The sequence below is a fragment of the Paenibacillus sp. FSL R10-2796 genome (genome assembly GCF_037965315.1).
GTDB classification, from domain to species: Bacteria; Bacillota; Bacilli; order Paenibacillales; family Paenibacillaceae; genus Paenibacillus_AQ; species Paenibacillus_AQ odorifer.
Genome location: NZ_CP150178.1, coordinates 1,326,442 through 1,384,112, shown reverse-complemented (window position 1 = coordinate 1,384,112; position 57,671 = coordinate 1,326,442). Strand labels below are relative to the sequence as shown.

Below are 57,671 nucleotides of genomic sequence, written 5' to 3'. Positions count from 1 at the left end.
GATCATATTCAGATGCGTTTCTGCTGCATTGGCACGCATTTGAACATCTGCGAATAAAGTGATGCTGCTAGCTTTGTTCATTTCGTTAAACAAATCGATGTAGAGCTGTGGTAGATCCAGTGTGGCGGTGTCCACCTTCGTAGCTGGAATAACGCCTGCTCCAGTTACGGATTGCTCTCCCCATTTGGATACGAAATACTCGACGAATAATTTTGCTTCTTCTTTTACCTCAGAATTCTCAGCAACAAATAATCCTACACCTGGTCCACCTACCCAGCTGTTAATGTCTCCCTTCCCGCCTTCCACTGTCGGGAATTTGAAGAAACCAACACTATTACGGAATTCCAGTGGAATTTCTTCATTCGTTGTGAAGTTTGGCAGATCCCATGATCCCATCATGTACATTGCCGCCTTGCCATTTACGAACTCTGATTTTGCCTCTTCATTTGATAAACCGTTGAATCCCTTAACAAATGCATTGCTGTCTACAAGTGATTGGACCTCTGATGCCGCCTTTACTAATCCTTCATCCATAAATGAGCCTGATCCACTGATCGCACCTGCAAGTGCCTGTTGGCCTGCGATCCGATCAGCCAGATACATATACCAAAGCGATCCTGTCCAGCGATCCTTATTGCCGAGAGCAATCGGTGCAATGCCCCCATCAGATAGTGTTTTTACAACTTGCTTAAACTGATCGTAGGTTTGTGGAACCTCAAGATTATACTTTTCAAAAATAGCTTTATTGTAGTAGATAGGTGCGATGTTAAACTCAAGTGGAAGCGCATACGTTTTATCGTTAATAGCATAAGCCTCTGTAGTTCCTGCGACGAACTTGTCTTTTAATTCACCATTCAACAAGTCATCTACAGGTGCGAACAGATTTCCTTCAACGTAAGGCTGCAAAAAGCCAGCGGCCCAAGTTACCCCAACGTCTGGCAATTCGTTAGAAGCAGATAATACCTTCAACTTATTTTTGTATTGCTCGTTGTCCAGAACCTCTTGCTTGATTACAACATTGGGATGCTCTGTTTGATATTCTTTAATGATTTGATTAACAATTTTATTTTGTCCGGCAGAAACACCTTCTGGCCATAAATGCATGAAGTTAACGGTGACTTTGTCGCTTCCCCCATTTGCACTACCTTTAGATTCACCTGCATTGTTATCTTTTTGACCACAACCAGCTGTGACAAGAACGAGGCACATCGTTAAGAACAATATTGTCCATTTTTTATTGCGCACGCTTACAACCCCTTTTCTATTGTTGTCTAGCGGCCTTGTAACCGCTTAACTAGATTGTAGCTTGGATCCCATGATGTCGTAAGGTCATAAGGATTGGGACTAATACCACTATTATTGGATTCTTTCCTCCGTGGTCATGACGTTCTGCCGGTATTGCCCTGGACTAACATTTTCGAGTGCACGAAATACCTTCACAAAATATTTGGCTGTTTGATAGCCTACTTGTTCCGCGATTTCAGCAATAGACAACCGTGTGCTCACCAGTAGTTCTTTGGCTCGTTGTACTCTCCTTCTCGTTACATATTCACTGTAAGTCAGTCCCGTCTGCTCTTTGAAAAGGACGCTGAAATAGCTGGCATTCATGTGTAATTGATCCGCTATATCACGCATGGATATCGATTCGTGAAGATGTTCGTCTAAGTATTGGAGTGCCTCACGCACTTGAGTGCTATACACTTTCTCCTGCTGTACCGTTTCCATAAGCTTGGGATCGATCAGCTTCTCCATTTGTTCGATTCGATAAATATCATCCTTGCGTTTCAATGCTAATTCCACTGCTCGGACCAGCTTCGTTTTGTCGAGTGGCTTCAGTAAATATTCAACTACACCAAACTGCAAGGCTTTCTGTGCATAGTCAAATTCAGGATGCCCGGAGATCACAATAACCACTGGAGAATGAGGCATTTCGTTCAGCTTTTCAACTAATTCTAGCCCTCCAATCTCAGGCATGCGCACATCGGTAATAAGCAGATTAACTTCGTTATTTTGCAGCCATGCCAGTGCCTCAACACCGCTTGCTGCGGTTTCGATGCGATATTGACCGGATGACCAGGCTTCTAATGTTTTACGAACCCCTTCTCTTGTTCTCGGTTCATCATCTACGATGAGTATAGTTTTCACGTGTTTTTCCCCTCTCCAGGTTCATTCGGTATTTCAAAAGAGATGCTAGTTCCATAACCTTCTTCACTTCGTATTTCAAGCCCGTCCGTATTGTCTACGTAACTGAGTTTCAGTCTCCGCTCTATATTAGCAATACCAATCCCAGTCCCTTTGGAAGACCTCATGCTCCCCTTCTCCATGGTGTGATAGATAGACGATATCTTTGCTGCATCCATCCCTGGACCATCGTCAGTTACCGTAACCAATGTATATCCCGGACGACTTGAAGGTCTGACAATTAGCATGACTGTCCCCGGTCCAACCCTTTGCTCTACGCCATGAAGAATCGCATTTTCGACCAGAGGCTGGATTAACAGCTTCGGTAGCGGGACACTTCGGCAAGCTTCATCTGACTCAATCCGCCAGGATAACCTGTCGAGCATACGCATCTCCATAATCTTCAAATATCTTTCGGCATGGTCGAGCTCATCGCCGATAGTCACCCATTCATCATCATCAGTTCGATTGATGACATAACGAAAAAGCCCCGACATATCAACCACAATTTGAGCTAATTCCTCCTCACCTTTTTCATCGAGGGCCCAGTAGAATGCTTCTAATGTGTTAAATAGAAAGTGCGGATTGATTTGAGCCTGAAGTGCCTTTAATTCTGTGCGACTCTGGACGATCTCCTTCTGATAGACGACTTCAATTAGTTCATTCAGAGAGTGAACCATCTGGTTGTAAGTATTATTGAGCTCATTGATCTCCATAGTGGTAGAAGTGACTGAAATCGGTTTCAAGGTTCCAAATCGTGAACCGCGCATCACTTTTATCAAATTCAGTATGGGCCGTGTAATCATCGTGGATAAAATAAAAGTAAAGATGAGAAACAATAAACTGCCAACAACACCGGATACGATGATCGCTGTACGAAGGACAGATATCCCCTCTGTCGTATAGTCAACTGGAGTAAGGATTACTAGCCTCCAACCTGTTGCCTTGGACTGCTTCTGAATTACAATGTAGTCTTCTCCGCCAACCTCAACCTTTTCTCCTCCATGATCCAGTATCTTATTTGCATTGACATTTACGGAAAAATCGGAAGAAATTTGCCGTCCCGCTTCATCAAATAATCTCATTAATTCACGCGTTTCCGCCTGTGAGCTGTCCACCTCATCCGTAAGCTGGAAGTAACTTTTCTCAATTTGAACCATAATATAGCCAGCTTTCGTGAATGAATGATCAATCAGCCTAATATTACGAATCGCAATGACGATATCCGAATTCCGCGGGTCAAGTCCAAACCATACGAGACGTCCTTTGCCCTCGTCCACCCGGCTGATCCATTCTTCGGATACTCGATTGTTCAGGCTGGCGTCATCAACCGAAAGTAATTTCTGATAATCACCTGCATACAGCTCAATGGAACGAATCCCTGTCGCATACGCCTCATATTTACGTACTTCCTGCTGGATGGTTTGACGTTCGGCGAAGCTGATCGGCTTTCCTTCAGCCTCTTGAGCGAGCAATCGCTGAATGGAGGCGTTGGTTGCCACTTGCGCCGTCAACGTATTAATCTGCCGGATCAGTACATCCAATTTGCCCGTTGCCTGAACTGCAGTCTGTTCAATGTGCTTCTCCGCACTATTGCGTAATAGAACCGAAACTTGCCCGTACATAAAAAAACCAACCGTGGCTAGTACGATCACCATGACAAACATAAAACCCAGGAAAATTTGATTACGCAATGTGTTTAACTGTCCAAACCTCGTCAATCTTTACACTCCCTTCCGCCTGATAAACTTGATTCCTCATCAAAAAAGATGACCCTTAAATCTTCAGGAATCATCTGCAGCTCTAGTTATTTGTTAATTCAGCCTTTGGATTATATGATATCAGTGATTAGTTTCTGAGCCCATATCCATATCGCGTTTTAATTTATCCAAATCAACCAAAAAAAACAATATAGAATATATACTCGTGCCTACCAGAGTTGCACAAAAAAAAACCGTACCTCCGCTGACCCGGGTATACCGGAATAGCAGTGTACGGCTTGTATTTTTAAATGTGGAGGTTCTAATTAAAACTACGGTTGGACACCCAAGAACCCTGCAATTTACGCAGCATAATAATTTGTCCAGTATGGTAAGAATCGTGTAGGATAAGGCTCATTACTTCTTCCCCTGGCGCATGACCCGAACCGCCCCAATCATACGCGCCTTCTTCCAACGCTTCAATGATTTCTCTAAGAGCAGCATGCACGTCCTTCAGGTCTGCAACGGCTTTCGCCCATGCTTCTTCTCCTTCAGCTGTTACAGTAAAGGTATCATCGTTGCTTTCAGCATCGGGTTGTTTGGGCAACCCCTTTAGCTTTCGCAGCAAACGCACCTTATAATAAGTTAGATGGTTAACCGTTTCCCAGATAGAATTGGCCGCCCCACCCTCTGGCTTCCAGAGAGCCTGTTTGCTATCCACACCTTCCAGCGCATCGCTAAGCGGCGGAGCCCAATCCTCGATATCCATGCAATAATCCCAATTTTGGAGCAAGACCTCACTGATTTTATTTTGCATGTTCAACCTCCTAAAAATTTGTGTAAGCATAAACTTCATGGTGTAGCTTCAAAAAGAACTACTTCAAAGCGAACTAATATGTAACTACTTAAACCATAATATAGTGGTTACAAAAGAAATGTAGCATATTTCCAGATTGTATTCAAGTAACTAGCTAAACTTATTTTTAACTGTTACAATGATTTGTAATGAGCGTTGAATCGGAAAGGATGAACAGACCGTGTTGTGGGAGGATTTCATTAACAGCTACTGGCGGGATTGGCGAACAGGAGATAAGAATAAAGATCGGGACAGGCTCGATGAAGAAGAATGGGTTTTTAAATGGCTGAAGGAGTATTCTCTTTTAGAAACACAGATGCCGAACACGATAGAAATGGCGCAGCTTAAAAAGCTTCGCTCACTACTATGGAACTGGGTACAGGCTATTGTGCAAGGAAACACAGTGTATGGAGAAATGCTTGAACAGCTCAATATCTATTTGGACAAGGGTCCTGTTACACGGCGAATTGTATGGAAAAGCGACGAGCAAGCGGAAATAAAGCTTTTGCCACTCCATAGCGGTTGGGAACAGGTGATGGCGGAGATTGCGGCGTCTTTTGCCGAGGCATTGCTTGAAAAAGAACCCACAAGATTCCGCATCTGCGAGAATCCCGATTGCCTCTGGGTCTATTACGATGATACACGCAACCGTTCCAAGCGGTACTGCGATGACAAAGCTTGTGGCAACCTTATGAAGGTGCGGCGCTTCCGAGCGCGGAAGAAGGCTGAGTCTGAGGGGGAATAGGCGGTTGTAGCAACGATACTCCGGTTTGCGGTGGCTTGCTACGGCAGATTATGGGCAAGTGGAAAAAGGCTGGCAGAGCTTAATGAACTCGTAAAATAACTGCATTTCATACACTTATTCCGCATCCAAAGGGGATCATCAGGACTTTAATTGTATTCTGTACACTTAAAAACTAGAAAATGTGCCCATAGAGTAATAAATCACAAAAATAGATGTACGAAATACAGTTATATCCTTTGGCGGGTTATTTGCAGGATTATAGTTGTACAAAATACAGTTAAAGGCTTCTGCACATCGCTCCCCTTGGCTCTTAATCCCCAACAGTCCCAATATCCCTCCACCCGATCATGATCTCTTCAACAATCTCATTCCTAATCTTCACTTCTTTTGTCGCAACAGATTGCCCACCCACTTTGTGGTAGAAATGAATCGCGGGATTTCCTGTTACCACCCAAGTCATGAACGAGCTATAATTTTTCTCCAATAAATTCTGTGCTACGCTTCTTATGAGTTGCCTTCCAAGACCCTTTCCTTGCTGTTCCTTAAGCAAATAGAGTGCATATAGCTCCGCATCATAGAGATCAGAGAGATCTGACCCTCTTCGCGTTCCTCCATTTGCAAAACCAATAATCGTCCCAGCCCCATCTTCGGCCACATACATAACCTCGTCTTTATTGGGGTTTTCAAAATTCCGAATCCAGAGCTTTCTTCTTACTTCCACTGTGATTTTATCGAGAAACTCGTCCGAAATTAGCCCTCTGTACGTGGTTTTCCAACTCGCAGCGTGGACAAAAGCGATCCCGTCTATATCACTAGCTGTTGCTTCTCTAATCTTCAATTTATTTCCCCCTCAGATTTCCGATAAAAGCTTCAGCTAGTCCAAGATTGACAGTACTTGCTTATGAATAGTAACTATTTAAGGATTCTCTAAAGACATTAATGGGCTCTTTATAATCAATAGGTTTATATATAATAGTGTTCAACCACTTATTCCTCTCAAGCAAGCTGCTGAAATCACTTTGAGCTACCGAATTGTATAGTGTTATTTCATTCATTGTTCCAAGTACACTTTTATTATTTGTACGGGATATAGTGATTTCTCCGGCCTCTAGTAAATACTGATTTATGAGCTGCTTCTTAAAACCCTCCTGCAATAAATACTCCTTAAGTTCTATTCTGAACTTTTCAACCAATTTATCAGCTTGACCACTTCTTATTCCATCCAATAATATACATAACCGGCTTGCATCATGTACAAATAAAATATGTTTTTTTCTGAGTTGCATAATATTCACATGCCAACTAAAAAAGGAGGAGATGTCTTCTACTTCTACTGGAGCTACTTTCATATCTTTTAATAATTTCTGAGTATATCTTAGTACTAACATCGCTGACACGCTCCTTTGTCTTCACCCTGCCTATTAGTCTCAATAGTCCTTCTACCTCAATTTACCCTTGCAGTGCCTTTCGCACGCTTAATATATATTTCGCCTGATCAAGTGGGTTCACGCCCCGGCGGGTGCGCTCAGCAGATACGTCTGGTGGACATTCTTCATAGCCGGCAAAAAAAGAAGTAAACGTGCTGCGCCCCTTCGTGTAGGAGCTTAAGCTGACAGGATAATCGAGTGACGTTGCCAGCGGCAGACGTCCTTCGATAATCATCCGTTCGCCTTGCAGCACGGGAGGCTCGAACGTGCCGCGCATCTGCACGAGGTCGTTCATCACCCGGCCGCCATTCTCCTCAGGGACCACGATGCGAACCTGCAGAATCGGCTCCAGAAGCTTAGTGCCTACCCGAGCGAGTCCGTCCATAATTCCCATCGGAGTCGCCACAGCAAAATCCAGCGGATGGGTATGCCATACATGATGCTGTCCCTCGGTCAAGGTCACTTTAAGGTCGGTAACCTCCCAGCCATACAAACCCTGCTGCAAGGCTTCCGGTACACGACGTGCGGTTTCGCTCTGGTATTGCGGCAGCAGATCGGAACTCCGCACTATCGAATCATAGACTAAACCACTGCCCGGAGGTCCAGGCTCAATCTGAAAGCGTAGAATCGCCCAGCACGGTTTCGGCATCGTGTAAGCGATAAAACCTTCCCCTGCACGGGCTGGCGTTTCTTTATAAATGACAGAAGGCTGACCGAAGGTCACCTTCAGCGCATATCGCTCCTCCAGAACACTGTTCAGAATCTCCAGCTGAATCGGTCCCATTACTTTGATATGCAGCTCCCGCTCATCCTGCAGCCACTGTGCATCCAAAAGCGGATCTTCATCCGCCAGCTCCTGCAGCGCCCCGATAACCTTATGGTCATCCATATCTGGCTCCCAGAATACACGCACCGTTAGCAGCGGCACAGCCAGCTTCGCCTCCTCCGGAATGGCCCCCGGATGGCCGAGCACATCTCCGATGCGCACCCCGGAAAGACCATAGATAACAGCAATATCTCCCGCTTCAAGCGCTCCGACATCCTCGGTCCGACCACCTTCGACCTTGCGGATCTGGGTCACTTTTCCCTGAATATCCTGCGTATAATTCAACAGCGTATCGCGGTTACGAATCGTCCCTTCATACAGGCGGACAAACGCCATCCGTCCCATACTTTTATCACGCTGAATATTGTATACGATGCCTGACACCGGACCCTCCACATTCCCACCAGCGCGCGGAAAATACTCAACCATCGCATCCAGCAAGGCAGTAATCCCAAGCCCCTTGGCGGCGACGCCATAAACCATCGGAAAAAAGCGACCTGATGAGGCGGCTGTTTTCATATATTTTTTCCATTCAGCCAAATCAATCGGACTACCAGACATATACTTCTCCAACAGCTCTTCGTCCCGTTCAGCTAAAGCCTCTAATAATTCTGTTCGCTTGTTAGCATCAGCTTCATTCTCCCATAAATCTCTTGCTCCTATGTACTCCTTCTCTTTGCCGATGGGTTGCTGAACTGGAATGATATCACTAGACAAATAATTTCGCGCCTCTGCCAGCACAGCTTCAGGGTCAGCACCTACACGATCCATTTTGTTCACAAAAATAAGTGTGGGGATTCCCAGCTTGCGCAGCGCGTTCCAGATCATCTCGCTTTGGGCCTGCACACCCTCCACGGCTGAAAGAACAAGCACCGCACAATCCATCACCCGCAAAGACCGCTCAACTTCGGACAGAAAATCGACGTGCCCCGGGGTATCGACCAGATTAATCTGCACACCTTTCCAAGCAAAAGAAGCCAATGCCGCCCGTACGGAGATCCCCCGCTGCCGCTCCACATCCATAGAATCCGTCAATGCCGTCCCCGTATCTACGCTGCCAAGCGCTCGAATGCGACCGCTTTCATACAAAATATGCTCCGTTGTTGTTGTCTTCCCGGCGTCCACATGGGCAAATATCCCCACATTAATCCGTTCTGCTCCCTGCTGCTGAATCATCTATAGTTCCCCTATCATGAGCTAGATTTATCTAAATTTATCTGAATTTATATTATTTACATCCTTATGTTCCATAGTAATATATCCATCCACGTTGTTCCACCCTCCAGTTCAAATGGTTAGATTCAGCTATGCCGGGTATGTAATTACTAATATAAGAAATTTAACGCCGAGGAGGAAATTCATCATGACAGATAAACGTTTACAGGATAAAGTTGCAGTGGTTACAGGTGCTGGTTCCGGTATTGGAAAAGCTACAGCGATACGGTTTGCCCAACAGGGAGCTAAGGTATATATGCTTGACCGCACTCCCGAGGATTCCTATGAAACTAAACGTGAGATTGAATCTATTGGCGGTACAGCAACAGTAATTGAATGCGATGTCTCCAATCCAGGTCTGGTCGAAGAAAGTATTCGTAAGGTTGGGGAGGCGGCCCAGAAGATTGATATTATTTTTGCCAATGCTGGCATTAATGGTACATGGTCTCCCATCGAAACACTAGAAATCGAAGATTGGGACCAGACACTGAATACCAACCTACGCAGCACCTTTGCCACAGTAAAATACGCCATCCCCCACATGAAAGAAAATGGCGGCAGCATCATTATCACCAGCTCCATTAACGGCAACCGAGTATTCTCGAACATTGGCGCTTCCGCTTACTCATCTTCCAAGGCAGGACAAGTTGCTTTTATGAAAATGGCTGCACTAGAGCTGGCGCAATACGGCATCCGTGTAAATGCCATCTGTCCTGGATCAATCGATACACAAATTGGAGATAATACGTATAAAAGCGATGATCTTCAAGAAGTGAAGATTCCTGTGGAATTTCCGGAAGGTAATCATCCGCTGGAAAATGCACCAGGTAAGCCTGAGCAGGTTGCCAATCTGGTATTATTTCTCGCATCGGATGAATCTTTTCATGTGACGGGAACTGAAATTTATATAGATGGTGCCGAATCGCTACTGCGTGGATAATATTTTACTTGAACCGTTATAATATTTTAAATTCTATGCAACATTTTGGTCTAATCTACCATCTAAGAGTATGGAGGTGACGCAAATGAAAAAACCATTATTCATAAATAACGCTAAAAAAATGACTATAGCCTGCGGCATTTTGGCAGCGAGTGTGTCTTTTGGGGCATCCGCTTTTGCTTTTTCAGATTTGAAAGGTGATCCTGCGGAAGCAAAAATCAACTCTTTGCATAAAGAGGGGATTATAAACGGAGTAGACAAAGATAAGTTTGCTCCTAAATCTAAAGTAAGCTTTGCGCAAGGGATACAATTCATCGTTGGGGGTCTGAATCTGACTCCGCAACCAGCGGCAGGTAGTAGTTCTTCCAAAGCGAGTGATTATTTTGATAAAGTGAACGACAAGGCCTGGTATGCTTCGGCTTTCCTGACTGCCAAGCAAAATGGCCTTTCACTCGACCGGACAGTGGATCCTAACGGAACCATCACCCGTGCTCAGTTCGCGCACTTATTGACGCAAGCGCTGCAAAGTAAAGGTAACTTCCCTGTTACGCTGATGTATGTAGATATTAAGGATGGCGATAAACTCTCTACTGAGGTTATAAATAGTCTCCAGATTCTGCTGAATACACATATTGCCACACTCGATAAGAACGGTAATTTCCGGCCAAATGATGCTATTACCCGCTCTGAAGCAGCCGCTCTGATCTATGATGCAGCCGCTTTTGCTAAACGTGTAATTGTATCTAATGGCAGTCCCACTACTCCAACCTACGAAACAGAGGTTACGTTGACCAAAGCGGGTGAAGGCGTAAATAAAGCCACCCTTACCGTTAATAATCTACCTAACCCCGGGTATGGGCTGGTGATTGAGCGAATCGAATTTGGTAAAGACAATACAGCTGTGATTTACTTTAACGTGACTGCTCCTGAACCAGGGAAAATGTACGCGCAGGTGATCACAAAAGCATCTGTTGCCACTTATCTGCCAGATGGATACAAAGCTATCGCTCAACCTGTAACTGGCTCCGCCTCTTATTCGTCTAGCGCGGCACAATAATATAAATTGAACTTGAGGGTTTTAGAGTTAAGAGTCAGTCGCAGCTGCGGTGAATATTTGGATTCCAGCTACCGTTTATGACGGCTGAGATACGGAGAAGCTTATGCTTACGAAGATGGCTTTCCCATGGAAATCTTAGCAGCGGTTGCTATCGCTCCTACAGTCCCAAAGTTCCCCTTCGCCTCTCTTCCCTTTCCTCAGGTATCTAAGTTCATTTTTATAAACAAATAAGGGATGCCTCAAAAGCCATCATATGGCTACTGAAGCATCCCTTGTTGTTCCTTCCCCCTTTATCCCAACTCCAAACTCCGAATGATAAGGTAACGGATGCAGCCGCTATCGAACTACATAATTGCTATTGTCTTAAAAAACATCCAATATGGGCCTATTTCTAACGACTAGCTGCACTGGGCCCGAACTGTGCTCCAATCGCAATAAATTTGCAAATAACGTCGCTGGGTTCGCAAGCTAACTCAGGCTCAGAAATGCTGATTACTTAGCAGTGATGAACATCAGACTTCGAGCGATTAGATCATTTTTGTGTGCATAAAGCTACTTGACGGGGATGAACATCAAACTTCGCGAGATTAGATCATATTTGTGTGCATGAAGCTACTTGATGGGGATGAACATCAAACTTCGAGCGATTAGATCATTTTTGTGTGCATGAAGCTACTTGACGGGGATGAACATCAAACTTCCAGGGATTAGATCATTTTTGTGTGCAAGAGGCTACTTGACGGGATGAACATCAAACTTCGAGCGATTAGATCATATTTGCACGGACGTAGCTTCTATCGGACCCAGATGACCTTATTCGCAGAAAAATGCCAATTTCACGATACTATCGGACTCCACCGTCGCTATTGGCACAAAAAGCACCATAGATATGCCTTTTTCTAATGAATAGCTGCACTGGAGTCCGAAACTATGCCCTAATCGCTAAAAACACGCGAATAGCGTCATCTGGGTCCGTTAGGCTCAGCGTATATCAATGGATATGAAAATCCGCTAAAGCAGGTAGCCAAAAACAAAATACAGGTCAGCGATGCTCCAATGTTTGCGGTATGCGAACGTAGCAGATGGGTGTGTAGCAGTTAGGTATGCAGTAACTAGGTGTTCAGTAACTAGGTGTGCAGCAGTTAGGTGTGCAGCAACTAGGTGTGCAGCAGTTAGGTGTGCAACAGATGGATTTGCAGCGGATGGGGTTGCAGTAGCTATCGGACCCAGATGACCTTATTCGCAGTATAATCGCACATTTGGACTACTAAAGGACTCCATCGTCGCTATTGGCACAAAAAGCACCATAAATGTGCCTTTTTGTAATGAATAGCTGCACTGGAGTCCGAAACTGTGCTCCAATCGCTAAAAACACGCGAATAACGTCATCTAGGTCCGTAAGGCTCATCCTGTATCAACGAATATGAAAATCCGCTGAAGCAGGTACCCAAAAACAAAATACAGATCAGCGATGCTCCAATGTTTGCGGTATGCGAACGTAGCAGATGGGTGTGCAACAGTTAGGTGTGTAGCAGTTAGGTATGCAGTAACTAGGTGTTCAGTAACTAGGTGTTCAGTAACTAGGTGTGCATCTGTTAGGTATGCATCAGTTAGGTGTGCAGCACTAGGTGTGCAACAGAAGGATTTGCAGCGGATGGGGTTGCAGTAGCTATCGGACCCAGATGACCTTATTCGCAGTATAATCGCACATTTGGACTACTAAAGGACTCCATCGTCGCTATCGGCACAAAAAGCACCATAAATGTTCCTTTTTGTAATGAATAGCTGCACTGGAGTCCGAACCTGTGCTCTAATCGCTAAAAACACGCGAATAGCGTCATTTGGGTCCGTAAGGATCAGCGTATACCAACGGACGTGAATAATAAGTTGAAGCAGGCAAACAGCGTCCATAATAGCGCCGTCTGAGTCCGTAAGCTAAGGCGTCCATTGATCATGAATAATGCCGACTAATGCATGGTCTTCTCCGATCTTTTCGAAGACTAGGCGCAGGCTGCGCCAATCCATACCCTCGACAGAAGGATCGATACCAGCAATATGATATTCAACGAAATCATATTGCTCCTTAGGATACACTTCGTTTAAGTTATTGATCGTCGTCCCTTGCCCAAGCCCCTTGTTCACAGCAATTTCGGCCTTCTGAATGAAGTCCGCATCATAAACAAACCGCTTGTAGTAATCTGCGAATGTCAGCTCGATTAAATCACCGGAGCCAGCAAATGTTCGCCAGACTCTTTTGGTAGAGTCATTCATTAATCCTTCTACTTCCTCCCGGGTGAATACAAGATCATTTTTTGTATCCACGTATGCATATGGAGAGAAACGTAGCCCTTTATCCCGATGTACCCATGCCGCTAATTGCTTCATATCCTTGTTTTTAATTGACCTTATAACCGTCGTCGCTGCTTCCTCAACTGATGGCGGTAATCCCTCTAGATCCTGCGGCTGCCCCGTACTTGATGTCTCAGTCTCCTGTGGTGATTCCGTAGTAGCCGCTGACTGTGCAGTTGATGTCTGCTCTGGCGTCTGCTTTTCCGTCTGCTCTGGTGCCTGCTCGGGTATCGGCTTTTGCGTCTGCACTGGCGTCTGCTCTTGTGAATGCTCTGGCGTCTGCTTCGGCTCCGTCCCTGCTTCTGGCGTTCCGCTACATGCTGTAAGCCATAACATTGCTGCTATCAGCGCCAGCCCACCGATTTTTTTTGCGAAGTACATAAGATCCCTCCTTAGCTTCGATCCTTCACTCTTTAGACTGATTTGAACAAATGAAGGTTGCAAGCTTATACTAAAACTATCAATCATACAACTCTTATGAGAGGGCGGGGTTATCATTCATTTAACAGAAAAACTTAAAAGCCTTCCCCTAACTCCCGGTGTTTATCTCATGAAGGATAATCTCGGTCATATTATATATGTTGGCAAGGCAAAACAGTTAAAACGGAGAGTCCAATCTTATTTTCAAAACTCAAAATCTCATTCCCCAAAGGTTAAGCAGCTTGTAAGAAATATTAAAGATCTGGAAATCATCCTTACGGATACAGAATTCGAAGCCTTTATGCTGGAATGCAAATTAATTAAAGAGATCAAACCCATGTACAATAAAAAAATGAAAAATCCGCAGGCTTATACCTATATCGTAATAGGAGCGGATGAAAAAATACGTTCGTTAGAGATTACCTATGATCCTGCGGTCAAAGAAGGCACTCAGGTTTTGGGTCCCTATACAAGCAGAAGCACGGTTGAACGGGCAGTACAAGGCATTAAAGAAAGCTCAAAAATCCTTTGCAGCAACCCTAGCTTTAAAAATTCCCTATGCCTAAACCATTCGCTTGGCCTATGCATTGGGATGTGTGCAGGCGGAGATGCCGCTGTTCAATATAATAAAATTATTGATCGGGTCATTGGCTTACTAAACGGCTCAGATTCCAGCATCCTCGAGGAAATGGAGCAACGGATGGCAGTGGCCGCGGAGCACTATGACTTCGAAACCGCCGCCAAATACAGGGATTATATTGGAGCTGTTAGCTTCCTGATTCACAAAGAAAAGGTCATCGAATTCGCTCAAGAGAATCAGAGTATTGCTGTTCTTGAGGCCATGAATGAACAGACGCTTAAACTCATTCTGCTCAAGGGCAACCGTATCCTGTCCCATACCAAGCTACAATATGATCAACCGGATATCACCCACCTGCAAGCGGCAATAAAGTCAGCGATTATGACCACTTTTCACAGTGAACCCAATCAGACCCCGGCAGCGATCGGCCGCCATGAAATTGACGAAGCACAAATAATATACAGCTATTTAAAAAGCAGCTCCTGCAGCTATATCATCATTCAAGAGGATTGGCTTGCAGCTGAGCAACGTTCCAATATGGAGGCTTCGGTAAATGAGCTGTTGCAGATTTTTTTAAATGCGCTTCCCTCTCATTCCTATAATTAAAAGGTACGGGTTGTAACTGCGGTAAATGTTTGGACTTCCGGCTGATTATAGTAAACGGCGGCCTGCCTTTGCAGGCTGCATTTTTCGGTTTTGCTTCTTCAACAATCTTTTATAGCGTTTCTGAGTGTAAAGCACCTCACCCGCCTCCATTACCGTTTCCTTCGCCTCATTAACAACCAGCTTAGTTTCCTCCACACATTCCTTCATACGATTGATCTCCGATTTGAATCCCTCAGACCTGTCCTTCGCCTGCTCCAACGTGATCTGAATGTTTCCCTTCATCTCATCTATAGGTTCTTTCAACCCCTCTACTGATTGCTTAACTCCGTCAAGGGATTGCTTCAGGCCATTCACACTATTTTTTAATTCTTTCAATGGATTTCCCACATCTATCTCCTCCTAATAATAAGCCATTAGTTCAACTGTTACTCTAAACTTACCCAAAGAGTGCACGTCCTTCACTTCTATAATGACAAAAAGGGTTCCAGCTGAAAATAATCAACAAGAAGCCAGTCCCCAATAATGGAGACTGGCTTCTTGTTGTCGTTCTTTGAGGATCACTGCGATCTGTCTACTTTACGCTTCCCGCCTCAACACGCGGCGGACGCATCGTCAAGCTGACCCGGCCCTTCTTCAGGTCAACCCCCATCACCCAGACGGTAACATTGTCTCCTACGGAGACAACGTCCATCGGGTGCTTCACAAAGCTGCCGCTGAGCTGGGAAATATGCACCAGCCCATCGTTTTTGATGCCGATATCGACGAATGCGCCGAAATCGATAACGTTGCGGACGGTTCCCTGCATTTCCATGCCAGGAACCAGGTCCTCGATCTTCAGCACATCGGTGCGGAAGATCGGCAACGGCAGCTCCTCGCGCGGATCGCGGCCCGGACGCTGCAAGCTCTCCAGGATGTCGCGCAGCGTAGGCACGCCGACATCCAGCTTCACAGCCAGCTCCTCGGCATTTTGCACCTCAAGCTGTGAGGCCACTTCTTTGCTGCCAAGCTTATTCACATCGAGGCTTAGCTCACGGAACAAACGATCCACCACCGGATAGGACTCGGGGTGAATAGGCGTGCGGTCCAAGGTGTTGTCTCCACCCGGAATCCGGAGAAAGCCGATACATTGCTCATAGGACTTGGCACCTAGACGAGGTACCTTTTGCAGCTGCTTCCGAGTCGTGAACTTGCCGTTCTCTTCCCGGAATTTAACGATATTCTTAGCAATTGTTCCATTAACCCCTGCTACATAAGAGAGCAAGGCAGGAGATGCCGTGTTCACATCCACGCCAACATGGTTTACCGCTGATTCCACGACGGCTTTAAGACTCTCCTCCAGATGCTTTTGGGAGACGTCATGCTGGTACTGTCCCACACCAATAGCTTTCGGATCGATTTTCACCAGCTCCGCCAGCGGGTCTTGCACACGACGGGCGATAGAAGCCGCGCTGCGCTCCGCTACATCCAGATCCGGGAATTCCTCCTGCGCCAGCTTGGAAGCCGAATAGACACTCGCTCCCGCTTCATTAACGATCAGGTACGCCAGCTCTGGATTGCCAATCTCGGCAATCACTTCTGCTGTAAACTGCTCCGTTTCACGCGAGCCTGTACCATTGCCGATTACGATGAGCTGAATGCCGTACTTAGCAATCAACTCTTTGAACTTAGCAGCAGCTTCGAGCTTCTTGTTGTTCGGCGGCGTCGGATAGGTCACAGCTACCTCTAGCAGCTTACCTGTATCGTCTACAACAGCCAGCTTACAGCCAGTACGGTATGCAGGGTCAACACCCAGCACACAACGTCCCTTTACTGGCGGTTGCAGCAGCAGGCTACGTAGATTGCCAGAGAAGATCGAAATCGCCTGGTTCTCCCCACGTTCGGTCATCTCTCCACGAACTTCACGCTCTACAGAAGGAGCAATCAAACGTTTGTAGGCATCCTCAGTCACTGCTTCCAGCAGTTCCTTCACCGGGGATGGCCCTTTAATGATCTTCCGTGCGATATAGGCATGAATTTTATCAGTGACGACCTCAATGCCTACCTTTAATATATTTTCACGCTCACCACGGTTAATTGCTAGGATGCGGTGAGGTGGCATTTTGTGTACAGGTTCACGGTAACTATAGTAATTTTCGTATACAGATTCTTGTTCTGCATCCTTTGCTTCAGACACAAGAATACCTTGACTTGCTGTATACTGGCGAACCCAAGAGCGGATCGCAGGATCATCTGCTATGTTCTCGGCAATGATATCCAGTGCGCCTTGCAGCGCTTGGTCTGCGCTCTCTACTCCCTTTTCCACATCAATATATTTCGATGCTTCAGTCTGTGGATCCCCTTGTCTTTGCTGCTCCAAGATCCAGTTAGCAAGCGGCTCAAGTCCTTTTTCCTTCGCAACACTAGCCCGCGTCTTACGCTTTTGCTTGAAGGGACGATACAAGTCCTCTACTTCCTGAAGCTTGACCGCATTGATAATTTGCTCATGAAGCTCTTTGGTCAGCTTGCCCTGCTCTTCAATATTGCGTATAACGTCTTTTTTACGTTCGCCTAGATTGCGAAGATAACCCAGCCGTTCTTCAATATCACGAAGCGCATTTTCGTCCAGCTCACCCGTCATTTCCTTCCGATATCTGGCGATGAACGGAATGGTATTTCCCTCATCCAGCAGTCCTACCGTAGTGCGTACCTGTTTCAGACTAATGTTCAATTCCTTGGCAATCGCTACGGTTATCAATTCCTGCTCCCGCTGTGCGTTTGCCTCATCCGTAATGACTTCCGTATTGCTGTTATCTACCGCCATTAGTATCCCTCTTCCCGTACACAATCTGCTTATACATATCTTGATCTCATAATTAAAATAGTATCACAGATTCGGCTCTGCACCAAAGACCAGCCCGAATAGCGCGCTTTGTACTGAACCGCTGTGCGATAAAGCGAGGCATGGTAGAGTGGTCAGAGCCCGGATTCGGCGATTACGCCCGCTGTCCCATTCCCCGTTTTCCGGAACTCAGTGACAATACAAAACACAAAGCCAGAACGAGCGCGGCTGCCCCATATGGGAAGTTAATACTAAGATCAAACAAATACCCTGCGACGATAGGCCCAGCAATATTTCCGAGACTTGTATAAGCTGAGTTCATTCCCGCTACGAAACCTTGCTGCGATTCTCCGGCCATCTTGGAAAGCTGTGTGCCTACTGCTGGACGCAGAATATCCATTGCAAAGAACACAATAAAGGTAACCGTAATAATCGCCCAAAAGCCGCTTACAAACAAGGTCAGCAGAATAAACAATGATGAGACTATAAGACAAGTGGAGATCACCTTGTTCTCCCCGAATTTATTCAAGATCCAGCCAAACGCGGACACCTGCACCACCGCACCTGCAATAGAACCAAAGGTAATTACAAAAGCGATATCCTTAGGCGTAAAGCCAAATTTATGGTCCACGAACAATCCGAACACCGTTTCATAATTAGCCAGCCCAAAAGCCATGACAAATACAATAATTAAGCCGAAAAAATACGGTTCGCGATAAGAACGCATCAGCTGCGTCAAGAAGCTTTCCTGATTATTTTTTGATAACGTCGCTTCCTTACGTTTCTCTTCAGATAGAGACTCAGGCAAAATTAAAACTGTAATTAGAGCTGCAACTCCAGCTGCCCCAGCCGCACAGAAAAAGGGTACCCGCATTCCAAGCTCAGCAAGATAACCGCCAATCCCAGGACCAATAATAAAGCCGGTGGTAATGGCTGCATTAATTAGCCCCATTCCTTTAGCTCTCTCTTCAAAAGAAGTCGTGTCTGCTACATAAGCCATAACTGCCGGCATAATTAAAGCAGCTCCTGCACCACCAAGCAATCTCGAAACGAACAAGAGCCAGGGTACATTGGCCAGACCAAAAATCAGCTCCGATATCGCAAACACGATCAAACCTGCTACAATCACCTTTTTTCTACCGATTCTGTCGGATAATCTGCCGGCAAATGGCGATATTAATAATTGGGCAAGCGAGAAGGAGGCGACCAAGAGCCCGACAGTACTTCCGCTGATCCCAAGCTCATTCATGTAGGTTGGCATTATTGGGACTACTAGCCCAATTCCAGTAAAAGCCAGAAAAATATTAAGCATAACAAGCAGCATAGCGCCTCTGTTTCTAAGTAACAATGACATTGTATTAACCCTCCGTGTGTTTAAAGCCAAAACTTCGAATATTATGCATGTTAAGACCGACCATCCGGTCTAAATAATAGTAAAAAAATAACCCTTCCTATTCCGGTGCCTTTGAGAAGCTTCAGCCTTCATGTTCCTGAATGTAAAGCTTCTTTTCATGCCCCTCGTTATCTTACCCCGTACGGATCCCTTGTAATAATAAATTTACTGCTTCCCGGTAATATTTTTTTATATCCTCCTGGGTCTTCTCATGAATCGAGAATTCAGAAACTCTTCCAATCCCTTCAAGCATGCCACTCACGATGATTACATAGTTCTCTAAGTCGCCCTTTACCAAATATCCCGTTTCAATACCTTCCTTCAAAAGATCACGACAAGCATGTGAGGCTGCTTCATAAAGAAGTGAAAGCCGCTTGCTAATCTCTTCCGGGTGGCATCTGCTTCTGGAGAATTCCTCGAGCGCATGAATCAATGGATTCTGAAAATCATTTGCGTAGTGTTCGGCTAACGCATAAAATCGTTCTTCGATCCCTACAATTTCCTGTTTCTTATCATCCCACGCTTGCAGCCACTCTAACGTATCCACTTCCACTACAAATAGAAAAAGCTCATCCTTGCTCGGAAAATGGTGATACAGACTGCCTTTACTGACATTCGAGGCTACACAAACTTCATTCATAGTTACGGCAGCATAACCCTTCTGTACAAACAGCTGCGTGGCCTTGCGCACAATTCTTTTTTTAGTTTCTTCTCCGTCTGAGCGTCCTTTGATTCTAAGCACCTCCTAAACCGACCGTACGGTCTAATAATATCAGATCATTTTCAAAAAGTGAAGACCTAACGATTCTTTATTTACTATACGCAAAAACGCACATTAAAAGACGCCCGGATTCGTACCCGAGCGCCAATCTCATGAGTTATCTATAACCTAGGGTGATTAAAAATCAATCAGACCAAGGCTGATTTGCAGCGATTCATCCACCTTTTTCATCGTTTCATCATCAAGGTGGGTGATCTTGTCAGTTAAGCGTTGTTTGTCAATCGTCCTAACCTGTTCCAGCAAAATAACAGAATCTCTGTCAAAGCCATGAGCAGCTGCGTCAATTTCCACATGTGTAGGTAACTTAGCCTTCTGGATTTGGGCTGTGATTGCAGCCACAATTACCGTCGGGCTAAAGCGATTGCCAATATCGTTCTGGATGACCAGAACTGGCCTTACTCCGCCTTGTTCAGAACCTACAACCGGCGAAAGATCAGCAAAAAAAACATCGCCACGTTTAACGATCAATGTCTACACCCCGCTTACTAAGCGGCCAAGAGTGCTGTCTGCATCTTCCTCCGCGAGGAAAGCCTCGCATGCCATGGTCAAGTTGATCTTAGCCATTTCCATGTAGCCGCGCTGCATGGACTCCCGGATGGAACGTTTCCTCCGTTCGCTCAAGTACAGCTTCATGGCCTGCCTAATCAATTCACTCCGGTTGGAATTCTCCAATTGAACAATTCCGTCCACTTCCTGCAAGAGATGATCGGGCAAGCTGATCATGATTCTTTTGGTGTTCTGCAAATTAGCCACCTTCTCTTCCACCCCCACAAACCTTCTGCCCTTGTGTTCCAGTGTTACAATATACAAGGAATTTTATACAAGGAATATATGCCGCCAGTATATCAAGTATGCTGCATCCCATTATAAACTAGAAATGGTGGTTCGTATAGGCTTTTAGTCACATCTCCTAATACGAAACAATTCCTTCTATTTTCTCCCTTGTATAACATCACTGTCAAGAACTTTCAGTTTGTGAGCAGAGCATTTACTAATTTAGGAAGTGTGCCTTCACTTATATAAACGCGGGGCACCCGATGAGCCAACATGCAGATAACCTCGTAGTGAATTGTTCCAAGCTGGAGAGCCAACTCGTCTGCCGTGATCATCACGTCAGCTTGACGGCCGATGAGAACAACTTCTTCGCCTGCTTTAATTTGTTCCGCTTCTGCAGCGAAAGATTTGAGTGATACCATACACTGATCCATGCAGATTGTTCCGACGACAGGAACGCGGCGTCCACGTATTAGCACCTCCGCTTTGCCAGTTAGCATGCGGGAATATCCATCTGCGTACCCCACAGGTAGCGTTGCAATAATCTCCTCGCTCTCTGTGATGTACCTAGTGCCGTAACTGACGCCCCAATCGGCAGGCAGGCTTTTGACATATACAACCTGCGTCTTCAGCGTCAATACCGGACGTAGTTCTACCAGTTGACGGTTCACCTCTGTGGAGGGATAAAATCCGTACAAGCTGATGCCTACACGCACCATGTTGCTGGATAAATAAGGTGAATCAATGGCCGTAGCGCTATTGCCCGTATGTATGATCGGGATCTGAATGTTCTGCTCCCGCAGCGTTTCCGCCACGCTCATGAACCGTCGATGCTGTTCCAGTGTATAGCTTTTGTCTTGTTCGTCTGCCTTGGCAAAATGGGTAAACATACCCTCCAGCTCCGCCTGCGCAACAGACTGCACTTCAGAGATAAATGCAGGTGCGTCAGCTGGTAAAAGACCCAGTCGTCCCATCCCGCTATCAATCTTGATATGCACCTTCAGCCGATGTTCCGGATCTATAGGAAGCTGTCTTATAGCCTCCAGTACCTCCGGTGTGAACAGTGTTACAGTTACATGGTTCTCCCAGGCAACGGCTATTCCTTCTGGGGAAGTGTAGCCAAGCACCAGTATAGGAATCAGTATTCCCGCCTGACGCAGCTCCAATGCTTCATCCAAAAAAGCCACACTAACATAATCTGCTCCGAGTCTTTCCAGCTCCCGTGTCACTTCCACTGCTCCATGGCCGTACGCATTTCCTTTGACGCATCCCATAAACTTTGTCTCTGCCGGCAAGTAGCGGCGAAAGGCTTCGTAATTGGCACGCAAATCATCCAGATTAATTTCGGCTACTGTCGGTCGATAGCTTGCTTGCACTTCAAGTCACCTTCTTACGTTGTAGTAAAACGTCATTGCTGCATTGCATTAATCATTGTCTTAGTACCAATGGTAATGCTACAGAAGGTGGCTGTCAATGTGTGCTGGAGCCCCGGCAAATAAAGAAAAGCGGATACTACGTTGTAGAGGAAAGAATCCCACAAAACGCAGTATCCGCCTACTTTTTATTATTTACCCGATTGTGCCTCCATAGAAGCGGCAATTTGCATCATTTCATTAGCAGGAAGATTGGCACTTGTAATTCGGTACTCTACTCCCTCAGACATCCAAGTCAATGTCTGCTGCTCATCCCCACTCAGAACTCCCCATGTAAAACCAAGGTCTTTCAGGGTTCCAGGCGCCAGTGCTACCGCACGGTCCAGTGGACGGGATTCCATAATAGTGTACTGATAAATCCCATCATATCGGATGAGAACAGCATGGTCTTTGTTCCCCTCCAATTTATGGGAGTCCTTAAACTCTACACCAGCTGGAATATAATCAGGTTCAATGATCCCAAAGTCTCCAAGCTCTGCAGCCACTGGTTGCTCAGCCGGTTCTTGGCCTTCAGGAGCTGTAATTGGATTACCATTCTCATCAACCTCAGCTACTGTGCTCTCTGCGGACTTACCCGAGGCCATGTTCTTTTCCATATCAAAAGAATCCTTGGTGAAATCCGTATCGAATTTGAAGGTGTCAAACTTCACGTTTACAACTACCTTCGCTTCAGAATCCGAGACTTGAACCTGTTTAGGTTCATAAGTCTTTTTATCAAGCCAAATCTTTTGTCGTACAAGGGCATTGCTTTGATAATTCGCGGCTACCTCGAACACATAGTTATCCCCATCTTCCACAAATTGGCGATTATTATCCGAAACTATGCCACGAACCAACGTCTGATACAGATAGACCTGCCCTTGATCATCCGGCCAATCGCTTTGGAAGCGGAAGCTCTTATTCATACTTGGTGTGAGTACGAATACTCCCTCATCATTACGAAGTACGATCTGCGTAATATCCTTCTGAACATTTGCCAAGCTGATCCGGTAGTAGGAAGGATTCTTGTACCATACCTCTACCTTATACTCCTGCGGCTGTTCCCCGGTATACAGGGTCATTGTGCCAGAACCTTGGTACGTTCCCTGCTTACTTTCCAACTTGTCAGCCACATTGTTCAAATCCTTGACTACGGAAGCGGCATCCTTCTTCCCGCACCCCGTCATCACCAGGGCCACGCTCATAATGATCGCGAGTACCCATGTTATCCGGCGCATGACATCATCCCCTTAACCTGTTTTGAATGCATTGATTAGTACATGTCTATGAGGGACTTGGCCGCAATATGCAGACGGGCATGACAAGCGTGCAGCATTGATTTATTTTATGAGCTCCAACAAGCCAAAAAGCCCGCGCACAGCGCTGGCTCTATACTTCATCAGAAGTTGCAATATCATTATGTAGGGTGTTTTAACCATTCTCTTCAATTCTCGTTATCACTATGTACTGCTTTATTGTACTGATTAATTAATTCATCTAATCTCATGGACTGTCTGATCACATTTGGATGCGAAAGCCCTCCATGTTGCCTCTCCATCAAATAAAGTTTGTTTCTAGCACCCTCTATTCTCTTTTGGATAATTTCCTGATCATTCATTAACACTACCTCCCTAATGAAATATTCTAGAGGTATATGTCAAATTCTTAATTTTACATTGAAGTGCATTACTAGAATTCAAAAAAAGCGATTCCTGATTTAATCAGGGAACTCTCTTGATTGATATCTTCTATGAAACTATCACTACTAAGCACTGTCAATAACAAAGCAATTTTTCTTTTCATTGATTCTAAGCAGATTCTGGTACTCTTTCTGCGTTTCTAAAGATGCAATATGCCGAAGCTGCTCAAACATTCCGACACACTTAATTATACATGATTCGTTATTAATCCTTACAGAATTCTCTAAACTATCCATTATATATTTTATACTAAGCTCATATTTTCCTCTTCTTATATAATACAATGCTATTTCAGCCATAAAAAAAGTGTATCTGTCTTCGATAATTTGTCGATTATAACATTTAAGATTTCGCTGCTGATCTCTAAAATCTGATATTTCTGGCTCAAACCGCTGAAGAATATCATCCACATTAAAATCATAGTGGTTGGCTGCCTGAAAGATTTTGAACAGGCCTGGAAGAAATTCTTCTTTTCTATCTTCAATATAGGTCACATATTCCGGAAGCATTGCTGCATCACCTTTTAAAATTTTCAGCAAAAAAATATTAGCCTGCGCCCAACCCATACATTGATTCATGAGTTGCAAAGCTTCCTCCGTATCCTCACGAATCCAGCTCATGTCCATGTAAAGGTTGATATAATGCAATGCTCTATCATAATCTCCAAGCTCTCTGTAAACTACTGAACGTAACACATAAGAATATAAAATATATGAAAATAAGGGCATTGCAGGTTCCTTTTGTACCCCGTTTTTTCTGGCTCGCTCATTATTATAATTATATTGAATGGATGCTTTTTTGCCCAATTCCTTAGTCATTACCATTACCTTATCCCAATGCCTCAAAGCGCTATATGTATTCGCCAGAACCTTCAGTGCGTCAAGCTGATCAACTTCATCAAGCCGATTTACAAAGCCCTCAAACTGCACCGCTGCCCGCAAATTCACATCCTGATCGCCCCCTAGAGCAATCGTAAACAATCTGTATTGGCAAAAAGCCAGCCGCTCTGAATGCTGATACTTCTCACTCTCCGCCACACTCCGGTATAACAACGCTGCAGCTTCATATTTCCCTTGTGCAAAGAAATCTTCTGCTGTATCAAACAACGGGTGTGTATAAGATAGGCTGTCCATCATGATTCCAATCACCCGGCTTATACATTCCAGCTTATCTAGTTCAGCACAGCGATATAGAAAAGGTCGAAGACGTCTCCAATTGGGATTGGAATGTATAAAACACTCCTCCACATACATATCGTAAAAGCAGCCTTCCTCTAATCCCATACCTTTTGTAATCCGATCTAATTGCTGCATGGCTATAGGACGATTCCCATTCATAATGTTGCTAATCGTGCCTGAATTTACTTTAGATACCTCTGCGAATTGATTAATTGTTATTCCATTCTTCTTGAGGTAGTCCGCCAGTTCTGCACGAATGGTCATCTGCTTCATGATCAAAGCCACCTTTCGCCATCATGATTCATATATAGATCAATAGTATTTAAATAATAATATGTCTAATTATTCCAGTGGTCAAATACTTTTTTTGACTCAATTGATTATACATTTATTCAATTAGTGATGTATAAAATACAAATTAGCCGAATGTAAAAAACCACCAGAACACAAGGTGTATTAGACCTTTTCTGGTGGCTTTTCTAATGTTACTTCTATCCATCGTTATTCAATACATGCATTTAAATTCAACTAAGAACTAGGTTTAATCATCATGTCCAGCTTATTTATATAAGGGCCGAGCGCTTCAATTAACTTCTCTTGGTTTTGTATCTCCTCTTTCGAAAGCCGATCCATATGAACACTTCCATCTGCATCAAATACCTTGGCATCATAGCTTTGCAACTCATTTATTAATTGTTCGATCTCCGCAAACTCTTCTTTAGTAAGCCTCTGTTCTGCTTTTTCCAGCAAGCCATCCCAGAAAGTATCACGATCAACGACAGCTGACTTTGCCTTAGGGATTTCCGTTTCATTCATTTTCTCAAAATAAGGTTTAAGCTCAACCTGTAAATCGTTATATGCCTTTTGATCCTTCGCACTTAACTGTTCCAGGTGAAAGACTCCTTCAGCATCGGCCATTTGCAGATTGTAAGCTCCCAATTCCTCTAGTAATGACATCAATTTTGTGAATTCCTCTTCGTTAAAACTTTGCTTCGCGCTCTGCAGTTTGGCTTCAAGCCTGTCATATTGTTGCTGGGTTACTCCAATCGTAGCAGCAGTTGCTTGTGAGCCATACAGGGTATCCGCCAAATAATTATATCCGGCATATGCTCCAGTAGGAATTAATAATGCAGCCGCCAAAATGCTTGCTACAAGCCATTTTTTCATTCGTCTTCCCCCTAACCTAGTCTCGGTCTGATTTAGTATTTGCTCCTTCAGTTCCGGTGGGGCACTTAGATTTCTCGCCTCTTCCTGCAGAACTGTCCGTAACTCTTCATTGAAATTCATGCAGGTCCTCCACCTTTCCCTTAAAAAGAGTATGATTTTCTGGCTTCTGACGAAGCTTATGCAGTGCAGCATGAATACAGGATTTCACCGTACCCAGAGGGATACCCAGTATCGCGGCACTTTCTTCCTGTGAATATTCATTTAAATAGTGCAGAATAATCACCTGCTTCAGCTTAAATGGAAGACGATCAACACTTGCTAGTAGACGGCGGTTAGCTAACCTGTCCACAACATCACTAGTGAAATCAGGTTCCATCCTTAGATCAGTCTGCTCTATTTTTTTGACCATTCGGAGATGCGTCCATCTCTTTCTTCGATAGGCATGAATTTGCCGCATAACCAGCCCCATAAGCCAAGGCCTAAAAGGACGATTGACGTCAAATTGCTCAAGCGACCGGTGCACCTGAATATAAATCTCCTGAACAACATCATCCACATCGGAGGTTTCGCGAACGAGAAAATGAACGGTCTGATACACATCCCGAATCGTTGCTTCATATAGTTCACTGTACGCTTCACGGCTGCCGGCTAGCGTAAGCGCAATGAGCTGAGAATATTCATTTGGATGTTTCATCCCTCTCAATCCCTCCTTCGGTCTTACACTATGTATTGGTAAATAGAGAATAAATCGTTCGATTTATTTTAAAAAAACAACCAGGCAGCGATTTTCCGGTTATTGGAGAATCGCTGCCTGGTGTTTTTACTCTGCAGCGGCTTATTGGAGTAGATGAAGTCGGCGGAAGCTGGTCTTCAGCTTTGCTTGAGCAGATTATGCGCAGGTGGAAGCTGGTCTTCAGCTTTGCTTGAGCAGATTATGGGCGGTGGAAGCTGATCTTCAGCTTTGCTTGAGCAGATTATGCGCAGGTGGAAGCTGGTCTTCAGCTTTTCACACCCGCTTTGGCCGGACCCTGCCGAAATCTATGAGATAACTGCATTCTGTACACTTATTCCGTATGTAAAAGGGTTTACTCTGATTTTAAGTGTATTCTATACAATTAAAAAGCAGAGAAACTTCCTATAGTGGTGTAAATCGTGAAAATAAGTGTACGAAATACAGCTATTTTCATTGGAAAGATATTTCGCAGAAATATAGTTGTACGAAGTACAGCTATATTCTCCCAATCGTTGTTTGCATGTGCCCTCAATAAAGCGAAAAAGGGGAGATCCATATGGATCATCCCCTTACCCGTTACACTCGAATAGTAACCACCTATCTTACTAAAAAATCAGTCAGCGGATAGACTCAGCAACTTTGATCAAATCATTCTTGTCCAAGCTAGCTGATGTTACACCGTATAACACTCCATTGGCTTCCCAGTCCAACCCTTTTCCATTAACCAATACAGCATCAACTCCGTTAATCTTCACTTTTTCGATGGTGCCATCCGTCGACATCTCATAAGCCGTTTCGGAATCAGCGTGCCGCTGCTGCATCGAGATGATCTCATCGGTAGCTTCATTAACAAAATATAAATTAATATATTTGCTGTTGATCACATCACCATTGCTATCCTTATAAAACTCTGCACGATCAAAGGTATAACCCTCTGGTAAATACGCCGGTAAGCCCACATCAAAAATCGTATATTCGTTTAGCTTGCTAGAATCCCTCTCGATCAGCAATTCCGCTTTCTCTTGATCCCTCTCAGATTGCGTAACCAGTCTGCCGTCTTCAACTCCGACGATTTTTTCCCCATCAGCATTGTAGATATCACCTGCCTTTTGAGCAGCGTCGAGGGTCACAAGCGCATTTCCTTTGCTATCAAAAATCTTCCCCTTTAAGTCATCCGGAATCACGTTGGAATCCGCAGAAAATTCTACTTCATGGGCTACAATATGGCCTAAGTTTATCGTTTGCAATACTTTCATTAACAGCTCCTGCGCAAATGACGGCTGCACAAAAGTTACACTTAATACGCTAACCACTAGCAAAGTTGCCAGCATAACAGCAGGACGTCTTAATCTATGTTTTGTATGCAATCCTTTCTCCTCCTTTTGGCCGGCATACTTTCTCCGTGCCTTATTCAGAATGGCTGTTTTGTCAGAGCCCTCGCTGAGATCTTTATGGGCCAGAACCCTGCCTAGCTCCAGCAGCTCCTTGTACTCCCCAGCACCCTTTAAATCATTTGCCGCTCCATATATACTTTCATCTAAATCTGCTGAGAACTTCTGCTGTATGTCTTTACTGTTCATAGCTGCTCCACGCTCCCTATTTCAGTCTTCAGCTTTTTCATAGTCCGGTAGAGTATCACACCGATATTGCTCTCCGAAATTCCCGTAACCTGGGCAATCTCTCTATTTCTCAGATTAGCACCAAATTTTAGAGCCACAATATTCCGCTCCTTTGAGCTCAATGTATTCAAGGCTTCGTTAAGCCTTCCACTACGTTCTCCCTGGAGGATCAAGCTTTCCGGATCTTTCCTGCTAGAAACCAGTTCCTTGACGGCATCCAGCGAAAAGAAAATTTTCCTTTTAAAACTCCGGTAATGATCATTGACCACGTTTCTGGCAATGGCGAATAACCATACCTCTAAAGGAGCTTTTTCCTGAGAATAGGTCGATAGTTTCGCCAACGTTTTCTCAAAAACGAGGCTTGTCAGATCCTCAGCCGTATGGAGAGAACTAACCCGGTAAGCGATGTAGTTAAATATTCTTTTATAGTAGGTTTCAAAAATCGTTGTGAACAAAACATCTATGTCAGCATTTTCCTGTATATTCTCTTTTACAAAAGGATGAAGCAATGCGCGCTCATGCATCAATCGAACTCTCCTTTCCCACCACATTTTCACTTAGCTAAGTAAATTCATCAGTTAATACGATATATTTCCAATTCCATTACAAGATATAAAAAAAGAAGAGTTCCAGCGCTAATTTCAGTCTTTCTAACCAAGCTACAGTAACCCGTCAACTTGACAAGCTTATTATAGCTTCTATATATTTTAGTAACTAAAGTAAATTGGAGCGAGGCAATGTTATGAGTACAAAGGAAGAGAAACAAAATGCTATCCATAAGGTCATGGAATCTATGGCAAATGTGCAGCAGAAATCCCAGTTTTTCATTGATATGATCACTAAAAAGGAAACCCTGACTCACAATCAGATCATGCTGCTGTTTCAACTCCGGCTTACCGGAAGCTTGAACATTACTGACATCTCTGAACGCTTCGTGGTTACACCCGGAGCTGCTTCTTCCATGTGCGATAAGCTTGAGGAAGCTGGACTTATTGAACGGGTGCGGACTAAAGAAGACCGCAGAGTTGTCAATATTGTCCTTACAGAACAAGGTGATCAGCGTATCCATACAATATTTGAAGCATTTCCTACCCCTGATCTGAATAAAATCTCCGGAACTTTAGAACAAATAAATAAATTGATGGAACAAATGATGCACTAACAGCCTTCATTTTGCTCCTTATCAGCTATACTCTTTTCTATAAACACTGTCTGTCAGGAAACTGACGGCAGTGTTTTTTTAGCTTTAACTCCCAAATTATTATATTGACTATATATTATAATGAATATATATTTTAATCATTAAAATATATTTCGAAGGACGGTACTGTAAATGTCCAATAATAACAATACTTATGAACGTACTGACATGATCGATCCACCATTGAAGGTAAGAGGTTCGCAGTTTGTTCGAGAGAATATTAATGCGGTCACGGTTGATGTGTTTGGCCACTTAAGTACCAAAGGGAGCGTCTCGACTTCTAAACTCAAAGTATCTGGTGACTGTACAATTGGGGGCAATTGTAAGGCCAATCAGGTAAACAATCTAGGGAGTCTGCGCGTTCAAAATATCCAAGCAGATAATCTCCGCTCTTCTGGATACATGTCCGTAGCAGAAAATGCTGCAGCGGGGACTTTTTATGCTGAAGGTGCTGTGAAGATAAACAGACTAACTGCAGATTCATCGATTGAGATCCGTTTAGGCAATAGAAGCACTGTCGAGGTTATGAGAGCTGACGGTAACATTATCGTTAAACCCTCTTCCAAGTTGATTAATGCGCTGATGCACCCTTTTCGAAAACTTACCTGCACAACAATTGAAGGAACTAACATAACGTTATACCGGACGACAGCTGACCTTGTGTGCGGTGAAGAAATCATCGTCGGACCGGGTTGTACCATTGGGGAAATCCGCTATAGCAAAAGTCTGACGGTGGATCTTAAGTCGCAAGTTGACCGAACTGTATTTTTAAACCCATAAAGGAGAGTTTACATGGAAAAAAGCACTCATTTGTCAGGAGCCACTGTGCTCAAAAACATCGCCAAAGGAGCCATCATCTTATTCTGTGTACCAATCCTTAGTGTCTGGGCCGTGGGGAGTGTTGTCTGTGCAATCATTGCACCTATCGGTGGTGTACTAGGTATTGTTGGCATCCAAGGAATAGGACTAAATGCCTTTCCAGATTATGATTTACCGAACATTCTCAGCCTTCCAATCGGTCTCTGCCTCTCCTTACTTTTGTTCATTTCTTTCTATTACACTCGTCGTTTATTGCGTGGATGCCTGCATTTTATTAAAAACTAGCGAACTGTAACAAGCTTGTATTCTCTTTGTTAATAGAAAGTGACCTACAACGCGCTGTTTTATTCTATACTTAAGGGGACTGGACTTTATCCTGGAGGTAATTATGAATAAAATCATCGCTATCGGAGCTATCACGCTCTTTTTGGCCGGATGCGGAGCATCGGCAACCATAGATATGGATACAACAATGGCTATTAACCAAACACAAGCTACTTCAGCACCACTGAAACTAATCGTCGACGGTGAAGCCGTTCTTCCTACCCTCTCCCCTTTTTTCCTAGATGATAAGGTCTATGTACCTGCAAAAGTATTAATGGAATACTACACCTCAGAACAAAAATGGGATAATAACTTAAAGACCTTAACCATCTCTGACGGAAGCAGCAGTTATGTTCTGACGCCGGACAATGAGTATATGCAAGCTGACGGATATCAAACCTCACTTGAAGGACCAGCTATTCTACGAAACGGTATTTTATATATTCCAGCCGATTCCTTAAACTCTCTGTCTGGTGCCACTGCGCAGCTGAATGCAGCTGAAACTGAAGTATTAATAACATCAGGGGATGTTAGTACTACCGTCAGAACACCCAGCGAACCTCTTGCTATTGCTACAGAAAATGACCAAGTGAAGCTGTATGCTGCCCTTAAAGATGGCGGTACCTATGAGGGATTTGTTGTAGAGGTGAACGGTAACAAGCATACATTTGATTGGGAAGCACCCAGACTCCTAAGTTACCCTCCTGAGATTCATTATGCCGACGTCGATCAGGATGGGCAGGAAGAAATCGTTGTCATTCTGTGGCTCGGAACAGGTACGGGCATGTCCATGCAAGAGCTTCACGTGATTAAGCCTAACCAGTGGGAAGAAGTCACTGTCCCTTCTGCAGATAAAGCTGCCTCCGCATTGGTTACGTCAAAAATTTCTAATGAAAAAGGGGACGCCCTGATTCAAATTCAAGTTAAAGGCTCAACTCCATCCATGGTGACTTTGCGATATCCAGATCGTGCTGAGGATGGCAATCTAGGCGAACAAGCCGGCATTGGTGCTGTTACTCACTACATAGTGGAAGAGGGCAAGCTGAAGGCGGAAACAAATGTTTATATTGGATTTCTGGAGAGTATTGGCACACTAACTTTTGCCTACAAACCGGGAAAAGCTGGAATGGAACCCGACTCTATTCGCTTTGAGGTTCATGAGGAATTAGCTTCTTACGTGGAGGGTGAACAGTTATGATTGATGCCCATATACATTTAGAGCAATATGAACCTGAAGTTGCCGAACAAATACTGAGTGAACTGCCTGACATGGGAATTAAAGCCCTTATCGCTGTCTCTATGAACTTGGACTCTTGTATACGCACCCAAAGACTTGCAGCCATAAATCCCGGCGTGGTCCGTCCAGCTTATGGCTTTCATCCAGAGCAACCCTTGCCGCAGGATGCTGAGCTGGCTGCTCTACTGAAATGGATCGAGAGTCAATCTAGTGAGGATTATATTGCTGTGGGGGAAATCGGGCTACCTTACTATTCGCGTGCTGAAGCCTTAGAACGTGGCGAAACCTTTGATATGGAGCCCTATATTGAGCTGCTGGATCAGTTGCTTGGGTTAGCTTCCCGTCTCAATAAACCTGTGGTGCTGCATGCTGTCTATGAAGATGCGCTTATTGCTTGTGATCTCCTGGAGAAACATAACATACAGCATGCCCACTTCCACTGGTTCAAAGGTCCGGAAGAAGCCATTGCCCGCATGATGAAGAACGGCTACTATATCTCCTTCACCCCGGATATCCTGTATGAGCCGGAGATACAGGCGCTTGCCCGCCGTTATCCCCCAGAGCTAGTCATGGCTGAAACCGATGGTCCTTGGCCGTTCGAAGGACCTTTTGCAGGGAAAATCACCCATCCGTCTATGATTCGGGAAGTCGCCGCTGCTTGGGGAGCGCTCCATGGTTACACTCCCGGCGAAGCGGAAGAGTTACTGACTGCGAATACTAAGCGATTTTATAGCTTGTAGATGCTCTATAGCTTGTTGATAGGTCTATAGATTATAGATAAAACTATAGCTTGTAGATAGATATATAGCTTATAGATAGATCTATTCTAGGAGTAGAGGAAAGTCAGGGCCTTAGCTAGCCTAGCCTAACGCCAGACCAACATTATGAATAAACACAGCTTGGCTTGTGAATCCGTATTTTTCATAGTGGAAGTACTGGTCACAAGCCGACCTTACTTAATCCAGATCCCCTTACCGATTTTCGTTTAATTCGGTAATATTTTCGCGTACATATTTTTGCGTATGCATTTACGTGTACGTAGTTTACGCGTACTTATTTATCTGTACGTATTTACGTGTACGTAGTTTACGCGCTTATTTACCTATACGTAGTTACACGTACCCATTTACATGTATGTATTTCACGTACGTATTTACGCGTGTGAAGCTGCTATCGGACACAGCTGACCTTATATGCAGCAATTCCCCACTTTTGGGATGAGAACGGACCCCAGAGTCGCTATTGGTATAAAAAATACCCAATAAGGTGTTATTTTTAAGGTATAACGACGCTGGAGTCCGAAACCTTGCTCCAAAGGCTAATAATCTGCGAATAATGTCATCTGGGTCCGTAAGTCTCAGGTTGATGATGCTCGAGGTGCCTGTAGGCAGCCCCCAATAATCATAACCGCTCCACACCCACTAACGTTCCGCCTGTGAACTCCATTTTATAAATATCCGGCTTTGTGGTTTGAAGTAAAAAATTCAGATCATATTTGGCATCAAAATAGTTCATCATAAGCGTCATGACTGCACCGTGAGTTCCAATAGCAACCTTTTGACCGCTGTGATTACTAAGAATTTCTGCCAGTACACTAACTGAACGCATCTGACACGCATGAATGGATTCCCCACCAACTGGGACAAAATCCGGCTCTTCAAACATTTTTGCAAGTAATGGATACAGCTCCTGATCAGACATAATCTTATTTCCGTCCGAGAAATGGATTTCCCTCAGATCTTCAACACTTTGAATCTCTGCTCCTAACTCCTGCGCCAATCCGGAAATCGTATGTATAGCCCGAAGGTATGGACTTGAATAGAAGACTTGAATTCCTTCCAGACGTAATTTTTCCGTTATCTTGCGGGCATCTGCCTCCCCTTTCGCGGTTAGTCCGCGAGTCCTTTCAGTTCCTCCGGGCAGTTTGGGCGACTCACCGTGCCTCACCATATAAATAAAAGTAGCCATCCTTTCCCTCCTTTACCTCTACAAATTCTAATGTTCTAGCCAATCTCCTCTACACACTAAAAAAGCCCTTACGGACGAGAAACTGTCCTATCGGGCTAGGTAATATTGTAACTTATAACGTTTCGTGCAGCAGTTGCTTTAGATCACAAAGTTATAACTTATTGAGAAGTCACTTATCAAGATGATACAGAAGTCACTTACTGAGAAATCACTTATTGAGAAGTCACATATTAAGGCAACTATGACTATAGAGACTCTTAATTGCACTATATACAACTATTAAGCGTAAAAAGAGAACTCCTGAGCAAATAAGTGTACTCTGTGCAGCTAAAAATCATCTTTCCTAGACTAAAAGGGAGAAAATCAAATAATAACTGCACAAAGTACAACTAAATCCCAGTTCGATCGCTGAAAGGGAATTTAACTGCACATTCTGCAACTAAATGCTAGGGAGTCACGCTAGGTTGTATTTGCCACTCAAGCTTTCTAGTCCCGCCAGGGATCGGCTAGGGAGTCACGCTAGATTGACTCTGCCACTCAAACTTCCTAGTCTCGCTAAAGATCGGCTAGTTTCTCTCTCCCACTCAAGCTTTCTAGTACGGCTAGGAAGTCACGCTAGCTAGACTAGCGTGCTACCTGCTAGCTACCCTCCATCACCTCAACCGTCCTAGCCTTCTCCGCAGAGCTATCGCTCTTCTCTTTCTGCGCGGGCCACAGTACGCGCCCGAATGCGATGCCCAGCACACCAATCAGAGCGATTACGATGCCAAAATTCAAAAAGATACGGCTAGGCCCAGCGGCCTGAACCATCATTCCGCCAAGGAGTGGAGCGCCAATCATAACTCCGCTAAGAATGGTACTCTGAATACCGAATACACGCCCTGTCATGTGCGGGGGGGTTTCTTTTTGCAGACAATAATTGAACGTGATAATAAAAATTCCGTTCCCAATACCTAGTAAGAACCCTAATAGCAATACAGAAATACTGGAAGCTCCTGGCTGAAGCAGTCCAAGTCCCCCGACCGATAAACCCATCAGCACATAACCCGTTCCAAGCTTCCAGCCATAACCTGTTCCGCGATTCATTTTGTTCATGACCATAATGATGAATACAGCACCACCTCCGGATGCCGCCACGAGCCAGCCCAGTAAAGATTCATTAGAAGGTGCAAGTACCCTGAATAGACTGGTGAATTGAAAATCAATCATCTGAATAGCCATTGAACAGACTATGCCAAACAGCATGGTATTTAACAGCAACCTACTATGCAGCATAAAGCTCCAGCCTTCTTTCCACATCGTGCGTAGAGCAACACGCTCCTCTTGATCCCCCTTACCTTCTGTGCGAACTTGTTCTACATCACTTTTCTTAACTGTAAGTAGAAGCAAATAGGAACAGCCTCTAAGGCAAGCATTGATTAATATACACCACTGTGGCGTAAGAACAGACAACGCGAAGCCGCCCAGTAAAGGTCCCGCGATTTTCGAGCCTTGATTCACAAGCCCATTAAGCGAGGTGGCTTGGAGCAGCTGATCTTCTCTAACCATACTACGGGTCATCGACTGCTGAGCAGGCACGTTTAACGTAGAAATGGCAGCACGCAACATCAGTAATGGGAGCAACCACACCATACTGGGTGCAAATAATACGAATACGGTTAACAGTGCCGTAAGCAGATCACACATTCGCATCAGCTTCAGCTTGTTCAGTCGGTCAGCCACTACCCCTGCGAACGAGCCCAGCAAAATCCCCGGCAAAGCTATGGAGACCGGAATCAAAGCCAGCATTAGCGGGCTGGCCTGCCAGCGGTACCCTACGAGTACCTGAATCGCTAAGGCATCGAACCAATCCCCAAAGGTAGCCGTCGCATATGCGCTGTACACACGCATATACACCTTGTTCTTAAGCAGGCTCGTGCCTGCTTGTGTTGAAGCATTCATTAAACATTCCTCCAAATTACAATTAAGAACTTATTAGCATGACCTTAATGTAATGGAGAATTGTCAGAGAATTATCAGGGGGCAGTCAGGGGGCAGTCACAAGGTTCGTAAGCACGGTATCCAAGGATTGTTCTAACCGATGGAACCCCCGCTCTTCCTTCTCTCGTTCAAATAAATTCACATATTTGCGATACAAAGCTGGCTTGGGTGGAAACTCGTTACAAAAATGAACTATTCGATACAATGCATATATCCGCATCGGCACGAACCCTGACATCTCAAGCACCTGAAGTGCCTCATCCAACAGTTGCTCGGCTTCACGCCAAGACTTACGCCGTAGAAACCACAAGCCCCTTGTAACTTTATAACTACCGATCTCACGCAAATAAGGTTTCTCCAGCAAAAGCGCTTCAATGTCTGTTGCCATCCGTTCTATTACGTGATCTTCTGTTCCCATCCACAAGTGTGCAAGCATTTCTGAGGTCGCCGTAATAGGAATGAAACTCTCATACCCCGGCTCTTTAATCACTTCATATGTTAGCTTTAGTCGTTCCAATGCTTTTTCCGGTTGCCCAGCCAGTATGTACAAATCCAGAATATTAAGGATCTCCACTTCTCGATGCTGAGGCGGCAAAAGAATCTTTTTCTCAAGGACTAACTCGCAGAACTCTAGTTTTTTCTTAGGATCACCCAATAGAACATAACAGATTAATAAGGAATAAAACCGTTCCTCTATCCCCACCTCGGTTGTGTTCAGCAGCCAATCCAAATCTCCCTGTACAAAATGAATATAGATCGAATAAAACGGATCCATCGCATACCCCAAAACATCCTGTTGGCGCGCGAGGATTAACATCGAGCGACCTTGGCCATATAGGTGATATTTCTTGAATACTTCCCGCATCGTCTTTTGCATCTCTAAGTCATATGTAGTCGGATTGGCCATAGCAGCTGAGGGCTCCTGCATAGTCAGACTATAACCAAATCCCCGAACAGTCTTAATATCTAAGTCTTGAAGCTTGCCTAGCTTTTTACGAAGCCGATAAATATGATCATCTACCGTTCGCTCTACCGGATATTCAAGCGGCCATACTTTATCTAACAGTTGTTCTCGACTGAATGTACGCCCTCTATTTTTGTACAAGAACTGAAAAAGCGTAAATTCTTTTGGGAATAATTCTATCGTTATCCCTTCTGCGGTCACTTTATATTCACTTTCATTTAATTCCAGCTGCATGATAGAACCTCACTTTCCCCGAACCCGCTCATTGGTTTCATTATAACAGTCCGTCCAAGGCCTACTCCACCTCAAAAAAGAACATACAAAAAGAGCAACCCACAGATTCCTCTGCATGATTGCTCTCTCCTCTTCTAACCCATGCCACTTACCCAGCCATATTGTTAAAAGAATCCTGTTCACTAAATACGGATATGTGATCTACTGTACCGGTCGAGCTTGGAATAATAAATTTCAGCTGGTATTGGTCATTGGCTTGATAGGTGTAAATCTTATCCTCTCCGTTCACTTTGGTATCGTCAGGCTTACCGAGTGTTGCCTCAATTTGCTTCAGCGTCAGCTTTTGCAGCGCGGAATCACTTGAACGAACATCGAAGATTAAACTTCCTTTATTAAATCCAAACACGACATGTCTGTCAGTGTAGGTAGCATAAATACCTTTTCCCGCTGACTCTTGTTGATCAGGTTTGCCCCAATCCGCTTCGACCTCATCAATGAGTCCGGTATGAGCGGCATATTTTACACCAGGCACCTTCCCTTTTTTGGCAAGCTCGAATAACTCTTTAAGCTGTTTGTCGCTATTTTGTGAATTTGAGCTGGTTGAATCTTTATCAGTCTCCGTAGGGGAGGAAGTCGCTGCTGGTGCAGTTTCTGGTGCAGTTTCTGGTGCAGTTTCTGGTGCAGTTGCTGCTGGGGTGCTTGCTGGGCTCACTTCCGGCTCAGAGGTTGCTGTTACAGCCGTTTCTGTTGGGGCCGTTGCCTGGGATTCTGAATTCCCCGCCTCATTGTTCGAACTGCATCCAGCAAGCCCAATCATTCCTGTGAGCAGGATTGAGCAAGCAATTAATTTTATCTGTACTGACATGATGTCATCTCCTTAGTAGATTACCTTAAAGTCGTCTTGCAAAAAAATGAAACTGAACATACAGACGAGGTGAAAATCAAATAGTTGCAGGATAGCGGCAATACTTCTGGCTAACCCTCTTTTACCCATATCTACAAATATAAATTCATAAACACTCTATTTTTCTACATAAAACCCTTTTTTCCGACACCTAACTCAAGTAAGTTTCTCTTTAAAATCTCCACATAACTCCATTTAACTATAAACTCGTGAACTCATAAGCTCATAAACTCATGAACCATATGACCTTAGACGTCATTCCCTGCCTCGAAGGTTTCATTGCAGAACGTACAATAGAAAGGAGATAATCCTGCTTAAAAAGCAATCCATTGCATTCTGTGCAATAGATTCCAACAGTAAACCCATATCCGGCGTTCCTGCGTCCTTCTGAGTACACGAACTGTAATGCGACATTTGTTGAAGAATTTTCCATTCAAACGCAACCTTAATCCTCCAAGCCGCATCTTATTAGTAAAGGGAGGGGAGCTGCATCTGAATATTATAGAGAGAATTGTGGCAAAAGATGAGTCAGCTCTCCGCCTGTTAATGGACGAATATGGAGATATGCTGCTGCGAACCGCTTCTTTACTGCTTAAAGATAGACAAAGTGCCGAAGAAGCGGTACAAGATACTTTTATTCAAGCTTATACCAAAATGAGTCAGTTAAAGGAGCCGGACCGGCTGAAGGCATGGCTGATACGGATAGTGGTCAATCGCTGTCGCATGAGGCAACGGACTTGGAGCTGGCGTAATATTTTCCCGGCGGGAGGGTCAGAGCTGCAAACTAACGAAGATGCTGACTTCACAGCCGGAGCGGAAGAGCTTTTTATGGTGGAATGGCATAATGTCAGGCTCGCCGAGTCCATGAGAAATCTTGATTATCTATACCGGGAATGTCTGACTTTATATTACTTTCATGAAATGAATATCCGGGAAATTTCCGAGCAATTAAATACTTCTGAAAATACGATCAAATCCAGACTCGCCAGAGGCCGGACGCTCTTAAAAAAGATTTTGGTGAAGGAGGGACATTTCTTATGAATACAGAACGCGATACGGTCAAAAAGCAGCTGGATGAAGAATTAAAGAACCTCCAGTTCACTGGACACGACCGGGTCATTAAGCAGACTCACCCTCCAACCTTTGGAGCCCGTTTATTGGCGCTGTGGAATAAAGAAATTGAGATCCCTGTCAAACCTATAGGTGCGATCGGTGCCATAATTCTAATCGTTTCGCTGACCCTGCATCAGCCAGAGATTAAACAGCAGCCACAACAAAATACCCCGCAACGTGTAAACCGAGAACTAATCGAAGCTGGAGGCAATACGTATTGGAAGGATATCTACGAGCAGGCGGTGAAAAAACATGAGAATTAAGATAAAAATCAAACATCTGGTGTTATTCGTGTTGCTCCCTGCCTCCCTGCTTATTCTTCTGTTTAACTTCTTACCTTCACAGAGGCAGATAGATCAGAGCACAGCTATTCAATCTAACATAGCTAGAACTGATCTTCTGCAAAAGCTGGCATCCACAACCGGGAGTAAACGTATGGAGCTAATCCGCACAAACATCCTTGATAAGGATCACAGCTATGATCCCTACAGATATGACGTTAATGTCAGTCCTTCGATGAGCCAGTGGAGTAATGATGAAACCCAGCGTTCCGGTTTATTACCGGAGGACATAGTACCTTTACTTGAGGAATATATCCTTGAGGGGCCTTCGGATAATACACGTATATTTGCGGCTAAGCAGTTAGCTTATGAATATGATGCTCTTGGCCGAAAGGAAGATGGAGATCAAGCGCTAATCACCGCAGCGAAACCGTTAAACAGCAGCTCCTCTGTAGCTAAACAGCTGGAGCTCCTTCGAGCGGAGCGAGCCCTAAATAGTGGCGATATAACAACCGCTGAAACAATTCTTGAACAAACCCCCTTTCCATCCGAGTCTCAGGAAGAGCTAAACGCACAAAAGGCATGGCTTACCGGGCGTTTACTCTTTACAAAAGGCGAAGCGCAGGAAGCACTTGCCGTAGTAAACGATGGCTTGGAGAGCTACAAAAAATTCTGGCAGGATATTCATAAACAAATGAACGCTGCCACCAGCAGTTCGAACGAAGGCTCCAGAGACAATACAGGATCAGCAGCAGCACCAGAAGCTGGGACTTCGGATACTGAAAGACAGCTGGAATCGCTTCGAACCGCAATTCAGTCTGCTATAGATATGGGAAATACCTCAACTGCTGTCGTCTCCGGTACCCTTACACGAAGCGATGGCACCCCAGTTCCGCGGGCAGGTATTTTTCTCCGCGCTGAAAGCGAAGTTAACCATAGCATCACTTCTGCTGAACCCTACCGAATCGTCACAGATACTGAAGGACGTTTCGAATTTCACGGTGTGATTCCGGGCTTTTATCAGTTACAGCTTGGACTTGGCTATGATCAGATCGACGGCTGGACTTGGCCTGTACAATATGACGATTGGATTGAAGTTAAACCAGATGACAGGTTGAATGAGAGCATAGCTCTACAACCTCTGCTTGAGCTGCAGTCTCCCATTAATCAGGAAACCCTAACAGGCAAGACCATAGATTTCCGCTGGAAAGCTGTTGAAGGAGCAGCTTACTATCGTTTAAGCGGTGGCGGGGAGGGGGCCGTGTTGGGCGTACAAATTCGGGATCGTATTGTAGATAACCATATCTCCATTCCTGTAGAAGAACTTTACGATGGCAGCGGTTTTTCCTATGGCAGCAGTGGAGATGGCTGGGAATCTATTGACCCCCTCTCCCTTCTCGGATTTATGAATCCCGAAGTGCGCTTTTCTTGGAATATTGAAGCCTTAGATGCTGATGGACACCTGATTACCCGCAGTAATGGCTACAGATTGAACGAAGACACCGTCGGCAATCTGCCGTTCTTTTATCTCAAGGAAAGAGAGCTTACTGCGGCTGACCAACTCTTACTGGATAAGAAACCGGATCAGGCACTAGAAATGTACCAAAAAAATATTGCCGATGACCCACAGGATGTTCATGCCCTGCACATGCTAGTAAAGTTGATGCTGGCAAAATCATCCCTCACAAAGGATACAACATTAGAAGATAAGGCGATTCCCTTACTCGAAAAGCTAATACAACTACAGCCTTCTACTAATTATGCCTTCACATTATCGCAGTACTATTTTGACCATGCGGACTGGAAGTCGTATAACGAATATTATTCCTACTACAACGAACTAAACGGACCCAATACTAACGGTTATGTACTTTCTATTAACGCTACAGCCCTCATGCAACAAGGGAAGCTTGAAGAAGCTCGTAAACAATTCGCGATCGCCCTAAAGTATGATGATAGCCATCGTTTTATTGGCAGCTTTTTGGCGGCAGAATTATACGCTGGTGAATCACTCTCTTCGGTAATGACACTTGCTGAGCGTTATCCTGAACTCAGCTTTGGTCATAGTGGGTATCGCTGGCCACGAATGATTAAACAACTGTTAGCGGAACAAAAGAATCAACCTAAAGTCTTTGACCAAGAGTTAAAAGAGAAGCTTGAATGGTACGTGAACGGTCAGACCGATGTGCTGAAGCAATGGATTGCAAGTGCCAAACCCTCTGCTCTGAAGACCTTTATGCAGGAGGTTTTAGAGGTACGCTAATTCATTAAAATAAACAAAAATCCGGTCCCGCTCGACAAATTCGAGCATGGACCGGATTTTTAATTACGCGTAGTCTTTTATTTAGATTTAGCTTCCATCATATAATTCTGGAAATCCGTGATACTTGGGTTAGACATATAGTGGCCACCCTCTACTTCAATCGTTTGGCCTGTGATGAATTTGGATTCATCCGATGCCAGGAACAAAACCGTATTGCCGATATCATCAGCTTCACCGTGATAAGGAAGCGCGTTGAATTTTTGGAAAATATCCAATACCGCTGGCGGCATATTTCTTGCTGCCGCAGGTGTCAGGATCAGCCCTGGTGCCACCCCGTTACAACGGATTTTGTCTTTACCATATTGTGTAGCGATGTAACGAGTAAGGTTCACAACAGCTGCCTTAGAGGAGCCATAAGCAGTACGCAATGAATCCCCTGCGAATGCTGACATCGAAGCTGTGTTAATGATCGAGCCTCCGCCCGCTTTAATCATATGAGGAATAGCAAACCGGCTGCCTAACAGAACACTTTTGGTATTTACGTTCATCAGGCGATCCCACTCTTCCAAATCTATATTGACCACATCAAGGTCTTTTTGCAGATTAGTTAGACCTACATTATTAAACAATATTGTGATGGTGCCATACTGAGCAACTGTGAAGTCAACAGCTTCCTTGATCGAATCCGCTTGGGAGGCATCTAAGAAAAGACCTTCAGCTTCTCCGCCTTCATTTTTAATCTTAGATGCTGCTTCTTTGGCTGCTTCCACATTAAAATCGGCAATAACAACCTTTGCTCCTTCTCTAGCTAATAGAGTGGCAGCTGATAAGCCAATACCTGAAGCGCCTCCAGTTACTAATGCAACTTTACCTTGAACTCTTCCCATGTTCATACCCCTTTATAATGTTATTGTGCTTCTAAGATGACTTGGTTTATGTTTCAGAGCTATCAAAGCTCGTTAACAACTTCTCATAGATTTTCAAGAATTGCTGCAGTTCCTCCTCATTGAGCTTTTGGAACATTTCAGCTCTTAGCTCCTGTCCCTTAAGCTGTGCTTCCTTCAAAACGTCTTTTCCTTTGTCCGTGATAGATAGAAGTACATTCCGTCGATCATCTTCGTTATATTTTCGCTCGGCCATCCCCTGCTTAATCAGGCGATTAGCAATGTTAGTCATTGCTCCCGGCGTATATCCTAGTCTCTTAGCCAAAATAGTCTGCTTCAAGGGGCCTTTTTTATTCAATTCGCCCAAGACTAGAACTGGAGATATCCCAATATTGTGATCAAATGCGTTCATCCATCGGACAATAACTTCATTCGTAAATAATTCAACTGCATGTATTAGCTTAAAAATATCTGGATTTTCCAAGAGGTTCTCCTTTGGCATTCATGATGATCGGCTGCTTATAGAAGTATTTTAACACTAAAATATTTAATAGTAAAATATCTAATATTAAAAAAAAGAATGCTTGGTGAAAAGCATTCTTCAAATTGCGGATTTCTCAACAACATAAGTGCCAGCCAGCAAATCGTGAATCGCACGTTTACGGCGATGTAATCCAACCAACAAGTAATCCACCAGCATGATTGGACCCAGGATTTGAGTGAGGTCAAAAGCCAAATCCGACCATAAGGATAATTTGGCGGAAATAACGGTAAAGTCATAGCTGCTGACCGCAATTACCATTGAAAGAATCATACTAATCATTCGGAAAACATTTCGAATCAGAGCTTCCTTCACTGTAGGGTAATTCCCTTGCTCATTGACAATTTTTATTTTTAAAATCAGCTTCCCTGGAGTTCCGCCAAATCTAACGATCATAAAGATATCAAATGCGATAAACAAAATGTACTCCAGGATAATAGGTATCTCCGAGTGTAATGAAACAGCTAATGAATTGAGTATCAAGTATACGATAACCCCAGGTATTCCAATGACCAGGAAATCAAGAATGGAAGCCAGCACTCTTTTCCAAAAGCCTATAAAATTCTCCTGATCCAAATGCTCGGGTAGAATGTTATCCATGCAAGCACTCCTCTCTCTATCATTTACTTTGTCGCTCAATCCCTATTTAACAATCCCTTCCTCAGATGCTCTTGGATAATGGACTCCAGCTCTTTGTTATTTTTCACAATTACCCGTTTATCAGACAGAGTATCCGTTAACTCTATAATCCTATGTGCGGCCTCCTGATCATATCCACGGTTCCATTCAAAAATCATCACATACAGATTCTTAAATGACTGCTTGTAATTCGCTTGCTCTAAACCCAGTCTTGTTTTTATAAACCTTGTAAACACTCTCAAATCCCTGATCACTTTATTAGGATTCAAAATAACGATTAAGTCAGCAGCTTTAAAACTCTCTTGTCCCCATTTGTAATGTGCGCCTTCCAGAATCCATGAGGGTTTATCAAGGATTTCCTCCAATTGGGCATCTCTTGCTTCAACTGAAAAGCGCAAATTCTCGGCACTTCTGTCCCATACCAAGTTGTCAGTCTCGTAATACTCTACACCGTATTTTTTAGATACTCCCGGGCGATATAGGATTTGCCGCTGCCGCAAGCTCCAATGATTCTAATCTTCATAAGCTCAGCCTAGCCCTATCGGCAGGATTATTAGTCCTATAGAAATTACGGTGATTATTCTTGTGGTGAGGAGCGTTAGCTTTTGATTCTTCTCTGATTTATACCAGCCTTTAAACTGAAAATGATTCCGGTACAGCATAAAAAATAACAATAAATTCCCGAGTCCCATACTCCAGTTATACACGGGCTGACCAAATATCAATTGATAGATCAATCTTTCTGCCCAACCCAAAACTAATAAAGTCAGCACAAGCAATATACATAATCGAAGTAATTCCAATATAAAAGAGCCCAATTTCAGCAATTCTGCAACCATCCTCTCAAGGTTTCTTTATCGCTAAAAAAATCCACATTCCTCCAAATTATACACCTTACACCTTACGACTCCTACCTAAAAACACAACCTGCCCAAGATAAATTTATCCTGAGCAAGGTTGTGTTTTTTATCAGCTTAGGAGGATAAGGGTTTCCCCTCGCCCCTTAGTTCCTGTATTTGTCGCTGCAAATTAACGATTTCCGCCACTAGCGCTGCATTCTCCGCCTCAGAATCCACACTGCTACTCTGAATCAGCTGATTCAGACGCAGCTGCAGGAGGGCAAGGTCATCCTCCCGAGCCTGTTCTATACCAGTAAGCAGACGGGTTCTGTCTTTTTCGAAGTATTCAGCATACGTTCCTTGAAAAAACTTTGGTGCCTGAGACGGCTCTAATATCACCAAGCGATTAGCCACTTTAGAGTGAAGATAACGGTCATGCGAGACCATTACTAACCCGCCGGGATACACCATAAGTGCCTCTTCTACTCGTTCCCTAGTATCAATGTCCAGATAATTAGTGGGTTCATCTAAGACCAATAGATTTGCTTTTCCAAAATACAACTTGAGGAAAGCCACACGGCATTTCTCCCCCAGACTCAAATCCCCAATCCGTTTAAATACATCGTCCCGCGTAAATAAAAAGCAACCCAGAATCGTCCGCGCCTCCGTCTGGGTCATTCCCGGCAGTTCAAGCAAGCTATCCAGAATCGTAGAGTTCATTTCTAAGTTATCTAGCTCTTGTGCAAAATAACCGATTGTCGTCCGTGGATGCAGCCGCACTTCACCTTTTGTAGGCTTATTGATCCCTGCAATCAATTTCAGCAGCGTAGACTTTCCAACACCATTAGGACCCAGAATAGACAGTCGGTCTCCCCGGTTTAGCGACAAACTGAAATCCCTAAGAAAAGGCGCACTCCCCTCATAGGCAAACTCTATCTCACGGAGTGTCAGTAAAGAATCTGCCAGAAACTCTTCGCTTTCCAGCTTCATCTTCAGCTTGCCAGTCTCATGGGGCAATTCTACACGGTTCTTATTTAACCGTTCCAGCGCAGCTTCCTTGGCATGGAAACGAGACACATTTTTCTTGGATTTCGAACGCAGAAAATCATTTTGTCCGGCAGCACGATGCGCTTGCTGGAACCATTCTGCATACCGCCTAATGCTCTCCAGCAGCTTCTCCTTTTCTTGCTCCTGCTTTTTATATTGTCCCTCCAATGTTCTCAGCTCTATAGTCTTCTGCTCCCGGTACTGTGTATATCCACCCGAATAACGCCGGCATCCCTCCGGACTAAGCTCCAGCACAGACGTCGCAGTTCGATCAATAAATGTACGATCATGTGATACATAAAACACGGTTCCAGGGTAGGTGCACACCCAATGCTCCAACCACTCCATCGTTTCTCCATCTATGTGATTGGTCGGTTCATCCAGAATCAATAGCTTGGGCTGCCGGGCTAATAATGCTGCTAATTGCACCCGTGTCTTTTGCCCTCCACTAAGTGAGGCGTATGGCAAATCCCAGACTGCATGTTCAAGCTTGAGCTGCTTTAGACTTTTTTCCGCTTTGACCTCCCAGCCATATCCATCAAGCTGCAAGTAACGATCGTACACCTCTGCATATTCAGCCAATTCAGCTTCGTTATCAGCTTTCTGCTCCTGCAGTCTCTGACTGAGGGCTTCCAGCTGGCGTTTTAATTCAGGCAGCTGTGCTGACCCTGAAAGAACGTAGTCCAATGCGGTTACTTCCCCCGGTACCTCAAGCTGTTGATCGAGCACACCCCATTCTTCAGATGGCAAACCATGATAGATACTTCCCTCTTCAAAAGTAAGGCGACCGATCAGCCCCTTAAGCAGTGTGGTTTTGCCAATCCCGTTTCGTCCGAATAAAAGCACGCGCTCTCCCTCAGCTATCTCAAAGGATACCTCCTTAAATAAAGGGATCCCATTCCATTCCTTACGTAAATTCTTCACTTTAATTACAGTCATCTTTCATTCCTCCGATTTCATTGCAAATAAAAAACCGCAGCCAACGGTCTGCGGTCGAATAGCGTATGAAGGGGGAATGTGCCCAGACATGGATAAACTACGGCTGTGTTCACCTGCTGGATGCAGAGTAAACCAACACAATAGATAGAACTATCCATATAAAAGCATCGTAAGACCCCCGACCGACACACGTATCCCTGACCGTTATCACCCTGCGCGGGTGCTCCGTGACTTGTGCATATGCACTTCACAAACTTTATGGTCTGTTTCAGGAAACGTGTTAGTTATTCATCAGTCGGTGGCCCTCCATAATTGTCCGTATTTTAGAATAAGTACAGTATATAACAATTTAAATCAGAAATAAAAGGCCAAGAACAATTATAACTTAATCTTTACCACCTGAGTCTGCGCATTCCACTGCACCTGAACAGCGAATAAATCAGGTAAGATACTCAGCGGAATTAGTAATCGGTTATTTTCGTTGCGTGACGGTAAAATCGTAATGGATTTCCCATTCACAATAGCCTTATTGGATAATGGCTTATGTGTCACCGTACGATTGCCGATCGTAATTATCAGTGCTCCTGTCCCCGCTTCACTCTGCAAAGTACCACCCAGTAAGGCCACGGATTCTCTCAGCGGAACAAACACACGGGAATTTTCCAATATAAAAGGATCCTTCAGCTTTGTTGTCGTCCCATTGATCTCAAAAGTTCCCGCAAACTTATTACTTCCCACAGAGTACCCGTTTTTAGTTGCAATATTCTCCATAGCCAGTGTGCTCGTTGTAATGATAACTCGAGTATTCTTGGCTACTTTTGGATACAGCCAATGAATATCATCATTATGCATTCGAATACAACCGGCGCTAACGTACTTCCCTATCGATGACTCATTATTATTGCCGTGAATCGCATACGTCGTGCCATAGGTCCCGTTCACTTCCAGCCCCAGCCAGCGGTCGCCAAGCGGATTTGCCGGATCCCCACCGGGAATTTTCTCTTTGTAGTAGGGTCTGTTTTTTACTTTAACCACCATTTTGAAGCTACCTTCTGGCGTCAGTTCCTTCGACTTTCCTGTGGCAACCGGAAAAGTCTTCACCAGCTTGCCGTCACTGAAATACGCGAGTTTGTTTGTTTTTTTGTTCACGATGATCAGATCTGAGCCAGCAGCTTCCACCCTTCCAACTCCTGTAAAGCAAGCAGCGAACAAAAGTCCAAATACAAGCATCAGTTTAATATTCCGCTGTAAAAAAGTTTGAAACCGGCCTCCCGAAAAGCATAAATTCATCTTGCTCCACCTCCGTTATATAAAGACGAAATCATTTCAAATATGTTGCGTACCAGCCTGTACCTATTCTTTTCAACTCGTCCACTCCCGCTTGACGCAGAGATTGCAATACTGTAACCAGTGAATGCATGACAAAAAGCCGATCTTTAGATACGCAAAGATCAGCATGCGCATAAACACATAAGTTGCGGACTCCAGAGACCCTATTTGCAACTATTGCGCTGTTTTGGGATGTTTTCGGACTCCAGCGCAGTTATTTGCTCAAAACACCTCGAATTCCTTGCTCTTCACGACCAATAACGTCTCTCGGGTCCGAAACTCGCTCCATAAACCCTAAAACACGCGAATAGCTGCATCTGAGTCCTTAGCACAGTTTTGCCTTGTTCTTTCCTATGTCTCTATCATTTCTGCCCTATGTCTCATACATTTCTGCGTCTGCTCATTTGCCCGTTACCGTTAGCACAGTTACCTACCACATCTCCACCACATCTCCACCACATCTCCACCACATCTCCACCACATCTCCACCACGCTCCTGACGCTCCAGCCCTAAACTAACTGCGCTGCACATTTGCCCGTATCCCATTCTCCCGAAGCTCAACGCACCAGCCCCCAAACTAACTACGATTTACCGTTGAAAATAGCTAGCGCATCAGCGCATAAGTCGCGGACTCCAGAGACCCTATTTGCAGCAAATTCGCTGTTTTGAGATGCTATCGGACTCCAGCGCAGTTATTTGCTCAAATACCCTCGAATTCCTTGCTCTTCACGACCAATAACGTCTCTCGGGTCCGAAACTCGCTCCAAAAACCCTAAAACACGCGAATAGCTGCATCTAAGTCCGTTAGCACAGTTACCTACCACATCTCTACCACATCTCCACCACGCTCCTGACGCTCCAGCCCCAAACTAACTGCGCTGCACATTTGCCCGTATCCCATTATCCCGAAGCTCAACTCACCAGCCTCCAAACTAACTACGATTTTACCGTCGAAGATCAGCTAGCGCATAAGCGCATAAGTCGCGGACTCCAGAGACCCTATTTGCAACAAATCCGCTGTTTTGAGATGCTATCGGACTCCAGCGCAGTTATTTGCTCAAACACCTCGAATTTCTTGCTTTTCAGGAACAATAAGGTCTCTCGGGTCCGAAACTTGCTCAAAAAGGTCTAAAAGTCGCGAATAGCTGCATCTGAGTCCGTTAGCAAACTAGTTCATTTTTGATTGGTAGTTAGTTAGTTTCTAGTTCGTTTCTTATTAGCTCCTACTCGTCCCTACCTCCTCCCTATCTCTTTGCCAGCTCGTTTTTACTCCCTTCCGCTCTTCCGCTCTTCCACTCTCCCCCCCCATCCCCACTACACGCAAAAAAAGCCTTGATTCTCTAAATAGAGAATCAAGGCTTTCTAATTCGACCTTACACCCACCACATACCCTGAGGCTGGTCATGAATAAGAATGGATTGCAAATTGGTTACTGCACGTTGGAAGCCTTCGTCAACCGTCATAAGAGGGTCTTCGTGCTCGATACTCACCACGTAATCATAACCGTAAGTGCGCAGCGCGCTCATGATATCTGACCACTCAGATATGCTGTGACCGCAACCAACGGAGCGGAAGGTCCATGCGCGGGTCTGCACATCGCCATAAGGTTGCATATCGGTCAGACCATACATATTGATGTTGTCTTGATCCAAGTAAGTATCCTTGGCATGGAAATGGTGAATCGCGCCAGCTTTACCGAGAATCTTGATAGCACCTACAGGATCAATGCCTTGCCACCACAGATGGCTCGGATCCAGATTGGCTCCGATAGCATCGCAGGTTGCTTCTCTAAGCTTCAAAATCGTATAAGGGGTATGGCACAGAAAGCCGCCATGCAGCTCGATGCCGATCTTAACGCCATGCTCCTCGGCCAGCTTGCCGATTTCCTTCCAGTAAGGGATCAGCTTATGTTCCCACTGCCAGGTTTTGATGTCGCTGTACACGGTAGGCCAAGGTGTGACTGGCCAGTTCGGTGCTTTTGCCTCATCGCTGTCCCCAGCCGTTCCCGAAAAAGTGTTCACGACCTTAACACCCATGAGTGAAGCCAGCTTGATCGATTTACGGAGAATTTCATCCCCGGCGCGGGCTTCTTCTTTATCTGGTGAAATCGGGTTATTATGGCAACTGAAGGCACTGATCATAATGCCACGTTTCGTGAACTTTTCCAAATATTCTTGACGTGCTGACTCGCTCGCAAGCAGCTCATCTGTCGGACAGTGAGCATTGCCGGGATTACCGCCCGAGCCGATTTCTACCGCATTCAAACCTGCGGCGGCGATTTTATCTAACATCTCGTCAAGACTCAAGCTTCCAAATACAGGATCAAATACGCCTAATTTCATTTATACGACCACCTTTTCTTTGATAGGCTCTAAGGCTTCAGAATGTCCGTAAACCGGATAGTCACGTTTCGTTGGTGCACACCAGTTCACGCCATTGATGATAACTTTTTGAATATCCTTGTTGTAATAGGTTGGATAAGATTCATGACCAGGCTGGAAATAAAAGATCTTCCCGCTGCCTCTACGGTAGGTCGATCCGCTTGGGAAGACGTTGCCGCCTTCGAACCAGCCGACAAATACAAGACTCTCTGGTGCTGGCACATCAAAATGCGCACCGTACATTTCCTCTTGCTCCAAGTCGATGTATTCACCAATGCCCTCAGCAATCGGGTGACTTGGGTCCATGACCCACAGACGCTCCTTCTCCTCAGCTTCACGCCATTTCAGATCGCAGCTGGTGCCCATTAATTTCATAAAGATTTTGGACATATGGCCCGAATGAAGCACTACAAGTCCCATACCTTGCAGCACTCGCGCATGTACACGATTTACAATCTCATCACTTACTTCATGATGGGCGATATGTCCCCACCAGATCAGTACATCCGTGTTATCCAATACCTCTTGCGTCAGTCCGTGCTCTGGTTCATCCAGCGTAGCTGTCTGAGTGTCCAGTCCTGCCTCTTGCAGAAAACTTGCCAGTTGTCCATGAATACCTTGCGGATAGACCTTAAGAATTCTTTCTTCCTGACGTTCATGACGGAATTCATTCCATACGGTTACTCTTGTCACTTGAGACACGCTCCTAGTTCATATTTATCTATGACCATCGAATTTGCTTGATTATTCAAAAAACACAGGCATACCAGTTTCAGAGGATTTATAAATAGCCTCCAAGATGCGAGTCACAACCAACGCCTGCTCCGGCTTCACTACAGGCTCGGTGTCATTTACAATGCTGTCAATCCACTGAGCTGCCTCTATCACCGCAGGATCATCTCCTGCACCATCATAAAAGTCGACGCCACCGGCATCCAGACCGATATACTTTTCAAAGGTTTTACCGTAGGCTTCTCCGTTAATGCGCAGACCCTTCTCCATATCTGCTCCGCCTTCAGTCCCACAAAGTACCGTTTTGGCCTCACCGACATCGAGTGTATTCAGTGCCCAGCTTGCTTCTAAGACGATGGTAGCCCCATTCTCCATAGTGATGAATCCAATGGCGGAATCCTCCACTGTAAACTTCTCAGGATCCCACGGGCCCCAAGCATTTGCAGCATTTTTACGACCGGACAGCTTATGATAAGCGTTGCCCACGACATATTTAGGTTTGTAATTATCCATCATCCACAGGGTCAAATCGAGCGCATGGGTGCCGATATCAATCAACGGACCGCCGCCTTGCGCTTCTTCATCCAAAAACACACCCCAAGTTGGGACCGCGCGACGACGGATAGCCTTAGCTCTGGCGTAATAGATCTCACCAAGCTCATTATTCTCACATACCGCATGCAGATAAGCTGAATCTGGTCTGAAACGGTTCTGATAACCGATGGTCAGCTTTTTCCCAGTTCGCTCTGAGGCCTCGATCATCGCTTGTGCTTCTGCCGTGGTTTTAGCCATCGGCTTCTCACACATTACGTGTTTGCCTGCTTCCATAGCCGCAATGGAAATCTCCGCATGGGAAATGTTCGGCGTACATACATGTATCACATCTATACTTGCATCGTTAAGAAGCTCTTTATAATCTGTGTAAACTACGGACTGCTCATCTCCAAACTCCGCTTTTGCCTTCTCGGCACGTTCAGCGACGATATCACAAAAAGCAACCATTCGCGCACCTTCTACTTTTTTTAACGCGGGCATGTGCTTGCCGTTCGCAATACCTCCGCAGCCGATAATTCCTACTGTTAAAGTCATTCTGGTCTAACCTCCACTTATTCCTGTTTTGATATCTCTATCATACAAAGCTGAGGAAGGGCTTTCTTCCTGCAATCTTGCTGTATTATTCCCGAATATTGTCTTGTGGTATTTCAGCGGGGATATCCCCGTTGCTTCCTTGAAAAAATGATGGAAGGTCTTCACGCTGCCAAACCCGGCTGCTTCCGCCACGGCAGACATCGGCAGATCTTCATTGATCAAGATCCATTTGGCTTTGTTAAGCCGGTATTCGTTTAAGAACGCGATAAAGGTCATGCCCGTGTTTTTCTTGAACAATTTGGTAAAATAATAAGGACTAAACCCCATATAATTAGCTACCTCATTCAGCGTAATAGCCTCCTGGTAATGCTGCTCCACATAGATAAAAATCCGCTCTAGTCTCTCCAGTGTTTCTCTGGATTGATTCAGTGTATCTTCCGAGAACTTAGGCTGTTTCTTGATCGGACTCTTCGGTACCTCCCGTAGAATAACGGTCAGCAGTTCAAACAATCTAGCCTTGATTAGAAAAACATATCCTTCTCTTCGCTGTACATCTTCCTCGTAAATACTCTCAATCAGCCCTTTGACCTTCGCGGCAGTTGCCACGGGCCATCTAGAACTGGAATACTCCATAAGCGTAAAGACCTCACGAAGTGAGTAGTCATTACCGTTCAAAGCGGCTACTTCTTGAAACAAATTCAGGTCAAATTGAATCACTACCCGTTCACTCTCAGGGGAAGAGAGAAAATAATGCACATCCCCACCATTAATAAACTGAACCTCGCCCTGCTCCATGTGAATAGGGGTATCATTAATTCCCAGATTCAGGCTTCCTTTGGTAACATAAATAATTTCAATTTCTTTATGCCAATGCGGATAACACAACGTATCACCATTGCAGAGTAAACTGCGGTAAGGAAAGTGCTTATCCACATCCGGAATCTCGAGATAAATATTCATAAATGCAACTCCTTATCCGAGTAAATCATTATAACCAGGGCTTGCATGCCATATTTAAAAATTTTACGTAAGCGTTTACTCTCTAAATGTTAGACCTCCAATATTCTTTTGTCAATTCCGATATTTCCAAGTAAATTTTTGGTATATACATTGGTTTCATTCCTATTTAAAGATTACTGCTCTTGCGTAGTTTTGATCATTTTTTTATTTTTTAGGTACAGTTGACAAAAGCGCCTACCAGCATTTATATTCGGGGTAAGCGTTTACGTTCTCTTCTTTCATAACTTACTCTCATCAGCGTAAGCGTTTAATTCAAGGATAACCGTAGTTTAAGGAGCTCATAGGAATGAACCCAACGATTAAAGATGTTGCACAGAAAGCGAACGTTTCCATTGCCACAGTCTCTCGCGTGCTAAACAATTTAAGTGGGTATTCGGACAAAACGAAACAAAAGGTAAATGAGGCGATCAAAGAAATTGGTTATCAACCCAATGCGATTGCCCGGGGTCTAATCAATAAGCGTACACAAACCATTGGTGTTATGTTCCCTAGTGTTTCTGGTGCTTTCTCTTCCGATCTGCTCAAAGGTATTGAAGAATTGGCCAATGACCGGAACTACAGTGTGATGGTATGCAATACCGATCAGGACGGTAAAAGAACGTTGAAGTACTTACAGCTCCTGAGAGAGAAACAGGTTGATGGCATTATTTTTTCTAGTGAAGTCCTTAAGAAAGAATATTACGATGTGCTCGAAACCATGAGGATCCCCGTTGTATTGGTCTCTTCCCAAACAGAATTCGCCAAGGTCCCTTATGTGAAAGTAGATGATTATCGAGCAGCTTTTGACGCTATCCTCTACTTAATTTCAAAAGGTCACCGCAAAATAGCCATGATTAGTGGAAACCCTAGCGATCTTATCGCTGGTGCGCCAAGAGCAGAAGGTTATAAGCATGCGCTTGAAGCAAATGGTATTCCTTTTGACAGCCGCTATCTTGCTTACGGAGATTTTTTGTATGAGAGCGGAAGTATAGCTATGGAGACTCTTTTGGAGCAAGCGCCTGATGTGACTGCCGTTTTTGCTGCTAGTGATGAAATGGCGATTGGTGCCCTCTCCACCGTTATCAAAAATGGTCTAAGCGTGCCCGAGGATATCTCCATTATGGGATATGACGATCTTGGATTAGCCAAAATGGTTATTCCGCCTTTAACAACAGTACGCCAACCGCTGTACGATATTGGAAAGATCGCCGTGGAGAAGCTCATTCAGATGATTGAAACAGGCGAGTCTGTCAACAGCCAGATTGTCGATCACACAATTGTGGAAAGACAAACGGTAAGATCGCTTACCTAAGTCTTTTTATCAATATTACGTAAACGTTTACTGTTCACTTTATTGCATACCCGTCGCTTAGAAGAACACGAACATCATTTAAGTTTGCCGTCAACGTAAACGTTTACTCTTATCAAATTCACCATAATACCAACACATTATTAGGAGGATTTATCATGAAAAAAACAATCAAACCCGTAATGGTTAGTCTACTGGCTATGTCCGTGCTTAGCGCCTGCGGTAGCAATAGTGGTAACAATGCGGCTGACAACACATCTAGCGGCGGGAACTCCTCCGGTGACAAGGTAAAAATCGAGTTTTTCCAAAATAAGACCGAAGCCAAAGCCACCTTCGACAAGCTGGTTGCGAAATTTAATGAAGCCAATCCGAACATCGTAGTCACTCAAGTGAACCCACCGGATGCCGAAACAGTGCTGAAGACTCGTGCAGCTAAAAAAGACATCCCTGACGTGGTCGGTATCGGTGCCACTGACACCTACAAAACATTATCCGGAAGTGGTCTGTTTGAAGACTTCTCAAGTGATCCACTTGCTGAAAATATCCAGCCTGCTTATGTTCAAATGCTGAAAGACCTGACAGGTTCGAGCGAGCTGAATGGTCTTCCATTCTCTTCGAACGCAAGTGGTGTCATTTACAATAAAGCGATGTTCACTGAAGCCGGCGTTACCGTGCCAACCACTTGGGATGAGTTCATTGCCGTCGCTCAAAAGTTCAAGGACAGCGGTAAAAATGCTTTTTACCTGACCCTTAAGGATTCCTGGACAACCCTTACGCCGTTCAACTCCCTCTCTACAATCATTAAAGGCAATGATTTCTTCAAGCAACGTACTGAAGGTACTGTGACTTTCGCAGACAGCTTCACCGAAATTGCTGAAAAGCTGCTTAAGCTGACGGAGTTCGGTCAAAAAGATATTTTTGGAAAAGGCTACAATGACGGTAATACAGCTTTCGCTAAAGGTGAATCTGCAATGTATCTGCAAGGGGTATGGGCGATTCCAGAAATCGTGAAGGCTAATCCATCCATTGAGCTTGGTGTATTCCCTTTCCCAGCGACAAATGATGCTGCTAACAATAAGGTCATTTCTGGCGTAGACACATTGTTGACTATCTCTAAGAGCACTAAACATAAAGAAGAAGCTAAAAAATTCGTTGAATTCCTGCTCCAGCCTGAGAATGTCAGCCTCTACATTAACGAGCAAAAAGCATTCCCAGCCGTGCAAGGTGTAACTCAAGATGATCCAACAATGGACGGCTTCAAAGCAGCATTTACCTCAGGTAACTTGGCCGACTTTGCAGACCACTACATCCCAAGTGCAATGAAAGTGGATACCATCAATCAAGCCTTCCTGCAAAAGAAAGATGTTGATGCGTACCTGAAACAGCTTGATAAAGAATGGGATAAGGTAGCTGACCGGAAATAACGAGACCTGACAAATAAGAGCCGAGAAAGAGAACGGGACTCCCCCTTCTCTTTCTCTTTTCCAAGGAGGATTACATGATGGCCAAACGCCGAGTCGCCTTTTATCTAATGACTATACCGGCATTGCTTCTTTTCTTTGCCTTTCACACCTTTCCTGCACTGCAGGGTATTTATTATTCGTTCACTAACTGGGACGGCTTCAGTGACAGCTTTGATTACGTAGGATTTAAGAACTTCATTAACATTTTTCAAGATGAAAATGTGCTGAATTCATATGTGTTCACTTTTAAATATGCCATCTTAACAACTATTCTCATCAACATCATCAGTTTGTTGATTGCGCTTGGGCTTAACGCCAAGATTAAAGCCAAAAACTTTTTCCGCGGTGTATATTTCCTGCCAAATATCCTCAGCGTGCTGATTGTCGGCTTTATTTTCAACTATTTGTTCGCAAATGTATTCCCTATCTGGGGCGAGAAGCTTGGCAGCGAATTCCTTTCGCAGAACATTCTCGGCAACTCCGATTGGGCCTGGATCGGTATCGTCATTGTAGCCGTTTGGCAGGGAATTGCTTATAACACGATTCTCTATCTGGCAGGTCTACAGACGATTCCGCAAGATCTTTACGAAGCCTCCAATCTGGACGGCGCTAGCCGCTGGAGAGAATTCTGGAGTATTACTTTTCCAATGCTTGCTTCCTTCTTCACGATCAACATGGTGCTGGCGATGAAGGGCGGCTTAATGGTATTCGACCAAATCGTAGCCTTGACAGGTGGGGGACCTGGACGTTCAACACAATCCATTGCCCACTTAATCTATACAGGCGGCTTCCAAGGCGGAGAATTTGCCTATCAATCGGCGAACGCCGTGATTTATTTTATCGTGATCGTTGTGATCTCCGCCCTTCAGCTTAAATTTCTGCAGAAACGGGAGATGGACTTATGATCAAAAAATCAAGCAACTGGCCTGCAACGATTCTTATCGCGCTAGGCTCACTACTGATCCTTTTTCCGCTGTACATGACTATTGCTATCGCGCTAAAAAATCCCGAGGAAATGGCTCAATCCATCTTTTCACTGCCGACTGGCCTGCATTTTGAGAACTTCGCCAATGCCATTAAGGCAACCAATTTCTTCAACGCCTTAGGAAATAGCGCCACGATCACAATAACATCAGTAGTGTTCATCTTGCTTACCAACTCCATGGTAGCCTACGCGATTGCCCGCAATATGAACCGAAAATTCTTCAAAGCGCTCTACTTTTATTTTATCAGCGCAATGTTTATTCCTTTCCAGATTATTATGCTGCCTGTGGTCAAAGTGACAACGGATCTGCATATGAACAACATTCTGGGTCTTATTATTCTATACATTGTTTATGGCTTGGCTTTTAACGTGTTTGTATACACTGGCTATATCCGCTCTATTCCTTATGAGCTAGAGGAAGCTGCCACAGTAGATGGTGCAACGACATTCGGAACGTTCTGGAAGATTATTTTCCCACTTCTTGCTCCGGTCAGTGCAACAATTGGTATCCTCTCCTGTCTGTCGACTTGGAATGACTTTATGCTGCCGCTGATTCTGCTCGGTGATCAGGATTCATACACACTTCCGCTTGTACAGTATGTCTTCCAAGGTCAATTCAGCACAGATTTCAACTTAGCCTTTGCTTCGTATCTGCTTGCTTTATCCCCGATGCTCGTGGTCTATTTGTTCGCGCAAAAATGGATTATCAGTGGACTAACATCAGGGTCC

General features: G+C 44.6%; 54 protein-coding genes (2 of these 54 only partly in view). 16 read left to right on the top strand and 38 right to left on the bottom strand.

Annotated features, from left to right (window positions below):
* The 4 genes from NST58_RS06125 to NST58_RS06110 form a co-directional block, all read right to left on the bottom strand.
* Positions 1–1,245: the 5' portion of an extracellular solute-binding protein gene (locus NST58_RS06125; RefSeq protein WP_038569072.1), read on the bottom strand. The gene continues 78 nt to the left of window position 1, outside the view; 1,245 of the gene's 1,323 nt are visible here — the first part of the coding sequence; the start codon lies at positions 1,243–1,245; the stop codon falls past the left edge of the window.
* A gap of 111 nt (positions 1,246–1,356) precedes the next feature.
* A complete protein-coding gene (locus NST58_RS06120; RefSeq protein WP_339246747.1) occupies positions 1,357–2,145 on the bottom strand; it encodes a response regulator in 789 nt (262 codons plus the stop codon).
* Positions 2,142–3,902 carry a sensor histidine kinase gene (locus NST58_RS06115; RefSeq protein WP_038569068.1) on the bottom strand — a complete coding sequence of 587 codons (1,761 nt, stop codon included), beginning with the start codon at positions 3,900–3,902 and terminating at the stop codon, positions 2,142–2,144. The genes NST58_RS06120 and NST58_RS06115 overlap by 4 nt, the downstream gene beginning before the upstream one ends.
* A 301-nt stretch (positions 3,903–4,203) precedes the next feature.
* Positions 4,204–4,698 carry a DinB family protein gene (locus NST58_RS06110; RefSeq protein ID WP_036686798.1) on the bottom strand — a complete coding sequence of 165 codons (495 nt, stop codon included), beginning with the start codon at positions 4,696–4,698 and terminating at the stop codon, positions 4,204–4,206.
* Positions 4,699–4,918: 220 nt separating this feature from the next.
* Here NST58_RS06110 and NST58_RS06105 point away from each other — a divergent pair, with 220 nt between their 5' ends.
* Positions 4,919–5,482, top strand: coding sequence for a CGNR zinc finger domain-containing protein (locus tag NST58_RS06105; protein WP_076280200.1), 564 nt, complete (start codon positions 4,919–4,921; stop codon positions 5,480–5,482).
* A gap of 310 nt (positions 5,483–5,792) precedes the next feature.
* Here NST58_RS06105 and NST58_RS06100 read toward each other — a convergent pair whose 3' ends face one another.
* From NST58_RS06100 to NST58_RS06090, 3 genes are all read right to left on the bottom strand, one after another.
* A complete protein-coding gene (locus tag NST58_RS06100) occupies positions 5,793–6,320 on the bottom strand; it encodes a GNAT family N-acetyltransferase (protein ID WP_339246744.1) in 528 nt (175 codons plus the stop codon).
* A 61-nt stretch (positions 6,321–6,381) separates the two neighbouring features.
* Positions 6,382–6,870 (bottom strand): hypothetical protein, encoded by a 489-nt coding sequence (locus NST58_RS06095; RefSeq protein WP_036686793.1) that lies wholly within the window; start codon positions 6,868–6,870, stop codon positions 6,382–6,384.
* A 61-nt stretch (positions 6,871–6,931) separates the two neighbouring features.
* Positions 6,932–8,911 carry a TetM/TetW/TetO/TetS family tetracycline resistance ribosomal protection protein gene (locus tag NST58_RS06090; protein WP_248547876.1) on the bottom strand — a complete coding sequence of 660 codons (1,980 nt, stop codon included), beginning with the start codon at positions 8,909–8,911 and terminating at the stop codon, positions 6,932–6,934.
* A 187-nt stretch (positions 8,912–9,098) separates the two neighbouring features.
* Between NST58_RS06090 and NST58_RS06085 the strand changes: the two genes are divergently transcribed.
* Both NST58_RS06085 and NST58_RS06080 read left to right on the top strand, forming a co-directional pair.
* Positions 9,099–9,890: an SDR family NAD(P)-dependent oxidoreductase gene (locus NST58_RS06085; protein WP_339246740.1), complete on the top strand. Its 792-nt coding sequence runs from the start codon at positions 9,099–9,101 to the stop codon at positions 9,888–9,890.
* An 85-nt stretch (positions 9,891–9,975) separates the two neighbouring features.
* Positions 9,976–10,947: an S-layer homology domain-containing protein gene (locus tag NST58_RS06080; protein ID WP_076129528.1), complete on the top strand. Its 972-nt coding sequence runs from the start codon at positions 9,976–9,978 to the stop codon at positions 10,945–10,947.
* A 1,935-nt stretch (positions 10,948–12,882) separates the two neighbouring features.
* Here NST58_RS06080 and NST58_RS06075 read toward each other — a convergent pair.
* Positions 12,883–13,677, bottom strand: a complete 795-nt coding sequence (locus tag NST58_RS06075; protein WP_339246737.1) for a hypothetical protein — start codon at positions 13,675–13,677, stop codon at positions 12,883–12,885.
* 169 nt (positions 13,678–13,846) lie between these two features.
* Between NST58_RS06075 and NST58_RS06070 the strand changes: the two genes are divergently transcribed.
* Complete coding sequence (locus NST58_RS06070; protein ID WP_339246734.1) at positions 13,847–14,902, top strand: GIY-YIG nuclease family protein; 1,056 nt, start codon at positions 13,847–13,849, stop codon at positions 14,900–14,902.
* 45 nt (positions 14,903–14,947) lie between these two features.
* On the opposite strand, the gene NST58_RS06065 is transcribed toward NST58_RS06070, so the two are convergent.
* From NST58_RS06065 to NST58_RS06000, 14 genes are all read right to left on the bottom strand, one after another.
* Positions 14,948–15,289, bottom strand: a complete 342-nt coding sequence (locus NST58_RS06065) for a hypothetical protein (RefSeq protein ID WP_076186722.1) — start codon at positions 15,287–15,289, stop codon at positions 14,948–14,950.
* Between the two features lie 184 nt (positions 15,290–15,473).
* On the bottom strand, positions 15,474–17,702 hold the full coding sequence (locus NST58_RS06060; protein ID WP_076129532.1) for a Tex family protein: 2,229 nt from the start codon (positions 17,700–17,702) through the stop codon (positions 15,474–15,476).
* Positions 17,703–17,874: 172 nt separating this feature from the next.
* Positions 17,875–19,074: an MFS transporter gene (locus NST58_RS06055; RefSeq protein WP_076100052.1), complete on the bottom strand. Its 1,200-nt coding sequence runs from the start codon at positions 19,072–19,074 to the stop codon at positions 17,875–17,877.
* A gap of 172 nt (positions 19,075–19,246) precedes the next feature.
* Positions 19,247–19,855: a TetR/AcrR family transcriptional regulator gene (locus tag NST58_RS06050; protein ID WP_081383506.1), complete on the bottom strand. Its 609-nt coding sequence runs from the start codon at positions 19,853–19,855 to the stop codon at positions 19,247–19,249.
* Positions 19,856–20,011: 156 nt separating this feature from the next.
* A complete protein-coding gene (locus NST58_RS06045) occupies positions 20,012–20,362 on the bottom strand; it encodes a type II toxin-antitoxin system PemK/MazF family toxin (protein WP_036686777.1) in 351 nt (116 codons plus the stop codon).
* A 3-nt stretch (positions 20,363–20,365) separates the two neighbouring features.
* Positions 20,366–20,647 carry a CopG family ribbon-helix-helix protein gene (locus NST58_RS06040; RefSeq protein WP_025698676.1) on the bottom strand — a complete coding sequence of 94 codons (282 nt, stop codon included), beginning with the start codon at positions 20,645–20,647 and terminating at the stop codon, positions 20,366–20,368.
* Between the two features lie 215 nt (positions 20,648–20,862).
* Complete coding sequence (alr, locus tag NST58_RS06035; RefSeq protein WP_036686775.1) at positions 20,863–22,044, bottom strand: alanine racemase; 1,182 nt, start codon at positions 22,042–22,044, stop codon at positions 20,863–20,865.
* Positions 22,045–22,232: 188 nt separating this feature from the next.
* On the bottom strand, positions 22,233–23,318 hold the full coding sequence (locus tag NST58_RS06030; RefSeq protein ID WP_076129533.1) for an outer membrane lipoprotein carrier protein LolA: 1,086 nt from the start codon (positions 23,316–23,318) through the stop codon (positions 22,233–22,235).
* A 206-nt stretch (positions 23,319–23,524) separates the two neighbouring features.
* Positions 23,525–23,698 (bottom strand): aspartyl-phosphate phosphatase Spo0E family protein, encoded by a 174-nt coding sequence (locus NST58_RS06025; RefSeq protein WP_076129534.1) that lies wholly within the window; start codon positions 23,696–23,698, stop codon positions 23,525–23,527.
* A 147-nt stretch (positions 23,699–23,845) separates the two neighbouring features.
* The gene (locus tag NST58_RS06020) at positions 23,846–25,231 is read right to left on the bottom strand and encodes a helix-turn-helix transcriptional regulator (RefSeq protein WP_339246730.1); all 1,386 of its coding nucleotides are present in this window, start codon (positions 25,229–25,231) and stop codon (positions 23,846–23,848) included.
* 255 nt (positions 25,232–25,486) lie between these two features.
* On the bottom strand, positions 25,487–26,245 hold the full coding sequence (locus NST58_RS06015) for a DUF3600 domain-containing protein (RefSeq protein WP_076129536.1): 759 nt from the start codon (positions 26,243–26,245) through the stop codon (positions 25,487–25,489).
* Positions 26,232–26,819 carry a sigma-70 family RNA polymerase sigma factor gene (locus tag NST58_RS06010; protein WP_339246726.1) on the bottom strand — a complete coding sequence of 196 codons (588 nt, stop codon included), beginning with the start codon at positions 26,817–26,819 and terminating at the stop codon, positions 26,232–26,234. Before NST58_RS06010 ends, NST58_RS06015 begins: the two co-directional genes overlap by 14 nt.
* 656 nt (positions 26,820–27,475) lie before the next feature.
* Positions 27,476–28,438 carry a DUF4367 domain-containing protein gene (locus NST58_RS06005; RefSeq protein WP_076186727.1) on the bottom strand — a complete coding sequence of 321 codons (963 nt, stop codon included), beginning with the start codon at positions 28,436–28,438 and terminating at the stop codon, positions 27,476–27,478.
* Positions 28,435–29,001, bottom strand: coding sequence for a sigma-70 family RNA polymerase sigma factor (locus tag NST58_RS06000; RefSeq protein ID WP_312150323.1), 567 nt, complete (start codon positions 28,999–29,001; stop codon positions 28,435–28,437). The genes NST58_RS06005 and NST58_RS06000 overlap by 4 nt, the downstream gene beginning before the upstream one ends.
* Before the next feature lie 218 nt (positions 29,002–29,219).
* Here NST58_RS06000 and NST58_RS05995 point away from each other — a divergent pair, with 218 nt between their 5' ends.
* The 5 genes from NST58_RS05995 to NST58_RS05975 all read left to right on the top strand — a co-directional run bounded on the left by NST58_RS05995 (position 29,220) and on the right by NST58_RS05975 (position 32,798).
* A complete protein-coding gene (locus NST58_RS05995) occupies positions 29,220–29,639 on the top strand; it encodes a MarR family transcriptional regulator (RefSeq protein WP_076129540.1) in 420 nt (139 codons plus the stop codon).
* Between the two features lie 171 nt (positions 29,640–29,810).
* Positions 29,811–30,458: a hypothetical protein gene (locus NST58_RS05990; protein ID WP_076129541.1), complete on the top strand. Its 648-nt coding sequence runs from the start codon at positions 29,811–29,813 to the stop codon at positions 30,456–30,458.
* A gap of 12 nt (positions 30,459–30,470) precedes the next feature.
* Positions 30,471–30,782: a hypothetical protein gene (locus NST58_RS05985; protein WP_076129542.1), complete on the top strand. Its 312-nt coding sequence runs from the start codon at positions 30,471–30,473 to the stop codon at positions 30,780–30,782.
* A 103-nt stretch (positions 30,783–30,885) separates the two neighbouring features.
* Positions 30,886–32,019 carry a copper amine oxidase N-terminal domain-containing protein gene (locus tag NST58_RS05980; protein WP_339246722.1) on the top strand — a complete coding sequence of 378 codons (1,134 nt, stop codon included), beginning with the start codon at positions 30,886–30,888 and terminating at the stop codon, positions 32,017–32,019.
* Positions 32,016–32,798: a TatD family hydrolase gene (locus tag NST58_RS05975; RefSeq protein ID WP_339246719.1), complete on the top strand. Its 783-nt coding sequence runs from the start codon at positions 32,016–32,018 to the stop codon at positions 32,796–32,798. The genes NST58_RS05980 and NST58_RS05975 overlap by 4 nt, the downstream gene beginning before the upstream one ends.
* A gap of 661 nt (positions 32,799–33,459) precedes the next feature.
* Here the strand turns inward: NST58_RS05975 and NST58_RS05970 are convergent.
* The 4 genes from NST58_RS05970 to NST58_RS05955 form a co-directional block, all read right to left on the bottom strand.
* Positions 33,460–34,026 (bottom strand): histidine phosphatase family protein, encoded by a 567-nt coding sequence (locus NST58_RS05970; protein WP_339171836.1) that lies wholly within the window; start codon positions 34,024–34,026, stop codon positions 33,460–33,462.
* Positions 34,027–34,665: 639 nt separating this feature from the next.
* The gene (locus tag NST58_RS05965; RefSeq protein WP_339246717.1) at positions 34,666–35,967 is read right to left on the bottom strand and encodes an MFS transporter; all 1,302 of its coding nucleotides are present in this window, start codon (positions 35,965–35,967) and stop codon (positions 34,666–34,668) included.
* Positions 35,968–36,052: 85 nt separating this feature from the next.
* Entirely contained in the window at positions 36,053–37,204 is a 1,152-nt protein-coding gene (locus NST58_RS05960; RefSeq protein WP_081393669.1) for a winged helix-turn-helix domain-containing protein, read from the bottom strand.
* A 148-nt stretch (positions 37,205–37,352) separates the two neighbouring features.
* Entirely contained in the window at positions 37,353–38,069 is a 717-nt protein-coding gene (locus NST58_RS05955) for a DUF4309 domain-containing protein (RefSeq protein WP_339246714.1), read from the bottom strand.
* A gap of 552 nt (positions 38,070–38,621) precedes the next feature.
* Here NST58_RS05955 and NST58_RS05950 point away from each other — a divergent pair.
* From NST58_RS05950 to NST58_RS05940, 3 genes are read left to right on the top strand one after another with little or no spacing between them, the layout of a single operon-like run.
* On the top strand, positions 38,622–39,149 hold the full coding sequence (locus tag NST58_RS05950) for a sigma-70 family RNA polymerase sigma factor (RefSeq protein WP_339246711.1): 528 nt from the start codon (positions 38,622–38,624) through the stop codon (positions 39,147–39,149).
* A complete protein-coding gene (locus NST58_RS05945) occupies positions 39,146–39,484 on the top strand; it encodes a hypothetical protein (RefSeq protein ID WP_076307400.1) in 339 nt (112 codons plus the stop codon). The genes NST58_RS05950 and NST58_RS05945 overlap by 4 nt, the downstream gene beginning before the upstream one ends.
* Positions 39,474–41,765 carry a carboxypeptidase-like regulatory domain-containing protein gene (locus tag NST58_RS05940; protein ID WP_339246707.1) on the top strand — a complete coding sequence of 764 codons (2,292 nt, stop codon included), beginning with the start codon at positions 39,474–39,476 and terminating at the stop codon, positions 41,763–41,765. The genes NST58_RS05945 and NST58_RS05940 overlap by 11 nt, the downstream gene beginning before the upstream one ends.
* Before the next feature lie 77 nt (positions 41,766–41,842).
* Here the strand turns inward: NST58_RS05940 and NST58_RS05935 are convergent, their stop codons facing one another.
* The 12 genes from NST58_RS05935 to NST58_RS05880 all read right to left on the bottom strand — a co-directional run bounded on the left by NST58_RS05935 (position 41,843) and on the right by NST58_RS05880 (position 53,146).
* A complete protein-coding gene (locus NST58_RS05935; RefSeq protein ID WP_076129551.1) occupies positions 41,843–42,652 on the bottom strand; it encodes an SDR family oxidoreductase in 810 nt (269 codons plus the stop codon).
* A gap of 46 nt (positions 42,653–42,698) precedes the next feature.
* On the bottom strand, positions 42,699–43,133 hold the full coding sequence (locus NST58_RS05930) for a MarR family transcriptional regulator (RefSeq protein ID WP_036680418.1): 435 nt from the start codon (positions 43,131–43,133) through the stop codon (positions 42,699–42,701).
* Positions 43,134–43,250: 117 nt separating this feature from the next.
* Positions 43,251–43,790: an RDD family protein gene (locus NST58_RS05925; protein ID WP_076145486.1), complete on the bottom strand. Its 540-nt coding sequence runs from the start codon at positions 43,788–43,790 to the stop codon at positions 43,251–43,253.
* A gap of 35 nt (positions 43,791–43,825) precedes the next feature.
* On the bottom strand, positions 43,826–44,329 hold the full coding sequence (locus NST58_RS05920) for a hypothetical protein (RefSeq protein WP_339246703.1): 504 nt from the start codon (positions 44,327–44,329) through the stop codon (positions 43,826–43,828).
* A gap of 27 nt (positions 44,330–44,356) precedes the next feature.
* Positions 44,357–44,656: a hypothetical protein gene (locus NST58_RS05915; RefSeq protein WP_143763941.1), complete on the bottom strand. Its 300-nt coding sequence runs from the start codon at positions 44,654–44,656 to the stop codon at positions 44,357–44,359.
* 147 nt (positions 44,657–44,803) lie between these two features.
* Complete coding sequence (locus NST58_RS05910; RefSeq protein WP_339246700.1) at positions 44,804–46,654, bottom strand: ABC-F family ATP-binding cassette domain-containing protein; 1,851 nt, start codon at positions 46,652–46,654, stop codon at positions 44,804–44,806.
* 378 nt (positions 46,655–47,032) lie between these two features.
* Positions 47,033–47,944 carry a L,D-transpeptidase family protein gene (locus NST58_RS05905; protein WP_076129557.1) on the bottom strand — a complete coding sequence of 304 codons (912 nt, stop codon included), beginning with the start codon at positions 47,942–47,944 and terminating at the stop codon, positions 47,033–47,035.
* Positions 47,945–48,413: 469 nt separating this feature from the next.
* Positions 48,414–48,545, bottom strand: coding sequence for a hypothetical protein (locus tag NST58_RS05900; protein WP_339246697.1), 132 nt, complete (start codon positions 48,543–48,545; stop codon positions 48,414–48,416).
* 812 nt (positions 48,546–49,357) lie between these two features.
* Positions 49,358–50,326: a sugar phosphate isomerase/epimerase gene (locus tag NST58_RS05895; protein WP_036680409.1), complete on the bottom strand. Its 969-nt coding sequence runs from the start codon at positions 50,324–50,326 to the stop codon at positions 49,358–49,360.
* Entirely contained in the window at positions 50,327–51,058 is a 732-nt protein-coding gene (locus NST58_RS05890; protein ID WP_038569006.1) for a ThuA domain-containing protein, read from the bottom strand.
* 51 nt (positions 51,059–51,109) lie between these two features.
* The gene (locus tag NST58_RS05885) at positions 51,110–52,186 is read right to left on the bottom strand and encodes a Gfo/Idh/MocA family oxidoreductase (protein WP_312150345.1); all 1,077 of its coding nucleotides are present in this window, start codon (positions 52,184–52,186) and stop codon (positions 51,110–51,112) included.
* Positions 52,187–52,192: 6 nt separating this feature from the next.
* The gene (locus NST58_RS05880) at positions 52,193–53,146 is read right to left on the bottom strand and encodes an AraC family transcriptional regulator (protein WP_076195168.1); all 954 of its coding nucleotides are present in this window, start codon (positions 53,144–53,146) and stop codon (positions 52,193–52,195) included.
* Positions 53,147–53,492: 346 nt separating this feature from the next.
* Between NST58_RS05880 and NST58_RS05875 the strand changes: the two genes are divergently transcribed.
* The 4 genes from NST58_RS05875 to NST58_RS05860 form a co-directional block, all read left to right on the top strand.
* On the top strand, positions 53,493–54,497 hold the full coding sequence (locus tag NST58_RS05875; RefSeq protein ID WP_036680403.1) for a substrate-binding domain-containing protein: 1,005 nt from the start codon (positions 53,493–53,495) through the stop codon (positions 54,495–54,497).
* A 155-nt stretch (positions 54,498–54,652) separates the two neighbouring features.
* Entirely contained in the window at positions 54,653–55,918 is a 1,266-nt protein-coding gene (locus NST58_RS05870) for an extracellular solute-binding protein (protein ID WP_076129561.1), read from the top strand.
* Between the two features lie 77 nt (positions 55,919–55,995).
* Positions 55,996–56,862 (top strand): sugar ABC transporter permease, encoded by an 867-nt coding sequence (locus NST58_RS05865; RefSeq protein WP_038568998.1) that lies wholly within the window; start codon positions 55,996–55,998, stop codon positions 56,860–56,862.
* On the top strand, positions 56,862–57,671 hold the 5' portion of the coding sequence (locus tag NST58_RS05860) for a carbohydrate ABC transporter permease (RefSeq protein WP_038574152.1). 9 nt of this gene lie beyond the right edge of the window; 810 of the gene's 819 nt are visible here — the first part of the coding sequence; its start codon is at positions 56,862–56,864; its stop codon lies beyond the right edge, outside the window. The genes NST58_RS05865 and NST58_RS05860 overlap by 1 nt, the downstream gene beginning before the upstream one ends.

Coding starts and splice junctions, on each gene's coding strand:
- NST58_RS05880 (WP_076195168.1), bottom strand. CDS start 53,146: ATGAATATTTATCTCGAGATTCCGGATGTGGATAAGCACTTTCCTTAC.
- NST58_RS06075 (WP_339246737.1), bottom strand. CDS start 13,677: ATGTACTTCGCAAAAAAAATCGGTGGGCTGGCGCTGATAGCAGCAATG.
- NST58_RS05865 (WP_038568998.1), top strand. CDS start 55,996: ATGGCCAAACGCCGAGTCGCCTTTTATCTAATGACTATACCGGCATTG.
- NST58_RS05955 (WP_339246714.1), bottom strand. CDS start 38,069: ATGTCAGTACAGATAAAATTAATTGCTTGCTCAATCCTGCTCACAGGA.
- NST58_RS05875 (WP_036680403.1), top strand. CDS start 53,493: ATGAACCCAACGATTAAAGATGTTGCACAGAAAGCGAACGTTTCCATT.
- NST58_RS06005 (WP_076186727.1), bottom strand. CDS start 28,438: ATGAACAGTAAAGACATACAGCAGAAGTTCTCAGCAGATTTAGATGAA.
- NST58_RS06090 (WP_248547876.1), bottom strand. CDS start 8,911: ATGATTCAGCAGCAGGGAGCAGAACGGATTAATGTGGGGATATTTGCC.
- NST58_RS05940 (WP_339246707.1), top strand. CDS start 39,474: ATGAGAATTAAGATAAAAATCAAACATCTGGTGTTATTCGTGTTGCTC.
- NST58_RS05910 (WP_339246700.1), bottom strand. CDS start 46,654: ATGACTGTAATTAAAGTGAAGAATTTACGTAAGGAATGGAATGGGATC.
- NST58_RS06060 (WP_076129532.1), bottom strand. CDS start 17,702: ATGGCGGTAGATAACAGCAATACGGAAGTCATTACGGATGAGGCAAAC.
- NST58_RS06110 (WP_036686798.1), bottom strand. CDS start 4,698: ATGCAAAATAAAATCAGTGAGGTCTTGCTCCAAAATTGGGATTATTGC.
- NST58_RS05990 (WP_076129541.1), top strand. CDS start 29,811: ATGTCCAATAATAACAATACTTATGAACGTACTGACATGATCGATCCA.
- NST58_RS05935 (WP_076129551.1), bottom strand. CDS start 42,652: ATGGGAAGAGTTCAAGGTAAAGTTGCATTAGTAACTGGAGGCGCTTCA.
- NST58_RS06020 (WP_339246730.1), bottom strand. CDS start 25,231: ATGAAGCAGATGACCATTCGTGCAGAACTGGCGGACTACCTCAAGAAG.
- NST58_RS06080 (WP_076129528.1), top strand. CDS start 9,976: ATGAAAAAACCATTATTCATAAATAACGCTAAAAAAATGACTATAGCC.
- NST58_RS06010 (WP_339246726.1), bottom strand. CDS start 26,819: ATGAAACATCCAAATGAATATTCTCAGCTCATTGCGCTTACGCTAGCC.
- NST58_RS06095 (WP_036686793.1), bottom strand. CDS start 6,870: ATGTTAGTACTAAGATATACTCAGAAATTATTAAAAGATATGAAAGTA.
- NST58_RS06025 (WP_076129534.1), bottom strand. CDS start 23,698: ATGAATGATCAGGAAATTATCCAAAAGAGAATAGAGGGTGCTAGAAAC.
- NST58_RS05885 (WP_312150345.1), bottom strand. CDS start 52,186: ATGACTTTAACAGTAGGAATTATCGGCTGCGGAGGTATTGCGAACGGC.
- NST58_RS05895 (WP_036680409.1), bottom strand. CDS start 50,326: ATGAAATTAGGCGTATTTGATCCTGTATTTGGAAGCTTGAGTCTTGAC.
- NST58_RS05905 (WP_076129557.1), bottom strand. CDS start 47,944: ATGAATTTATGCTTTTCGGGAGGCCGGTTTCAAACTTTTTTACAGCGG.
- NST58_RS06070 (WP_339246734.1), top strand. CDS start 13,847: ATGAAGGATAATCTCGGTCATATTATATATGTTGGCAAGGCAAAACAG.
- NST58_RS05870 (WP_076129561.1), top strand. CDS start 54,653: ATGAAAAAAACAATCAAACCCGTAATGGTTAGTCTACTGGCTATGTCC.
- NST58_RS05925 (WP_076145486.1), bottom strand. CDS start 43,790: ATGGATAACATTCTACCCGAGCATTTGGATCAGGAGAATTTTATAGGC.
- NST58_RS05970 (WP_339171836.1), bottom strand. CDS start 34,026: ATGGCTACTTTTATTTATATGGTGAGGCACGGTGAGTCGCCCAAACTG.
- NST58_RS05985 (WP_076129542.1), top strand. CDS start 30,471: ATGGAAAAAAGCACTCATTTGTCAGGAGCCACTGTGCTCAAAAACATC.
- NST58_RS05960 (WP_081393669.1), bottom strand. CDS start 37,204: ATGCAGCTGGAATTAAATGAAAGTGAATATAAAGTGACCGCAGAAGGG.
- NST58_RS05945 (WP_076307400.1), top strand. CDS start 39,146: ATGAATACAGAACGCGATACGGTCAAAAAGCAGCTGGATGAAGAATTA.
- NST58_RS05965 (WP_339246717.1), bottom strand. CDS start 35,967: ATGAATGCTTCAACACAAGCAGGCACGAGCCTGCTTAAGAACAAGGTG.
- NST58_RS06015 (WP_076129536.1), bottom strand. CDS start 26,245: ATGAATTTCAATGAAGAGTTACGGACAGTTCTGCAGGAAGAGGCGAGA.
- NST58_RS06085 (WP_339246740.1), top strand. CDS start 9,099: ATGACAGATAAACGTTTACAGGATAAAGTTGCAGTGGTTACAGGTGCT.
- NST58_RS06030 (WP_076129533.1), bottom strand. CDS start 23,318: ATGCGCCGGATAACATGGGTACTCGCGATCATTATGAGCGTGGCCCTG.
- NST58_RS05975 (WP_339246719.1), top strand. CDS start 32,016: ATGATTGATGCCCATATACATTTAGAGCAATATGAACCTGAAGTTGCC.
- NST58_RS06055 (WP_076100052.1), bottom strand. CDS start 19,074: ATGTCATTGTTACTTAGAAACAGAGGCGCTATGCTGCTTGTTATGCTT.
- NST58_RS06000 (WP_312150323.1), bottom strand. CDS start 29,001: ATGCATGAGCGCGCATTGCTTCATCCTTTTGTAAAAGAGAATATACAG.
- NST58_RS05995 (WP_076129540.1), top strand. CDS start 29,220: ATGAGTACAAAGGAAGAGAAACAAAATGCTATCCATAAGGTCATGGAA.
- NST58_RS05980 (WP_339246722.1), top strand. CDS start 30,886: ATGAATAAAATCATCGCTATCGGAGCTATCACGCTCTTTTTGGCCGGA.